The 42,086-nt window shown below is 64.8% G+C and carries 38 protein-coding genes; 21 read left to right on the forward strand and 17 right to left on the reverse strand.

Features of this window, described 5'->3' with window-relative positions:
- Window positions 1–176 precede the first annotated feature (176 nt).
- The 3 genes from ACLL97_RS01870 to bchI are packed head-to-tail and all read right to left on the reverse strand — an operon-like array spanning window position 177 to window position 3,991.
- Entirely contained in the window at window positions 177–1,049 is an 873-nt protein-coding gene (locus ACLL97_RS01870; RefSeq protein WP_411278774.1) for a DUF3623 family protein, read from the reverse strand.
- Complete coding sequence (locus ACLL97_RS01875) at window positions 1,042–2,967, reverse strand: magnesium chelatase subunit D (RefSeq protein ID WP_411278775.1); 1,926 nt, start codon at window positions 2,965–2,967, stop codon at window positions 1,042–1,044. Before ACLL97_RS01875 ends, ACLL97_RS01870 begins: the two co-directional genes overlap by 8 nt.
- The gene (gene bchI / locus ACLL97_RS01880; RefSeq protein ID WP_411278776.1) at window positions 2,948–3,991 is read right to left on the reverse strand and encodes a magnesium chelatase ATPase subunit I; all 1,044 of its coding nucleotides are present in this window, start codon (window positions 3,989–3,991) and stop codon (window positions 2,948–2,950) included. Before bchI ends, ACLL97_RS01875 begins: the two co-directional genes overlap by 20 nt.
- 148 nt (window positions 3,992–4,139) lie before the next feature.
- Between bchI and ACLL97_RS01885 the strand changes: the two genes are divergently transcribed.
- The 5 genes from ACLL97_RS01885 (at window position 4,140) to bchZ (ending at window position 10,485) form a co-directional block, all read left to right on the forward strand.
- Window positions 4,140–5,375: a methyltransferase gene (locus tag ACLL97_RS01885; protein WP_411278777.1), complete on the forward strand. Its 1,236-nt coding sequence runs from the start codon at window positions 4,140–4,142 to the stop codon at window positions 5,373–5,375.
- 67 nt (window positions 5,376–5,442) lie between these two features.
- Window positions 5,443–6,396, forward strand: a complete 954-nt coding sequence (gene bchC, locus ACLL97_RS01890) for a chlorophyll synthesis pathway protein BchC (protein WP_411278778.1) — start codon at window positions 5,443–5,445, stop codon at window positions 6,394–6,396.
- A complete protein-coding gene (locus ACLL97_RS01895; protein ID WP_411278779.1) occupies window positions 6,393–7,409 on the forward strand; it encodes a chlorophyllide a reductase iron protein subunit X in 1,017 nt (338 codons plus the stop codon). Before bchC ends, ACLL97_RS01895 begins: the two co-directional genes overlap by 4 nt.
- Before the next feature lie 11 nt (window positions 7,410–7,420).
- Window positions 7,421–9,034, forward strand: a complete 1,614-nt coding sequence (gene bchY, locus ACLL97_RS01900) for a chlorophyllide a reductase subunit Y (RefSeq protein WP_411278780.1) — start codon at window positions 7,421–7,423, stop codon at window positions 9,032–9,034.
- Window positions 9,034–10,485, forward strand: a complete 1,452-nt coding sequence (bchZ, locus tag ACLL97_RS01905) for a chlorophyllide a reductase subunit Z (protein WP_411278781.1) — start codon at window positions 9,034–9,036, stop codon at window positions 10,483–10,485. The genes bchY and bchZ overlap by 1 nt, the downstream gene beginning before the upstream one ends.
- 231 nt (window positions 10,486–10,716) lie before the next feature.
- Here the strand turns inward: bchZ and bchO are convergent, their stop codons facing one another.
- Window positions 10,717–11,586, reverse strand: a complete 870-nt coding sequence (gene bchO, locus ACLL97_RS01910) for an alpha/beta fold hydrolase BchO (protein WP_411278782.1) — start codon at window positions 11,584–11,586, stop codon at window positions 10,717–10,719.
- Between the two features lie 195 nt (window positions 11,587–11,781).
- Here bchO and pufB point away from each other — a divergent pair, with 195 nt between their 5' ends.
- The 11 genes from pufB (at window position 11,782) to ACLL97_RS01965 (ending at window position 22,078) form a co-directional block, all read left to right on the forward strand.
- On the forward strand, window positions 11,782–11,919 hold the full coding sequence (gene pufB, locus ACLL97_RS01915; RefSeq protein ID WP_411278783.1) for a light-harvesting antenna LH1, beta subunit: 138 nt from the start codon (window positions 11,782–11,784) through the stop codon (window positions 11,917–11,919).
- Between the two features lie 23 nt (window positions 11,920–11,942).
- Window positions 11,943–12,113, forward strand: coding sequence for a light-harvesting protein (locus ACLL97_RS01920; protein ID WP_309673412.1), 171 nt, complete (start codon window positions 11,943–11,945; stop codon window positions 12,111–12,113).
- An 84-nt stretch (window positions 12,114–12,197) separates the two neighbouring features.
- Entirely contained in the window at window positions 12,198–12,413 is a 216-nt protein-coding gene (gene pufA, locus ACLL97_RS01925; protein WP_171225030.1) for a light-harvesting antenna LH1, alpha subunit, read from the forward strand.
- Between the two features lie 127 nt (window positions 12,414–12,540).
- Window positions 12,541–13,365: a photosynthetic reaction center subunit L gene (gene pufL / locus ACLL97_RS01930; RefSeq protein ID WP_411278784.1), complete on the forward strand. Its 825-nt coding sequence runs from the start codon at window positions 12,541–12,543 to the stop codon at window positions 13,363–13,365.
- Window positions 13,366–13,376: 11 nt separating this feature from the next.
- Window positions 13,377–14,495 (forward strand): photosynthetic reaction center subunit M, encoded by a 1,119-nt coding sequence (gene pufM / locus ACLL97_RS01935; protein ID WP_411278785.1) that lies wholly within the window; start codon window positions 13,377–13,379, stop codon window positions 14,493–14,495.
- The gene (gene pufC, locus ACLL97_RS01940; protein WP_411278786.1) at window positions 14,492–15,607 is read left to right on the forward strand and encodes a photosynthetic reaction center cytochrome PufC; all 1,116 of its coding nucleotides are present in this window, start codon (window positions 14,492–14,494) and stop codon (window positions 15,605–15,607) included. The genes pufM and pufC overlap by 4 nt, the downstream gene beginning before the upstream one ends.
- Before the next feature lie 239 nt (window positions 15,608–15,846).
- Window positions 15,847–16,488 (forward strand): vWA domain-containing protein, encoded by a 642-nt coding sequence (locus ACLL97_RS01945; protein WP_411278787.1) that lies wholly within the window; start codon window positions 15,847–15,849, stop codon window positions 16,486–16,488.
- A gap of 4 nt (window positions 16,489–16,492) precedes the next feature.
- Window positions 16,493–17,530, forward strand: a complete 1,038-nt coding sequence (locus tag ACLL97_RS01950) for a PP2C family serine/threonine-protein phosphatase (RefSeq protein ID WP_411278788.1) — start codon at window positions 16,493–16,495, stop codon at window positions 17,528–17,530.
- A gap of 40 nt (window positions 17,531–17,570) precedes the next feature.
- Window positions 17,571–18,995, forward strand: coding sequence for a protein kinase domain-containing protein (locus ACLL97_RS01955; RefSeq protein ID WP_411278789.1), 1,425 nt, complete (start codon window positions 17,571–17,573; stop codon window positions 18,993–18,995).
- A 35-nt stretch (window positions 18,996–19,030) separates the two neighbouring features.
- The gene (locus ACLL97_RS01960) at window positions 19,031–20,392 is read left to right on the forward strand and encodes a hypothetical protein (protein ID WP_411278790.1); all 1,362 of its coding nucleotides are present in this window, start codon (window positions 19,031–19,033) and stop codon (window positions 20,390–20,392) included.
- A 9-nt stretch (window positions 20,393–20,401) separates the two neighbouring features.
- On the forward strand, window positions 20,402–22,078 hold the full coding sequence (locus ACLL97_RS01965; protein WP_411278791.1) for a hypothetical protein: 1,677 nt from the start codon (window positions 20,402–20,404) through the stop codon (window positions 22,076–22,078).
- 12 nt (window positions 22,079–22,090) lie between these two features.
- Here ACLL97_RS01965 and puhC read toward each other — a convergent pair whose 3' ends face one another.
- From puhC to bchF, 13 genes are all read right to left on the reverse strand, one after another.
- A complete protein-coding gene (puhC, locus tag ACLL97_RS01970; RefSeq protein WP_411278792.1) occupies window positions 22,091–22,576 on the reverse strand; it encodes a photosynthetic complex assembly protein PuhC in 486 nt (161 codons plus the stop codon).
- Window positions 22,573–23,232 carry a photosynthetic complex putative assembly protein PuhB gene (gene puhB, locus ACLL97_RS01975; protein WP_411278793.1) on the reverse strand — a complete coding sequence of 220 codons (660 nt, stop codon included), beginning with the start codon at window positions 23,230–23,232 and terminating at the stop codon, window positions 22,573–22,575. The genes puhC and puhB overlap by 4 nt, the downstream gene beginning before the upstream one ends.
- Window positions 23,229–23,771, reverse strand: coding sequence for a photosynthetic reaction center subunit H (puhA, locus tag ACLL97_RS01980; RefSeq protein ID WP_411278794.1), 543 nt, complete (start codon window positions 23,769–23,771; stop codon window positions 23,229–23,231). The genes puhB and puhA overlap by 4 nt, the downstream gene beginning before the upstream one ends.
- Window positions 23,771–23,971 carry a hypothetical protein gene (locus ACLL97_RS01985; protein ID WP_411278795.1) on the reverse strand — a complete coding sequence of 67 codons (201 nt, stop codon included), beginning with the start codon at window positions 23,969–23,971 and terminating at the stop codon, window positions 23,771–23,773. The genes puhA and ACLL97_RS01985 overlap by 1 nt, the downstream gene beginning before the upstream one ends.
- Before the next feature lie 28 nt (window positions 23,972–23,999).
- Window positions 24,000–25,451 carry a BCD family MFS transporter gene (locus ACLL97_RS01990; protein WP_411278796.1) on the reverse strand — a complete coding sequence of 484 codons (1,452 nt, stop codon included), beginning with the start codon at window positions 25,449–25,451 and terminating at the stop codon, window positions 24,000–24,002.
- Window positions 25,452–25,467: 16 nt separating this feature from the next.
- Window positions 25,468–26,553, reverse strand: a complete 1,086-nt coding sequence (acsF, locus tag ACLL97_RS01995) for a magnesium-protoporphyrin IX monomethyl ester (oxidative) cyclase (protein WP_411278797.1) — start codon at window positions 26,551–26,553, stop codon at window positions 25,468–25,470.
- A 16-nt stretch (window positions 26,554–26,569) separates the two neighbouring features.
- The gene (locus ACLL97_RS02000) at window positions 26,570–26,902 is read right to left on the reverse strand and encodes a hypothetical protein (protein ID WP_411278809.1); all 333 of its coding nucleotides are present in this window, start codon (window positions 26,900–26,902) and stop codon (window positions 26,570–26,572) included.
- 28 nt (window positions 26,903–26,930) lie between these two features.
- Entirely contained in the window at window positions 26,931–27,746 is an 816-nt protein-coding gene (bchM, locus tag ACLL97_RS02005) for a magnesium protoporphyrin IX methyltransferase (protein ID WP_411278798.1), read from the reverse strand.
- Window positions 27,746–28,642 (reverse strand): ferredoxin:protochlorophyllide reductase (ATP-dependent) iron-sulfur ATP-binding protein, encoded by an 897-nt coding sequence (gene bchL / locus ACLL97_RS02010; RefSeq protein WP_411278799.1) that lies wholly within the window; start codon window positions 28,640–28,642, stop codon window positions 27,746–27,748. The genes bchM and bchL overlap by 1 nt, the downstream gene beginning before the upstream one ends.
- 82 nt (window positions 28,643–28,724) lie before the next feature.
- On the reverse strand, window positions 28,725–32,561 hold the full coding sequence (gene bchH, locus ACLL97_RS02015; protein ID WP_411278800.1) for a magnesium chelatase subunit H: 3,837 nt from the start codon (window positions 32,559–32,561) through the stop codon (window positions 28,725–28,727).
- Window positions 32,551–34,299, reverse strand: coding sequence for a ferredoxin:protochlorophyllide reductase (ATP-dependent) subunit B (gene bchB, locus ACLL97_RS02020; protein WP_411278801.1), 1,749 nt, complete (start codon window positions 34,297–34,299; stop codon window positions 32,551–32,553). Before bchB ends, bchH begins: the two co-directional genes overlap by 11 nt.
- Before the next feature lie 10 nt (window positions 34,300–34,309).
- Entirely contained in the window at window positions 34,310–35,563 is a 1,254-nt protein-coding gene (locus tag ACLL97_RS02025; protein WP_411278802.1) for a ferredoxin:protochlorophyllide reductase (ATP-dependent) subunit N, read from the reverse strand.
- On the reverse strand, window positions 35,560–36,108 hold the full coding sequence (gene bchF / locus ACLL97_RS02030; protein ID WP_411278803.1) for a 2-vinyl bacteriochlorophyllide hydratase: 549 nt from the start codon (window positions 36,106–36,108) through the stop codon (window positions 35,560–35,562). Before bchF ends, ACLL97_RS02025 begins: the two co-directional genes overlap by 4 nt.
- 446 nt (window positions 36,109–36,554) lie before the next feature.
- On the opposite strand from bchF, the gene ACLL97_RS02035 reads away from it, so the two are divergent.
- The 5 genes from ACLL97_RS02035 to ACLL97_RS02055 all read left to right on the forward strand — a co-directional run.
- On the forward strand, window positions 36,555–37,256 hold the full coding sequence (locus ACLL97_RS02035) for a B12-binding domain-containing protein (protein ID WP_411278804.1): 702 nt from the start codon (window positions 36,555–36,557) through the stop codon (window positions 37,254–37,256).
- Window positions 37,222–38,661 carry a transcriptional regulator PpsR gene (ppsR, locus tag ACLL97_RS02040; RefSeq protein WP_411278805.1) on the forward strand — a complete coding sequence of 480 codons (1,440 nt, stop codon included), beginning with the start codon at window positions 37,222–37,224 and terminating at the stop codon, window positions 38,659–38,661. The genes ACLL97_RS02035 and ppsR overlap by 35 nt, the downstream gene beginning before the upstream one ends.
- 128 nt (window positions 38,662–38,789) lie before the next feature.
- A complete protein-coding gene (chlG, locus tag ACLL97_RS02045) occupies window positions 38,790–39,716 on the forward strand; it encodes a chlorophyll synthase ChlG (RefSeq protein ID WP_411278806.1) in 927 nt (308 codons plus the stop codon).
- Window positions 39,713–41,029 (forward strand): BCD family MFS transporter, encoded by a 1,317-nt coding sequence (locus ACLL97_RS02050; protein ID WP_411278807.1) that lies wholly within the window; start codon window positions 39,713–39,715, stop codon window positions 41,027–41,029. Before chlG ends, ACLL97_RS02050 begins: the two co-directional genes overlap by 4 nt.
- Window positions 41,030–41,099: 70 nt before the next feature.
- The coding region (locus tag ACLL97_RS02055) for a geranylgeranyl diphosphate reductase (RefSeq protein WP_411278808.1) at window positions 41,100–42,086 on the forward strand (987 nt) is incomplete at its 3' end.

Here is a 42,086-nt window from a genome sequence, read left to right on the forward strand (position 1 = left end):
TCGTTCGCGCTCGACATCTCGGCGCCGGTCCCCGTCTCGCTGACCCTCATCGCTGTAGTCGTCTCGGTCGGAATCGGGATCATGTTTGGGATGGTGCCAGCCCGTCGGGCGGCCAAACTGGACCCGATCGAGTCACTCCGCTACGAGTAGCGAGCCGTCGCGCGTTGGCGCTTGGCTTAGTAGCCGCGGACTGCCAGAAATGCGTCCCAGAACGGCAAGGACACGGGCATGCCGAGCACCGCCAGCTCCAGCACGCCGAGCACACCAAGCACCGACAGCAGCATCATGCCTTGGCGGCGCAGCGGCGATCGATCGCGGAGGGCATGAACGATCGTGCGCAACGTGAAGAGCAGCAGCAGGGCGACAGAGATTGGCAACAACCAACTGTTGCGCTGCGGACCGAAGTACGACTCGAGGTAGGTGAGCGGCTGGGGAAAGAAGCCGCGCCCTGGATTCTCGACGCCGAAGAAGATGTTGATACTGGCCGCCTGGTGTGTCGCCCAGAAGAGCACCAGCGCCCACCAGCCGGCGCGATTCGCGCGTCGCGCCGTGAGCACGCCGGTAATGGCGAGGACCGCCAGCATCGCGAGTTGATACCAGAACATCGACAACACCGCGCGCACCGCCAACGACCAACTCGGCGACTCCGCTGGAATCGGCACCATCAACGACGTCGGCCCCACTAGCCACCCACCGTAGAAAGCAACCTGCACCCACGTCCACAGGAACGCCGCGCCAAGAAACGTGCGGCGCGCACCCGATGCGGTCCCGCGATCACGCTCCAGGTAGAGCAGCCACGCGCCCCACACCGCCATCGCACTCGCCAGCACCAGACCAAGCAGGCGCGTGCCAGGCGACCGCTCGAGCGCGAAGATCACCCCCGTCGCGCTCCACCAAAAAAACACGACCACCACCAGCGAGCGCAACGCCACGCGAAGCGTGGTGTCGCGCGTGGCGATATCGGTATCGTGCAGCATGGACGGATGTCGTACGCGCACCAGCGATTGCCACGGCCAGGCCGTCCGGTTCACCACCGGTGTCTCATGCACGGTCGGACCCCTCGGCGAGTTGCATCGCGGTACGTACCAGTCCGCCAAGTGCCGTAGCGTTGGCCGCCGGCAAGAGCACATACCGTGCGCGCATCGCCTCCGCGACACGGCGCGCCACCGGCTCGCCGCGCGACGACGTATCCACGAACAGTGCCGGAATGTTCTGTTGCGCAAAGCGCGCGCTCGCCATCAAGGCATCGCGCTCTGCGCCCGGACGTCCAGGCGCTCCATCGCGCGCAATGTTGGCGCGACCGTCGGTTAGCATCACGACCAACGGTGCGCTCCCGGCACGTTTGACGGCCAGTGCCTGATCGAGCGCCGCTTCGATCGCATGCGCCAGCGGTGTGCCTCCGCCGCCCGGCAAGGCCGCCAACACTTTCTTCGCGCGCGCCAGGGCACGTGTCGGCGGCAGCAATAGTTCGGTACCGTGTCCTCTGAACGCGATCAGGCCCACGCGATCACGCCGCGCATAACTCTCCGCGAGGAGCCGTTCGATCGCGCCCTTCGCCTCAGCGAGACGGTTCAAGGCTGACGACCCCGAGGCATCAACCACGAACAACACCGTCGTGCCGGTCTTCTCGATGAAGCGACGAATGCGGAAATCCTCGCGGCGGATGTTCACGCGCGGACGCGCCGTAGTCGGCGATATGGATTGCGCTGCGTCCTGCGGTGCGGATTGCGCAGCCATCTGTGCCGCGTGCATGAGTCGCGCGCGTTGCCAAGGGGCGGCCGCACGCAACGTCTCCAAGAGGTGCAGGCGCGAGCCACCGCGAGGCAGTCCGCTGCGCGCGCCGCGCGGACGGCCTCGCAGCATGTTCTGCCTCTCGGCGCCCACGCGACCCTGCGTAGTGCCGCCGTTGACTTTCTCCAGCAACTGCGCGAGCATCCCCGGCGGCAGCGCCGACGTTACGGCTTCGCGCAGCACGTCGAGGCTACTCGATGGCGGTGTGGGGCGATCGTGGTCCGAGTCGGTATCGGGCGGGTCCGACGCTTCGCTTGCCCCATCGGCCTCGCGGTCCATGGCAGGGGGCGATGGAGATTGCGTAGTTGGCAAGGGCTCGCTCGCCGCCTCTTGGTCGCTGTCCGGTTCCTTGTCGTTGGCCGGCTCCTCGGGCGGGCGCGGCAGCCGCGTCGCGCGCGGGGCCAGCACGAGCGCCGCCGCCACCTCGGCGTCGGCCTCGATAATCATAAGCCGGCCGTGCAACGCCGCATGCGCCCGCGCACAGCGCAGCGCCATCAGTGGCGCGCGCACGGCGTCGATGCCGAAGGCATCCGCGGTTTCGCACAGCGCCACGATCCACGATTCGTCGACACTCACCGACATCAGCCGATGTCGCGCGTCACGCGCCTGACGCTCCCACGACGCGACGGCGAGTTCATCGGTCTCATCGAGCAGCGCATCAGCGGCCGCAGCGCTTAACCGTACGAGGAACGCCAACCGATCGCGCAGCGCATCATGCACCGACTCGTCGCCGACGGACTCGTCCATCACGATGGCGCAGATCCGCGCGGCGTGACGCGCCGCGATACCATCTCGAGCGACCTGCACCTCAGCCTGATCGAGGACCGCACACAACGCCGTGCGCGCTGCGACCGAGAGGCGTTCGGCCATCGGCACCACGATCACGCCACCGTCGGCCGCCGCCAGTACCCCTCGTTCCGCCACGAGCTTTCCGGTGGAGAGCGTGGCCGCGAGATCGACACCGCCGTACAATCGATCAGGCGTCACGCTCGACGGCACGCGTCGCAGCGGCGCGCCGTTGGGAAGCGCGCGCTGCACCAGCAACGAAAACGCACGCGCCTGTTCGTGCAGTGGATGGTCGAGCATCGCGCCACCCAGTCCGCGCGCATCGACCGCCAGCAACAACGCTGTCAGCGCCGGGCCTCCGCGCGGAAGATCAGCGGGTGGCGACGACATCGCCCCACAGCTCGGCGATGGCACGCTCCACACGAGTCGTCGACCCGGCATCGTCGAGCACATTCCGGCGCAGGCGGTGACGGAGCGCCATCGGCGCGATCCGGCGAAGGTGGGCAAGCGTCACTTCGTGGTCGCCCTCGTACGCCGCCATCGCGCGCGACGTACGCAGCAGCGTGAGCTCGCCGCGCAATCCGTCGGTGCCAAGCTGCGAGCAAAGCGTCGCGGCGCGCTCGAGCACCGCGTCCGATACGACCAGGGCATCGAGTCGCGCGCGCGCCTTCTCGAGATGACGGCGCACTTTCGCGTCGGCTTTGTGCCAGTGCGTCATGAACGCCACCGGATCGCGATCGAATGCGTCGCGTCGCTTGATGACGTCGATGCGCGTCGCGATTACCGTCGGCGTGCGCACGTCGACCGCGAGGCCGAAACGATCGAGCAGCTGGGGGCGCAACTCTCCCTCTTCCGGATTCCCACTGCCGACCAGCACGAAGCGTGACGGATGGCGAATGCTCACGCCCTCACGCTCCACCACGTTCTCGCCGGTGGCGGCGGCGTCGAGCAACAGATCGACGAGGTGATCCTCCAGCAGGTTCACTTCGTCGACATACAAAAAACCGCGATGGGCGCGGGCCAGCAGGCCGGGCTCGAAGGCCTTCTCGCCCGTGGTGAGCGCCTTTTCAAGATCGAGGGCACCGACCACACGATCTTCGGTGGCCCCCAACGGAAGGTCGACAACCGGGACCGGGGCGAGCACCGACTTGGAGGGAACGCCGGCCACCGCCCTGGCCTGACATTCATCGCAGCGAGCACCGTTGGCCTGCGGATCACAGCCGTACCGGCAGCCGGCCACCACTTTCATGGGGGGCAGTAGCCCGGCGAGGGCGCGCACGGCGGTCGACTTGCCGGTGCCACGATCGCCGAAAACCATGACCCCACCGATAGTGGGGTCAACGGCCACCAGCAGCAACGCCAGCTTCATCTCATCCTGGCCCACGATCGCGCTAAACGGAAATACCGGTCGCATGCTGACTCAAAAAGGTTCGTGGTGAGGCCATGCATGGGCCAATCCACCGTTCCCGAGGATAGGATCGGGGACTCGGCGTCGCAAGAGCTTTACGCCTCATGTGTACACTTTTCTTGACACTCCAGTTTTCTCTGCTTATCGTCGGCCCGTGAACCCTTCCGAGCAGGCCCTGACGGCACCGCAGGCACCGGCCATGACCGCCGACCGCGCCAAAACGCCAATTGACGCCCAGTCCGCCACTAGAGTGCGCCCGCTGGCGGCTACGCCACCCCCCGCCTGGCACGAGCGCATTCGCGACCGGTTCAATGCTCTCGTGGCGACAGACCGATTCCAGCGGTGGAGCGCCCGATTCCCGCTTACCCGACCGGTGACGCTGAGACGGTCCCGCGCGCTCTTCGACCTCGTCTCCGGCTTTGTCTACACGCAGACGCTGCTGGCATGCGTCGAACTCGACCTCTTTGCCTATCTGGCCGGGGGCGCCCGGACGATCGAGGAGATCGCCGAGCATACGAACCTGTCGCGTGCGAGCACGGAACGGTTACTCAACGCCGCGGTCTCACTCCGCCTCACGATGAAGCGGCGCCACGGACGGTACGCCCTCGGCGCGCTGGGTGCCCCGCTGGTGGGCAACACCGGCGTTCTGGCGCTCATCCGCCACCACCGGATGGCATACCAGGATCTCAGCGATCCGGTGGCCCTGCTGCGACAGGGCGCGGATTTCCGCACGGAACTCTCCCGGTACTGGTCATACGCTGACGCCCCGCGCCCCCAGCAGATCGACGATGCGCGCGTGGCCGCGTACTCGGAGATCATGGCCGATACGCTCCCGCCCGTCGCCAACGACGTGCTCGACGCCTACGACCTGTCCAAGCATGCGTGCCTACTCGACGTCGGCGGCGGCGAAGGCGTCTTCCTCTCGTTGGTCGGCGCGCGGCACGCCAACCTTCAGCTCCGGCTGTTCGATCTCCCGGCGGTCGCATCGCGGGCGAAGGCGCGACTTGGCCGTGCGGGATTGGGCGATCGCGTGGAATGCCACGGCGGCAACTTCCACGCCGATGCGCTGCCCGCCGGCGCCGACGTGATCTCGCTGGTGCGCGTGCTCCTCGATCACGACGATGAGTCGGTGCTGCGCCTGCTCAAGGCGGTTCGAGCGGCCCTGCCCAGCGGTGGCGTCTTGCTGATCGCCGAGGCGATGGCCGGCGTCCGCGGCGCGGAAACGGTAGGCGACGCTTACTTCTCGTTCTATCTGATGGCAATGGGGAAAGGTCGAGCTCGGCGCGCTTCCGAGCTCCACCAGATGTTGCAGGCGGCTGGATTCAAGCGGAGCCGGGAGCTCTCGACCCGCTTTCCGATCCAGACCGGACTGATCGTCGCCGAAGTCTGACCTCGAATCCCGAATAGGATCATATAGAATATTGACAGTATGAGGTGTCAACTACACGTTACACCTCGTGAAGACCCTCGCCGTCGTATTCGAACAACCGGAACAGCTGTCCGTCCGTTCGCTGGAGCTTGTCGCGGCGACGGATGCGGACGTGATCGTAGAGATGCGCTGGTCGGGCATCAGCACGGGCACCGAGAAGCTGCTCTTTACCGGTCGAATGCCGCCCTTTCCCGGGTTAGGCTACCCCCTCGTCCCAGGATATGAAGGAGTCGGCGCCGTCGTTCAGGCGGGCGCCGATTCCGGGCGCGATGTCGGCCAGCTGGTGTATGTGGCGGGATCGCGCGGATTCACCGAGGCCCGCGGACTCTTCGGCGGACAAGCCGCGCGCGTCGTCGTGCCTGGCGCCAAAACGATCGTGCTGCGTGATGAGCTGGGCGAACAGGGTACGCTCTTCGCGCTGGCGGCCACCGCTCATCACGCTCTGGGCGACGACCCGATGGCCCACCCCGAACAGCTACCCGAGCTCATTGTGGGGCACGGCGCTCTCGGCCGGCTCATTGCGCGTCTCGTGGTGCGGTACGGCGCGCCGGCACCAACAGTATGGGAAACGAATCCCATTCGCATGGACGGCGCACGTGGCTACCCCGTGGTGCACCCCGACGACGACCCGCGGCGAAACTACCGCACGATTTGCGATGTGAGCGGGGCCGATGGCCTCCTCGACACGTTGATCGCACGGCTCGCGCCGGGCGGCGAGATCTGCCTCGCGGGCTTTTACACCGTACCGGTGCAGTTCACCTTCCCGCCCGCGTTTCTCCGCGAAGCGCGCTTTCGCATTGCGGCGCAATGGAAAGAGCAGGACCTACGCGCCATCGCGGATTTCGCGAATGGCGGCTCGCTCGACTTGGATGGACTCATCACGCACCGCGAGCCCGCGGCGCGTGCCGCCGACGCCTATGCCACAGCGTTCGGTGATCCCCGTTGCGTCAAGATGATCCTCGACTGGAGAACGGTTGCATGAGTGACAACGGTACCAGCTCCGCCAACGGCGCCCTGCATGACTTGCACTCGAGTGTGCGCGCTGAAGCCGCCGCCGCCCCCGACGCGGTGCATACCGGACCGGTGACGAAAGAAACGCAGATCATCGCGATCTACGGAAAGGGTGGCATCGGCAAGAGCTTCTCGCTCGCGAACCTTTCCTACATGATGGCGCAGCAAGGCAAGAAGGTGCTGCTCATCGGCTGCGATCCCAAGAGTGACACCACGTCGCTGCTCTTCGGAGGACGCGCCTGCCCCACGATCATTGAAGTCTCGTCGCGCCTCAAGCTCGCTGGTCAGCAGGTGTCCATCAGCGACGTCTGCTTCAAGCGTGATGGCGTATTTGCGATGGAGCTCGGCGGGCCTGAAGTGGGACGCGGTTGCGGAGGACGCGGTATTATTCACGGCTTCGAAATTCTCGAGAAGCTTGGCTTCCATGAATGGGGCTTCGACTTCGTACTGCTCGACTTCCTGGGCGACGTGGTGTGCGGTGGCTTCGGATTGCCGATCGCGCGCGACATGTGTCAGAAGGTGATCGTCGTGGGCTCGAACGACCTGCAGTCGCTGTACGTGGCCAACAACGTGTGCTCGGCGGTGGAGTACTTCCGCAAGCTGGGCGGCAACGTGGGCGTGGCCGGCATTCTGATCAACAAGGACGACGGCACCGGTGAAGCGGCAGCGTTCGCGGAGAAGGTAGGCATCCCGATTCTGGCGAAGGTTCCGGCGAACGACGATATCCGCAAGAAGAGCGCGAACTACGAGATCATCGGTTTCCCCGGTGGCGAGTGGGGCCCGCTGTTCGGCGAGCTGGCGCAAGCGGTAGCCGATGCGCCGCCCGTGCGCCCGAAGCCGCTCACGCAAGACGAACTGCTCGGCCTGTTTGCGGCCAGTCAGGTCGGTGGCAACGTGGTGCTCGAACCGGCCACAATGTTCGACCTCGTGGGTCGTGAAGATGTCACGAAGCCGTCGCTCGAAGTCGTGTACGACACCGTCTGAGCGGAATCGATATGAGCAACCATTCCAGCGGCGAAATCGTGTATGATGACGCGGGCAGCACGCCCACGGCCAACGACACCGACCAGCCCACGTCGCGCGCGTTGCCCGTGCTCGACAGCAGCGCGATCACTACGGCAGCGACCGCGGCCGACGGACTTGGATGTCACGCCGGTGCCAGCGAAATGCTGGCGGCCGCGAAGGCCGCGGGAAAGAGCGAAACACTCGACCGCTACGCTGCCGACTATCCGAAGGGTCCGCATGATCAGCCGCAGAGCATGTGTCCCGCGTTCGGCTCGCTGCGTGTCGGTCTTCGGATGCGCCGCACGGCGACGATTCTCTCTGGTTCCGCCTGTTGCGTCTACGGACTCACGTTCACGTCGCACTTTTACGGCGCGCGACGAACGGTCGGCTACGTGCCATTCAACTCCGAAAGCCTCGTCACCGGCCAGCTGTTCGAAGACATCCGCGATGCGGTGTTCAAGATGGCCGATCCTGCGCTCTACGATGCCATCGTGATCACGAACCTGTGCGTGCCGACGGCGTCGGGAGTACCGCTGCAGTTGCTGCCAAAAGAGATCAACGGGGTGCGCATCATCGGCATCGACGTGCCGGGGTTTGGTGTGCCCACGCACGCTGAAGCGAAGGACGTGTTGGCCGGTGCGATGTTGCGCTATGCACGAACAGAAGCGGAGCTCGGCCCAGTCGCGGCGCCGCGCGCTGGCGTGAGCGGCAAGCCGACCATCACATTGGTGGGCGAGATGTTCCCGGCCGACCCCATGGGGATCGGCATGATGCTGGAGCCGATGGGCCTCGCCGCCGGACCCGTGGTACCAACGCGTGAATGGCGCGAACTGTACGCCGCGCTCGACTGCGTCGGCGTGGCGGCGATTCATCCGTTCTACACTGCGTCGTTTCGCGAATTCACGGCGGCCGGCCGGCCCATCGTGGGCTCGGCTCCCGTGGGCTACGACGGCACCGAAGGGTGGCTCGAAGCGATCGGTCAGATGGCCGGTGTGTCGCGCGAGCACATTGATGCGTCGAAGAACAAATTCCTTCCGGCCATCAAGGGTGCTCTCGCCAAGATGCCGATCAAGGGACGCATCACGATGTCGGGCTACGAAGGATCGGAGCTGCTCGTGGCGCGCTTGCTCGTCGAGAGTGGCGCCGATGTGCGCTACGTCGGAACGGCGTGCCCGCGTACGCCGCATAGTGAGGCCGACCGTGAGTGGCTCGCGGCGCGCGGCATTCACGTGCAGTATCGCGCGTCGCTGGAACAGGACCTCGCGGCGATGCACGAGTTCAAGCCCGACCTCGCCATCGGCACCACGCCAGTGGTGCAGAAAGCAAAGGAGCTCTCGATCCCGTCGCTGTACTTCACGAATCTGATTTCAGCGCGTCCGCTGATGGGCCCCGGCGGTGCCGGCTCACTGGCCACGGTGGTGAACTCCGCGCTCGGCAACAAGTCGCGCTTCAACGAGATGAGCGCATTCTTCGACGGCGTCGGCACCGGCTTCGCCAGCGGCGTGTGGGAAGACGTGCCGAAGGACCACCCGGATTTCCGAGACCACTACAAGCGCCACCTCGCCAAGCTGGCGAAGGCGCGCAAGGCGCAGGAGATGATCTGATGTTGGTGCTCGATCATGATCGCGCCGGTGGCTATTGGGGCGCGGTGTACGTGTTCACCGCGATCAAGGGATTGCAGGTCGTCATCGACGGCCCGGTCGGCTGCGAGAATCTTCCGGTCACGTCGGTGCTGCACTACACCGACGCGCTCCCCCCGCACGAGCTACCCATTGTCGTCACCGGACTCGGCGAAGACGAGCTCGGACGAAACGGCACCGAAGGCGCGATGCGCCGCGCGCACAAGACGCTCGATCCGGAACTTCCGGCCGTTGTCGTCACGGGCTCCATTGCCGAGATGATCGGCGGTGGTGTGACACCGGAAGGCACGAACATTCAGCGCTTTCTGCCGCGCACGATTGACGAAGATCAGTGGCAGGCCGCGGAACGCGCGTTGTACTGGCTGTGGACCGAATACGGTCTCAAGAAAGGCATTGCGCCGAAGCGTCGTGAGAAGAAGGAGGGCGACAGACCGCGCGTGAACATCGTGGGCACGATTTACGGGTACTTCAATTCGCCGAGTGATCTGGCGGAGATTCGCCGGCTGGTGGAAGGGATCGGCGCCGACGTGAACATGGTGTTCCCGATGGGTAGTCACCTCGAGGAAGTGCCGCGGCTGATCGATGCCGATGTAAACGTGTGCCTGTATCGCGAGTTCGGGCGCATGCTGTGCGAAGCGTTGGAGCGTCCCTATCTGCAGGCACCGATCGGACTGCACAGCACGACCAAGTTTTTACGCACGCTCGGCGAGATGCTGGGGCTCGACCCCGAGCCGTTCATCGAGAAGGAGAAGCACACGACGATCAAGCCGTTGTGGGATCTCTGGCGCAGCGTCACACAGGACTTCTTCGGCACCGCCAGCTTCGCGATCGTGGCGAACGAAACGTACGCCCGCGGCGTGCGCCATTTTCTGGAGACGGAAATGGGCATGCCGTGCACCTTTGCGTTCTCGCGCCGTCCGGGAGTGAAGCCCGACAATCAGGCCGTACGCGAGGCGATACGGACAACGCCTCCGCTCATCATGTTTGGCAGCTACAACGAGCGGATGTACATGGCGGAGTTGGGCTCGCGCTCGATGTACGTCCCGGCGTCGTTTCCAGGCGCGATTATTCGGCGCCATCTGGGAACGCCGTTCATGGGCTACTCGGGCGCCACGTACCTGATTCAGGAGGTATGCAACCAGCTGTTCGACGCGCTGTTTCATATCCTGCCCTTAGGCACGGAGATGGACAAGATCGACGCCACGCCCGCGCGCCTGCACCAGGAACTGCCGTGGGACGATGAGGCGAAGAGCGCCTTCGACGAGATCGTCGAGACCTATCCGATTCTGATCCGCATCAGCGCCGCGAAGCGCCTGCGAGACGTATCGGAAAAGGATGCCCGTGAACTCGGCGATAGCGTCGTGACACGCGATCACGTGCTCGCCTCGCGCCGCAGTCTCGTCGGCGTCGGGTAAGTCAGCCGTAGCCGTAGGCGCTGACAGCTAAAAGCCGGGGAGGGCAAACGAATGTTAGCCCTCCCCGCTCTTGCTTTTGAGCGCTCTTGCTTTTGTACGCTCTTGCTTTTGTACGCTTTTGCTTTTGTACGCTCTTGCTTTTGTACGCTTGTGCTTTTGTACGCTTGTGGTTCTTCCCGCCGTTGATTCCTAGCGCTGTTGATTCCTAGCGCCGTTAATTCCTAGCGCCGTTCAGCAGTCCCCCCCCGCTATCCACCCCGCCGCCTGTTCCCCATCCTCCTCCATCAACAGGTGCCCTCCGTCCTCCACTCGATACGTCGCCCCGCGCACACTCGCCACCGCCCGCCGCAGCGGCGCCTCCGGTACCCACCGATCGCGCCGCCCGGCGATGACCTCGAGCGGGGTGTCCAGCGTAGCGAGATCGCGCATGAGTGCGGGCAGATCCCAGCGCGACATCATCGCCAGCGCGGCATGCACGTGCGTCGGCATACGACAGAGCAGCTCATAGCGCGCCAGCTGTATGGGTGTGAGCGGACTTCCGGTGCCTTCCAGCATCGCGCGGAGAATTCGGCTGCCGGAAGCCAGCTTGGCTGCGGCGAGTGCCGCCGCATCGCGCTCGACGATCGATCCGATGATCGGCGCAATCAAGCGCACATACCACGCTGGCGGGGCCACCAGGGCCGCGCACACCCCAACGATCCGAGTGGGAGCGATGCCGCGCTGCAGGGCCATGCGCAGCAGGACCGGAACACCGGCCGAGTGCCCGGCGGCAATCGTCGGCTGGAGAGACAGGGTATCGAGCAGCTGCTGGACGGCGCGGGCCATACCGTCGATGGTGTACACATTTCGCGCGCGTTCTACGGATGGCGGCACCGCGGTGAATCCATGACCAGGCAAATCGGGCGAAATGACCGTAAACTGTCGCGCTAGCGCGGCTGCGCATTCGCCCCATGAGTGTGTGCTGCCACCCGTTCCATGCACTAGCAACACGACGGGGCCGGATCCCTGCTGCTGAAAGTGCCAGCGAATCCCATCGAGCTCGAGCAAGCGGGAATGTTCACGGTGTGGCCAATCTGAGGGCGGATCGAGGAGGGGCGACACGGTTCTTTAAGGGGATAAATCGGTGCGGAATGAGCCAACTCTGGGAAACTTACCCTGAAACCGTAAATTCTTCTTGACGCTTTGAAGTGTAAGGTCCAGTTTACACCCGTCAACCGAAGGTCGTTGGCCGAGACAGTCACAGATCGGCACCCCCGCCGCGCGGGTCGAGCGCGGCAACACGCATTCTCCGGAGGCATGATGTCGGAAAAGGGCGGAATGACCGAGGACGAGGCCCGGCGTTTTCACGGATACTTCGTGACCGGTACCCTCGGCTACATCATCGTTGCTGCAGTCGCGCATTTCCTTGCGTGGCAGTGGCGTCCGTGGTTCTAACCCTCTGATTCGGAGCACGACTGATGCACAGAATCTGGCAGGGCATGGATCCCCAGATCATCATGAGTGGCCTCGGATTTTTCCTGGCTGGCATGGCGCTGATCATCCACATGTGGGCCTACAGCATTACGGGTTGGCCGAAGTACAAGAAGGCGCAGTACAACGCGCAGACGCCTCCGACAGCGGTCCGCTGACCTCCTTGTCAGCCTGACCCCTGCTGCGTGACGGTAGCCGCCGTCATGGTGGAAGGGCTCCAACACCTTCTCTCGAGGTTTTTTATGCACCGCATTTGGTTGATGTTTGACCCCCGCCGCGTGATGGTCGCCATGGTTGGCTTCCTGGCCGTGCTCGCGCTGGTCATTCACTTCATCCTGCTCAGCTCACAGCGCTATTCGTGGATCGAGAATGGCACGTTGTCTGCTGCTCAGGCGCCCGTCGGGGCATCGGCGCCAGCCGCTGCGGCGGAAATGTCGCCGCTTCCGCCGGGCCGATAATTCGTCGCGCGTCGTAGCCGGGATGGCGCATCGCACGTGTCAGTGCGACGCCATCCCCGGCCGACGCCAGCGCGTTGGACCCTCCCCCCCCCGCTCGTCCTTCTCTGCACGTCTGGAGATATCGCCAATGGCGATGCTGAGCTTTGAAAAGAAATACCGTGTCCGCGGTGGAACGCTGATCGGCGGAGATCTCTTCGATTTCTGGTTCGGTCCCTTCTACGTGGGCTTCTTCGGGGTCACGACGATCTTCTTCGTCGTACTCGGCACGCTCTTGTGCGTGTGGGGTGCGGCCATGGGACCGACGTGGAACCTCTGGCAGATCAGTATTGCCCCACCCGATCTCAAGTACGGTTTGGGGCTTGCCCCGCTCCGGGAAGGCGGGCTGTGGCAGATCATCACTTTGTGTGCGCTCGGCGCCTTCGGTAGTTGGGCATTGCGTCAAGCCGAGATCAGTCGAAAGCTCGGCATGGGCATGCACATCCCTTGGGCGTACGGCGGTGCCGTCCTCGCCTATGCGACACTCGTCGTTTTCCGTCCGCTGCTGCTTGGCGCATGGGGACACGGCTTCCCGTACGGGATCTTCTCGCACCTGGATTGGGTGTCGAACGTGGGGTACCAGTACCTCCACTTCCACTACAATCCGGCGCACATGATCGCGGTGACCTTCTTCTTCACCAACTGCCTCGCCTTGGCGATGCACGGATCGCTGATCCTGTCGGTGACGAATCCCCAAAAGGGCACGCCCGTCGGGACGAGCGAAACCGAAAACGTTTTCTTCCGCGACCTGCTCGGCTACTCGATCGGCGCGATCGGCATCCATCGGCTCGGCCTGTTCCTCGCGGTCGGCGCAGCGGTTTGGAGTGCGATCTGCATCGTGATCTCCGGCCCCTTTTGGACGAAGGGCTGGCCTGAGTGGTGGAATTGGTGGCTCAATCTTCCGATCTGGCGCTGAGGCGAGGGCACATGCTCGAATATCAGAACCTCTTCACGCGCGTCCAGGTCCGGACCGTTCCCGAAGCCGGCATTGAGATCGACGAATCGACTGGGACGCGCTACGGCACCGGAACATTCTCCTATCTCGCCGGCAAGTTCGGCGACGCGCAGATCGGCCCGATTTATCTCGGGTGGGCGGGCGTGCTCTCGCTCATCTTCGGCTTCATGGCCTTCGAGATCATCGGGCTCAACATGTGGGCCTCGGTGGGCTGGGATCCGGTGGAGTTTATCCGCCAGCTCCCGTGGTTGGCTCTCGAACCGCCGCCGCCCCAGTATGGCCTCCGTGTGCCCCCGCTCGCTCAGGGTGGGTGGTACCTGATGGCTGGCTTCTTCCTGACGATCAGCATCCTGCTCTGGTGGGTTCGCGTATATCGTCGAGCGCGCGCCCTCAACATGGGCACGCACCTCCCGTGGGCCTTTGCCAGCGCGATCTTTCTGTACTCCACGTTCTTCTTCCAGCCACTGCTCGTCGGCAGCTGGAGCGAGATGGTTCCCTTCGGAATCTTCCCGCATCTGGACTGGACGTCGGCGTTCTCGATTCGCTACGGCAACCTGTACTACAATCCGTTCCACGCCCTCTCCATCGCTTTTCTGTACGGCTCCGCGGTCCTGTTTGCGATGCACGGCGCCACCATCTTGGCGGTGGCCCGGTTGGGTGGTGAACGCGAGATCGAGCAGATCACCGATCGTGGTACTGCCGCCGAGCGTTCGATGCTGTTCTGGCGCTGGACGATGGGCTTCAATGCCACGATGGAATCGATCCACCGTTGGTCGTGGTGGTTTGCCGTGCTCACGACGTTCACCGGCGGCATCGGCATTCTGCTCACCGGCACCGTCGTCGACAACTGGTACCTCTGGGGCGTGAAGCACGGCCTCGTGGCACCCTACCCGGCGAACAATGCCCTCACGGAAGAACAACAGCAGCTGTTGCGCGGTCGCTATCAGGGTACGGCTCCGGATTCGTTTCCGTCGTACGTCGCACCGCAGCCCGCGATGATGCTCGACTCGACCGCCCTGATGGCTCCGGCGGACTCGATGACGGCGGATTCGACGAGGGTCGATTCCACGACCGCGAGGAAGACGCCATGAGCATGTTTCGACGAACGATCGGCGTGGTGGCCCCGCTCGCCCTGTTTTCTCTGGGGGCGTGCGGCGACACGCAAACGGATTCGGTGCAGGTCGGGTATCGCGGCACTGGCATGGAGCAGAACTACGACCATGGTGACCTGAAGGCGAAGTTCGCGCAGGTGAAGCTTCCCACACCGCTCCCGCCCGCGGGCGAGTCGCCGCCGGGTCCGCTCCCGTGGCAGAACGTGCAGGTGCTGAATGACATTTCCGTCGCCGAATTCAACCGAACGATGGTGGCGATGAGCACCTGGGTGGCCGGAACCGGTAACTGTGCGTACTGCCACAACATCGCCAACTTCGCGTCGGACACCTTGCCCACCGGCAAGCCGCTCTACACCAAGCTTGTGGCCCGTCGCATGCTACAGATGACCCGCCAGATCAACGGCCAGTACTCGCAGCATGTCAAGAACACCGGCGTGACCTGCTACACTTGTCACATGGGCAAGCCGCTGCCGAACGGCCTGTGGTTCTACTCGAGTCAGACGGACTATCTGCGGCATTATCTCGACCGCGATGGTGCACGCGTTGTGTCGCAGTCGATGGCGCCGACGAACATGAATCGCAGCTCGGTGAAGCAGACGGAGTGGACGTACGCGCTCATGATCAGCCAGTCCAAGTCGCTGGGTGTCAACTGCACGTACTGCCACAACACCCGTCAGTTCGCCAGCTGGACGCAAGCACCACCGGCTCGCGTGACCGCGTACCACGGCATTCTCATGCTCCGTGACGTGAACCAGAACTACTTGTCGCCGTTGCAGCCGGTGTATCCATCGGTGCGCCTCGGCGTTCAGGGCGATGCGCCGAAAGCCCAGTGCGTGACGTGCCATAACGGCAACTACAAGCCGCTGTACGGTGCGCAGATGGTGAAGGACTATCCGGCCCTCTGGGGTCGTGCAGATTGGAACGGCGTACCCTTCAAGGGACTCACGCCGACGGTGGACACCACGTCTACCGCGGCACCGGTCTCTCCTGCCGCGGCACCGGTTCCGGCGGTGAAACGCAGCAGTGCGCGAACCGTTCCAACGCCCTCCGCCGCAAGCGGAGCGGCTGGCAACCTGAACGCACCGAAGTAGCGCGCTGTTTTTCACACTCCGCGCACAGGGTCCCGGGCCCACCGCGCGACCACCCCCGTAGTGCCGACTTGGTACTACGGGGTTTCGCGTCCGACGCGACTCCAATGGCATCCGGGTCGCCGGTCCGAGACGTAGAGTTCACTGCTGGGTTTACGAAACCTCCGTCGCGTCCTCCGCATTCACTACTGGAAAGGCTGTCAACCGGCCGCCCCACCTCCGCCCTTCGAGCGAGCATTCCTGTGTCCACCCGTCGCCTTCCCGTCTACATCCTCGCCGACGTTTCCGGCTCGATGCAGGGTACCCCCATCGAGTCCGTGAAGTCCGGGATCCGGCAGCTCCATCGCGACCTGCTCGGTGATCCGCAGGCCATCGAGAGCGCCTACCTGTCGGTGCTGACGTTCTCGAGCTCCGCACAGCAGATCGTGCCGCTCACCGAAGTCGCGATGTTCAATCCGCCGGAGCTGCAGGCCAGCGGCCCAACGAATTTCGGCGACGGACTGCGCCTGCTGCTCGAAGTGTTCGAGCGTGAGCTGGTGCGCACCACCGCCGACCAGAAAGGCGACTGGCGTCCGCTGGTCTTCATCCTCTCCGACGGCGCTCCTACCGACGTGGACTGGCCCGTGTATGCGCAGCAACTGCGTGAACGTCGCCCGGCCAACATCATTGCCGTTGCCTGTGGCGACCAGGCCGATGTCGAAGCGCTCAAGCAAGTCACCGAGACCGTGATCCAGATGCAGGACATGTCCCCCGATGCGTTCAAGGCGTTCTTCCGCTTCGTTTCGGCCTCGGTGAAGCAGACGAGTGCGAAGGTTGGTGCCATGGGTGACGGCGGAGGCATCACACTGCCGCCTCCGCCGCCCGGCATCACCATCGTACCGTAAGCGCGTGTCTGACGAAACATCCGCAGCTGAGACACCCGATAGGCTCGGCCTACCCGTGACACCGGAGCCGCCGCGCCCGTTCTGGACGGTCACGCCGCCGAGCGTGCCGTGGTGCCCTGCGGAATGGAGTGCGCACCTCGATGCGGTCGCACCCGGACTCGTGCGTCCCGACCACAGTGAACCAGTGGCCGACGCGACCGGAATGCGGGCGGCTCGCGACGGCTGGTCACTGCTGGTGGCCTCGCGACGGGGGCGCTTGCATGCGCATCGTGGCGATCATCGTGAAGACGCCGGACAGGTGCTGCTGTTCGATCACGGGTGGTGCGCGGCGGTCGCCGACGGCGCCGGCTCTGCCACGTACAGTCGTCTCGGTGCTTCGATCGCCACCCATGTCGCGACGCACGCCGTGCGCGAGGCCTTGCGACACGGCCTGGCAGATCGCGCGGAGCCGGCGCTGCCAGGTCGCGCGCTGGCGTCGGGCGCCACGGCAGCCAATCACGCGCTGCGGGAGTTCGCCACCCGATGCGGACTCGCGTTGCGCGATCTGCGCACCACGTTGCTGGTCGCGGCGCGACACGGCGACCGCGTCGGCCTGCTGCAGGTCGGCGACGGCGCATCGGCGTTTCTCGACGCCGATGGCACGGTCTCGCAGCCGCTCAGCGGACCGCTCACCGAGTTCTCCGGTGAAGTGGCACACTTCCTCCCGGACGATGGCGCCATCGAACAGCTCGTGCAGTCGCTGGTGGTGCGCGACGCGACACACTGCGCCGCGCTGATTCTGGCCACCGACGGTGTGGAGGATCCGTGGTATCCCTTCACGCGTCACGCCGGCCCGTTGTATACACAGCTGCTGCGTGGCGTGAGCGAGTCGGTCAGCCAGGCCGGCGTCACGTCATCGCATCGCGCTCCGGTGATAAGCGCGCCCGATCCCGTGCACGCGCTGATCGAGTGGCTCGCGTTCGAAAAGCGTGGCGAGAACGACGACCGTACCCTCTGTGTGATCCGTCAGGACGCTGTATCGTGGCCCGCGGGTCGCGCATGAGCCTGAGCATGACGCAGAGTGGCGCGAAGGGGAGCGTCACATGGCGTGCGTGAACTGCCGACTGACCGACGGGCGCATCCTGCAGCTGGAAGACGAACCGGTCGGGACCGGCGCTGAGAAGCGCGTATTCCTCACGCGCGATCGGCAGTATGCGGTGGGCTTCTACTACGGCTCGCTGAGCGATCGCCGTGAGCGCGTAGACCGTCTCACCCGCATTCTCACCAACTACAACCCCACGCTCGCGGCCAGCGGCGCCTATTGGACGCCGTACTACTCATGGCCCGTCGGAATGGTTGACGGAGAACACGCGGTGCCCGTCGAGTTCGTGCGCAGGCAGCAACTGGTATGGCCACCACTCGGCGTGGTGACGCCCACCTATCGCCCAAACTTCTATTTCGTCGACCGCTTCGGCACGAGGCAGGAGAAGGAGGTGCGCTGGTTCACCGGCGGCAAGGCGTCGCAGTTCGTGCCGCAGGCGGAAACCGGTTCATTCCTCACGCGACTGCAGATTGCCGTCCGTTTGGCCCGTGCGGTCCGTCGCCTGCACATGGCGGGGCTCGCGCACGCCGACCTCTCGAACAAGAACGTGTTGGTCGATCTGAAGGGCGGTGACGCCTGCATCATCGATATCGATTCGCTCGTGGTGCCGGGTGTCGCGCCACCATCCGTGCTCGGAACGCCCGGCTACATCGCACCGGAGGTGTTGGCCCACAAGGCGCAACCGTCCATCGCCTCCGACAAACATGCCTTGGCGGTGTTGCTGTACGAGCTGCTGTTGGAACGGCATCCGCTGCAGGGTAAAAAGGTGAACAGCGCGCGATCCGCGGAAGACGACGAAACGCTTTCCATGGGAGCGCAGGCGCTGTTCGTGGAGCATCCGACCGATCGCCGCAATCCGTCGGTGAAGGCGATCGATGTGCCGTTCACGCGACTGGGCCCGGCGTTGGCCAGCTGCTTTACGCGCACCTTCGTGGACGGCTTGCATGCGCCGTCGGAACGGGCCGATGCGGCCGAGTGGGAGTTGGCGTTGTATCGCACGATGCAGCGGATGCATCCGCTGCCATCGGGCAAATGGACGATTGTAGGCGCTGGGCAACCGAACACCTCGCTACGCGGCGACGAACGAATGGCCGGTGCGCCGTTGGTGGTGTCCTTCTGGCGTGAGACCGAGCGCGGCATGGTCGACGAGAAGGATCAGCTCGTACTCTGGCATCACCTCATGCTTCACGACTGGCATCTTGGTCGCGGGACGCTGCCCGACGAGCGCGCCGATCGCACACCGCGCGGCTACGTGGCGCAACAAGGCGGGAAATGGTGGCTGGTGAACACCAGTGACACGACGTGGTATGTCGAGGGCGGTTCGGCCGTCGGCCGCAATGCGTCGGTAGAGTGTGTGAGCGGGCTGTCGTTGCGCATCGGCGACGAGTTGCCGGCGCGCGTGCTGCGACTCGGCCACGTGGGCTGATTCCGACTTCGATATCGAGTGCATCGTCACGCCGTATGACACCGCCTGCCCCACCGATTCCCTCGTCATCCGTGCACGAGTCCGACGCGTTTCATCGCGTGGGGCGTGCCCTGATTGCGTGCTGGCCGCAGTGGTCGTTGGAACCGGACGCGGGTCATCGCGCTGTGCGGTCGGCGCGGCAGCGCAATCGGCTGCTCGACGAAACCGGGAGTGATCATCGACCGCTGGTCGACCTCCTGATCGACCTCGGTCACACCATCCGACCCGCGCTGCAGCGCGTGGCGCACACGCCGCTGTCGGCTTCGGCATGGGACACCGCGCGCGCGCCGATCGTGCATCAGATCGTGTCCACCCGGTACCTGCAGCCCGATGTGGCGCGATGGGCAGTCGACATCTGGGGGCGAGCGCTGGGCGTGTCACCGGTGCCAATCACGCGTGCGCTGGTCACCGCGCCGCAGGTGCGCACCACGGAGATGGCGCCGTACGCTGCCCCTTCCGCCACCGCGGCGACGGTAGCGGCCGCGGCGACTGCCACGCTGGCGAGAGCGACCGCACGATTCGGCACGCTGCCGCCGCTGCCCACAGCACCGAAGCCGACGCGCCCCAACGCACCGTCGTGGGCGGGTGGGCCGGCATCGTTCGGCGTGGGTGCCAAGCTGACGCCTGGGGCGCGTACGGCGCTGGCCAGCAGCGGGCGCTTGGTATCGACCAGGTCTCGCGTCCAGGGCCCGAAGTACCAGCCGGTGGAGCGGCTGGCCGCGATAGTGCTGACCGGGCTCTTGATCGTGGTCTCGATCTCGACCTGGCGAGCGTTGGGCAATCGCGGCAGAGCCGAGCGCGCCGGGCCGCGCCCTGAGGCTGCAGCGCCCCCTGGAGCCACGAACGCGACCCCACCCGGAACCAATCCCACCGAGGCACGATCACGCCCGCTCGAGGCACCTGTGGCCAAAGGCCCGCCCGATGTGAGGCGTCCACGCGCTGGGACCGAACCGAGCGCGCCGTTCGTGTCGCCGATGGTCGCCGGCGTGGCCGGCCGGTACCGTGTCATCCAACGCATCCGCTCGGTGGACGGCAGCACGAGTTGCGAGTCGGTCGCGCGCGCGCTTGGTGTCGGGCGCGAAACGGAGGAGCGTATCACGCACGTGCCGGGGCGCGCCGCGTTCCGCATCGCGTCGCGCGGGGTCACGGGAACGCTCGACCGCGAGGGGCGCTTTGTCGCCGGGCCCCTGTCGGGGACCACGAACAACATTCCCTGGCAATTCCAGATGCGCGGTCGCTTCCTGCCCAACGGCTTCATCGGGGCGAGTGAGACGTACACCGAGGCGATTCTTCGCTGGGGACGCACGCAGGTATGCGTCGTGAGCGCCGATCTGAGCGCGACCCGCCTGCCGGACTGAGCGCATGCGATGATGGGGTTCGTCGATCCGCGCCTTCGCATGCGTGAAGCGCTGCAGCAGCTCGTTGAGCAGGAGCCTACTTCGTGGGACCGCTCATCGTTGCTGGTCCTGCGCAACCGGCTGCTCGACGTCACCGGCAGTGATGCGCGTCCGTTGGCCGAACTGCTGATCGAAGCGCTGCGCCGTGGCGTCCGTGACCGGCTTCCCGCCGGCGCGATGGAGTCGGCGCGCTGGGACGCAACAGTGTCGCCGTTCGTGATGCAGTGGTCGGCCGAGCGATTTGTGCAGCCCGATATGGCGCGGTGGGCGGTGGAGTGCTGGGGCTATGCACTGCGCGTGATTCAACCCGAGCAGTTGCGCATCGCCCCGCCGCCCAGGCGTGAGCCGATGGCGATGTTGGCCGCGCGATTGAACGCCTCGGCCGCTTCGAGTGGCGTCCAGGCGGCGCGCAGCGCGGGGTTGCGGATCGCCGGCGCACCGCGGGCGAGCACGCGCGTATCGTTGAGCGTGCCGTTGCGCGGCGCTCCCGCGCGGGGAATGGCGTCGGGGCCGGCGCGTGGTGCCGCATCGTACACACCGCGCGTACGCGCCGCCGCGCCGCCGATGAATCCTCCGATGAATCCTCCGATGAATCCGTGGATCGCCCGCGGCATGGTTGGGGTGCTCGGACTGATGGGACTCGGCGTCTTCGCGAAGGCGGCGGTGAGGGGATGGAGCGCGCCGTCGGCTTCGTTGGCAACGGTGAACACCGCGACCACCCCTCGTCCATCTGACGAGGCACGCGCCCGTGCGCCGAACGCGCGAGTGCCGAACGTGCGTGTGCCGAACGCGCGTGTGCCGACGATCTCCAATCGCGAGGTGCCGCAGAGTCTCACCGGCGGCGTGGTCATCAATGCACCGGCGAATCCCGGCGTCCCGTCGATCACACGTGCCATGCTTCCCACGGGCGCCGACAGCATGCGGATGCTTTACGTCGACCCGGCCCGTCGCGCCGTGGGGGACTCGCGCCGTGCGAACATGCCGCAGGTGGCCTCGCAGGCCACGTATGATGAAGTACATCTCGAGGACCGCACCATCATGCGTGGTCGCGTAGAAATCGTGCGCGCCGGCGCGGTAATCTTCCGCGATCTGCGCACGGGCTTGCGTCACGAGCTCCGTAAGGAAGAGATCAACGAGATCATCACCGAGTTTGGCACGCCCGTGCGATTCCGAGCGAACGCCGCGCGCAGTGCGGAGAGTTCGCCGCGCTCGAGAGCCGCGGTGGCCGCTGCCACCAATGCCGGACGGCGCGCCCGTGGTGTCGGCGGCGCGTATCTCGTGCGCTACGCCGCTCCGGTGGCCGTGGGCTCACGCGAGTGCGCGTCGGTTTGGACGCGCGCGCCCGATGCCATCGATCGCGCCATCGTACGTCATTCGCCAGGCGCCGACACGCTCACTCTAGCCTTCGACGCCGGCGACAACTTCCCCAGCAACGTGGACCCCGATGGCTTTTTCGCCTCGACCTTTCGTATCGTGCCCGATCAAGCGCGCACGAGCACCGCGCTGACCACTCGCCTTACCGGACAGTTCCGCGCCAACGGCTCGCTCGCGCTGACGGTCAACATCGTGTTCTTTCGGCGTATGCGGAGCGGTGCCGACCTCGCCTGCACCGTGACGGTGAAAGCAGAAGGCCAACGCGAAGGATAGTGTCGACGGTCGCTACTTGGTGTGCATGAGCAGTCGATCGAATGACTCCACCTGCGTCGGTCCGAAGCTCGTGACGGTCACGCTTTGCTTCGTGGCCGGGTCGTGCAGCACGAGGCGACCGTCGACATAGCGCACAAGGCGGAACGGCACGTCGGGTCCAATGCTCGCCATTCTCCGTGCACGCGTCAACGCGCGCATCGCGCCACGGAGAAAGTTGTTGGAATTCGGTCCGAGCTCGGCAGCAACCGTGTTGGTGGTCGCATCCATCACGGTAATCGCGCCACCGGGCACATCGACAAAACGCAACGCGCGCTCGGCCAGCACCGCGGTCGTGGTTTCCCTGAACGCGCCGAACCCGAAGAGCTTGGCCGAGATCGCCAGTCCGAAAACGAAGACAATCAGCGCCCCGGCCATGACTAGCGCGGGCGTTGGGACGATGAGCGGCGGAGCCCCAGCGCGGGCGCCAGGTTCCTGCTCGAAATGAATCGGACCGCTCATACAGGTTGTGGTGCAAAATGTGGCTCGCTCGTGGATGGCCGCGGAGCGGCCTTCGGCACGCTCGTCGTCGACTCGGCGGCAGCGGCGACCGCGTCGGCGAGGAGCATGCCCACGCCTTGCGGATCACTCAGTCCGCGCAACACTGGCTGCGGCTGATTGATCGAACGAAAGCGGCAGTGGGGCCAGAGCGCGATATACGCCAACCGACTCGGCTTCGCGATCTTCACGACGACCTGCCCCGTACCGTCCTTGAAGACGCCGACCCCGGCCGATTCGAGGATCGTGAATGGCACGTTGATCGACATCTCGAACACCATCCCCAGACGCAACACCAGGCGCTGCGACGTAATCGCGTACCACGACGTCCGCGCGACTACGCGGGCCAGCACGAACACGATGCCAAGCACCAGCGAGGAAAGGCTCACCCGAACTAGCAGCCCCGCCAGAAACGCCTGCGAGGAGACCGCGTACTCTGTGCCGACGATCCATACCGCGAGCATCACCACGAAATAGGCGGCGATGAAGCGCCAGTGGAACACGTGGGTGGCGATCGCCGAGGCCTCGGGCGCGCCCTGCCAGAGGATATGCTCACCCTCCGGTAGCGCGTGCGGCACGCCACGGATGTACTGCGGCGTGCCTGCAGGACCGGAACTCATATGATCGGCTCGCTCCGCTCAGCCATGGCGTACAGATGACCGCCGGCGTAATACGCGCACACCATATCCTCCTCGAGCAGCGTGATCTGATCATCGCGCTTGAGCGCGGGCACGTTCGCGAACTGCGCGGCGGTGATCGCCTTCACGAGCAGTTTGTCGTTGCCCCAGAGACCGAAGTTCGGCCACTGTACGAACGCCGCGGGAAGCAGGACGCGCTTCTCGCGGCCGGTGAGCTGGACTTCGTAGTACGTCACCTGCGGTTCGGCGCGATTCACCCACAACTCGATGACCGTACCGGCGACCTGCTTGTCAGCCGCCACGACGGGGAGTCCGCGCGGATCCGGATCCCCCTTGGCGATCGAGTAGGTCGGATCGAGACGCATCGGCACGATCTTGGCCGTATTGTGGAACGTCATGTCGGGCGTGTCGGACCGATTGGCCCACGAAGCCGGGCCGACACCGTCGATCATCGGGTCGCCGGTCGGCACGAGCGCCGAGCCATTGTACCCGTCAACCGGAACCGCTTTGATCTCGGACATCAGTGCGTCCCCTCGCCGCCGTGCGGTCGATGAATGAACGTCTTCTTCTCGGGCACGGACGGCCAGCCTTCACGCGGTCCCTGCGGTGATTCGAGCGGATAGCCTTCACGCTTGTCTTCACGACGGATGTAGATGATCAACCCGGCGAAGAACAGCCAGAACGCGTACAGCGCGATCTGCGCGCCATCGATGTACTGCATAGGTCGGCTCCGGTACGAATGGTGAAGGTCAGGCCGGCAGGTCGGCGAGCCCGAAGGACTGCGGCGTCGATTCCGCGGAGGCACGACCGGCCCTCCGACGAGCGACCAGCGGCCCCAGTGCGACCAGTGTCGCGAACAGCGAGAGAATTTCGATGTGATACACGACTGAGTACGGCACCGAGGCAATACTCATCCCCGGGCCCAACGTGCCCCGCGCCACCAGATGCGACAGCCAATCCTTGAGGAGACCGCTGAGGGCAAACGACAGACCTTCCGCAGTAGCGAACACCGCGCCCCACGCGCCAAGCGCGATGCCGTGTTGCGATGCGTCCTTCAACTGCATCGCGTACGACAACGTGCCGACACCAAACAACCCTTCACCGAAGCCGATCAACCCGACGCCTCCGCGAAACAATTGGGGGGAGTCGAGTGGACTGGCAAAGACAATCATCGCGAATCCTGCGATCCCCACCAGCGCCCCGAGCGCCGCTAAGCGAATCGGGTCGTGCTGGCGCCGCAGCATTTCCGCGGAAAGCGCAAACGCGGCGACGGCACCCGCCGCCATGATGGCCGTGAGCATCGTGGTCTGCGAGACCGTCAGATGCAGAATCTCGCCACCGTACGGCTCGAGCAGCACGTCCTGCAAATTGAAGGCGAAGAAACCGATACCCGAGGCCACCAGCAGACGCACGGCCTGTCCACCGCCGGCGAATGTCCGCCACGCCTCCCGGAAGCGCGGACGAATCTCGTCTTTGGTGTATTCCACGACGCCCTTCACGCGCGCTTCCTGCTTCCAGAGCGACACGGCGTTGCACAGCACGGTGAACACCGCCGTCCCCTGAATTACCTGAATGAGCTTGAGCGGAGTGAAATCGCGCAGGAACTGTTCCAGCACCAACGCCGAGATCAGGGTGCCCAGCAGCATCATGAGATACATCAGCGCGATGACGCGAGGACGCTTGTCTTCGCGCACGACGTCGGTGGCCAATGCGAGGCCGGCAGTTTGTGTGGTGTGGGCTCCGGCGCCAACAAGCAAGAACGCCAGCGCCGTGCCGGCATACCCGATCCACGCCGGACCGCGCCCGCCATTCTCGGAGAGCACCAGGAGCGCGAACGGCATGATGGCCAAACCACCGAACTGCAACTGGGTACCCAGCCACAGGTACGGCACGCGTTTCCAGCCGAGAATACTGCGATGCGTATCGGAACGGAAGCCGACGAGCGCGCGCAACGGGGCCACGAGCAGCGGGATGGCAAGCATGATCGCCACCAGCGACGCGGGCACGTTGAGCTCGAGAATCATGACGCGATTGAGCGTCCCGACGAACAACGTTTGCACCATCCCGACGGACAGCTGAAATAGGGCCAGCCGCAGGAGACGCGACAACGGCACCTCGGCGGTCGCCACATCGGCGAACGGCATGAATCGAGACGAAAGGCTCGATAGCCCTTTGACGAAGACGTCGGCGGGACTGGACATATCCGTGTCCCGAGCCCTACCAGACGGGTTGCATGCGCACGTCGGCGGGCAGGGCCTGCCGGTGCGGTGGGCGCAGGAACAGCTGCACGAATGTGAGGCCATTCGCAGCTTTCAGCAGCAAGACCTTGATCCCCGCCAACATGCCTCCAGCGGCTTCGGCCTTCCGCATCGCGTCGGTGTTCTTCCACATCCGATCCAGCAAGCCCCAAAAAGCCTCACTCTCGGTGTCGATGGTGTCCGGAAAGACCTGACGGCTGATGAGATTCGTAAGCGTGATGACGCGACGATCGTAGTGGTCGACATCGATGCCCATGTACTTGAAGAACGGCGCGCGCGCGTGATCACGCACGTACATGGTGCAGAACACGGCCAGGAGAAAGAAGCGAATCCAGAGCTTGTTGCGCCCTTCGAGCAACTCAGGATTGGAGCGCATGAGCACGGCAAAGGCCTCGCCGTGCCGGAACTCGTCGAGGCACCAATTCTCGAACCACTTGAAGATCGGGTGAAAGCGCTTGTCCGGCTGCTTCTCGAAATTGCGAAAGATCGTCACATAGCGCGCGTACCCGATCTTTTCCGACAGGTAGGTGGCGTAGTAGATGAACTTCGGCTGAAAGAACGTGTACTTCTTCGCCTTCGTCAGGAAACTGAGATCGACGGCGACGTCGAAGTCGTTCAACGTGTGGTTGATGAAGCCGGCGTGACGTCCCTCATCGCGACTCATGAAGCCGAAGAGCTCACGCACTTCAGGATTCTTGATCCGCTTCTTGATTTCCGCGTACAGAATGCAACCGCTGAATTCCGCCGTCACCGAGGACACGAGGAATTCCACGAACTGCTCGCGCAGTTCAGGGTCCATCGCGGAGAGATCCACGTCGAATTCTTCGTTGCGCTTGAAGTGGTTCTTGTTTGGATCCCGGCGGAACTCCGCGAGAATGTCGTTCCACATCGACTGGTGCTCGGCCTTGATCTTGAGGGCGTCGATTTTCGCGAAATCCGTGGTATAAAACCGCGGACTCAGGATCGCGTCCTGCTGTGCGTTCTTCGTGCTCGTGTTCACGTTGTCGTACGCGCGAACGGGCAACTCGGTAGCGGTAGGGTACATAAGTGGGTCTGTTTCCTCAGCCTTCGAAGCCGACGTCGTAGAGCTCGTACAATTCCGTGCCGCCGGTCAGCTTCACGAACTGCCGCCGCAACCAGCTGGCGCGCTGCACCGTTGCCCGGGAGGCATAAGTGCGCTGCGTCCCGAACGGGATACGGGTCGGCGTATTGTGTACCAGCACCTGATCACCAGGGTCAACCTCCACACCCTCGAGGTCGACGTGCGCGTGGAAATGGTCGTGCGTCGATTCAAGGTCGATCGTACACGCCACGTCGAATCGCCGACGCATCACGAACCATCCCGTCACCGCCGCCAGCCCAAGGCCGGCAATGCCCCACACCGTACCATCCATCACGTCGTTCCCTCGGATCCGGTGATCGTCAACTGCGACGGGAGGCCGCAGATCCCGATGTGCCGCCCATCGAACTATGATGCAGCGCAATCGCCATCGAGCGATAGAAGCCGCGTTCGACAAGCCGTGTCCCAACCATACCCCACGTATCGAGGACGCACGATCCGAGCAGTCCGGTCCGGAACGCCCGCTCCGAGATCGGCACGATCGCCGGCGCCCGGTCAGCCTTCGGGAACAGTCGGCCCACGGCGCGCAATGCGACCAGCAAGGCGGTTCCCGGCACGACGGTAATGAGCATCCGCTGGCGGACACGCGGCGCCAAGGCCTCCAGGGACGCCATCATCTCCGGCAGATCGTAGTGGATCAATGAGTCCATGGCCACGACGTGGTCAAACGTGCCCAGCGCCGGGTCGAGCATGTCGCCAGAGTGGAAATCGATTGACACTCCCTCTTCCTCGGCCCGCTCGCGCGCGTGATCGACCAGCGTCGGAGCGAGGTCGATCGCGACGACCTCCGCCCCCCGCTTCGCGAGGTCGATGGCCAGGGTGCCCGTGCCACAGCCGGCGTCGAGGATGCGGACGCCGTGCAGGTCGGGGCTGAGCCAGTTCAGCAGCGTGCGCCGCATCTGATCGCGTCCGGCACGCACGGTGGCACGCACGCGCGAGACCGGGGCATCCGACGTCAATGTCTTCCACGCGGTGGCCGCCGTGCGGTCGAAGTACTCCCCGATCCAGGCCCGCCGCTCGAGGTACGACGCCGATGTGGCGTGCGAACCCCCAGGCGACGTGGCCTCGAACGACGGACCCGGAGTGGGGGAGACGTCAGTGGTGAGCTGCGATGGCATCAGTCGAGTCCGAGGAGATCGAAGATTTCACGGTCCTTCAGTGGATTCGCGGGCAGCGGTACGACGTCATCAAGCATCCGCGACGCGAGCAGCATGTATTGCTCCTGCGCCGCAATCACTTCAGGCGAATCTTCCATCTCGAAGATCGTGCACTTCTTCAAGCGGCTGCGACGGATCGCGTCGATATCCTGAAAATGCGCCATCGTCTTCAGTCCGACCGCCGCATTGAAGCGGTCGATTTCGTTGGTATCCTTCGACCGGTTCGCCACGACCCCGCCCAGTCGCACCTTGTAGTTCTTCGACTTCGCCTGGATGGCCGCAATGATCCGATTCATCGCAAAGATCGAGTCGAAGTCGTTGGCCGTCACGATCAGGCAGTAGTGCGCATGCTGCAACGGGGCGGCGAATCCCCCGCACACCACATCGCCCAGGACGTCGAAGATCACGATATCCGTGTCCTCGAGCAGATGATGCTCTTTGAGCAGCTTCACGGTCTGACCGGTCACGTAGCCCCCGCACCCCGTGCCCGCCGGAGGACCGCCCGCTTCGATGCACTGCACGCCGTTGTAGCCCTCAAACATGAAGTCTTCCGGGCGCAGCTCTTCGGAGTGAAAGTCGACCGACTCGAGCACGTCGATCACCGTCGGCACCATCTTCTTCGTGAGCGTGAACGTCGAATCGTGCTTCGGGTCGCACCCGATCTGCAGCACGCGCTTTCCGAGTCGCGAAAATGCCGCCGACAAGTTCGACGAGGTCGTGCTCTTGCCGATCCCGCCCTTGCCATACACGGCAATGACGAGGGCGCCGTCGATCTTGGTATGCGCATCGAGGTGCACTTGCAGACTACCCTCGCCATCGCCAACACGATCAAGAATCGGGAGTTGCGTCGCGGTCATATCCTTACCCCGGTCACGTTGCCCTGCGTTTCATCGGCGCCCCAGTCGGCGCCGTGGTCCTGTCTCATCGTGCAGTGGTGCGTCACGCGAACACGCCTTCGAGGCGATCTTCCAAGTCGGCAGCCGCATTTCGGAGCGCTTCCAACGTCGCCTCATCGGGCGACCAGTAGCCGCGATCGTTCGCTTCCAGCAGGCGTTGTGCCAACCCGGACGCGGCGTCCGGGTTGGCCCGCGCGAGCCGCTCACGCATGGCCTCATCCAACACGAACGTTTTCGTCGCTTCCGCGTACACCCATTCGGGCACGGCACCCTTGCCGCCGGTAGCTGACCAGCCGAACGTCGTGATCACGTGGCCGGCGATATTGCGGGCTCCTTCGTACCCATACTCCAGCTGACTCTCGTACCATCGTGGATTGAGCAGCTTGGTCCGCGACTCCAACTCGACCTGCTCGGTCAGCGTCCGCACCTTACCCTGTGCGTTGTTGTAATCGCCGACGTACACGGCTGGCGCCTCACCGCCGTTTTGTTGTGCGATCACCCGCGTCATTCCACCAAGCGATTCCACGTACTGATCAATGTCCGTGGCCCCGAGGTCCACCGAGTCCAGCCCTTGAAACGACAGCGTCGCCTGTCCGAGCGCACGTTTCATCAGGGCAGGCTGCGACGACGGGCGACCGTCCGTACCGTAGGCGAAGCCCTTCCGCTGCACGAAGAGATCGGCCAGTTCGTCTTCCGTCTCCCACTTACCGGTGTCGATGAGCAGGTTCACGTTCGAGCCGTAGGCCCCGTCCGCATTCGAGAACACGCGCAGGGCCGCGGTGGCGAGGTCGCACCCCGTGTCCTGCATGGTTTGCAGCGCATGTTTGCGAATAAAGTTCTGCGCCGGATCTTCGTCGGCCTGTGCGCAAATCAACGCCGCCTCGGCGAGCAGCTTCACCTGCAGCGGCAACAGGTCGCGGAAGATGCCGGAGAGCGTGACAACGACATCCACCCGAGGCCGACCAAGCGACGCCAACGGCAACAACCGGGCTCCGGCAAGTCGACCGACCGCGTCGAAGCGCGGAACGACACCCATGATCGCCATGACCTGCGCCAGCGGCGTGCCCTCGCTCTTCATATTGTCCGTGCCCCAGAGCACGACCGCCACCGACTCCGGGAGCGCGCCGCAATCGGCCACATAGCGCGACAGCAGCTGCTCGGCGCGAACACGACCTTCGAGCATCGCCACCGCACTCGGCACCCGATACGGATCGAAGCCGTAGATATTCCGCCCTGTCGGGAGCACCGCCGGATTGCGCAGCAGGTCTCCCCCAGGCGCCGGGGAGACATACCGCGCGTCGAGCGCACGGAGAATGCCAGCGACTTCGCGATCCTCGCTCAACGACTTATCGAAGCCGATGAGCGCCTCGAGATGCTGACGCAAGGCGCGGTCATCGGCAACGCGCAGACCGTTCGACTTCGCTTCAGCCGACGCGATGCGCTCGGCACTCCGCACGTCCTTCGTCGCCACCAATTCCTGGACGGCCAGGCGGACGATTCGCTCCACCAGCTGCACGGTATCGTCGGACGCGGAGCGGGTGCTCTGGCCGGGTACGATCGTGTCGCCAATGGCCGGGAGTTCCAGCTCCGGTCGGCCCGAGCGCGCCATTTCCACCAACACGCCAACGCGCGCATCGGGCGACATGCCCTCACCGACCACGTGCAGCCCCATCGGGATGAGACTGTATTCGAGCTCGAGCAGCCGGTCGCGCAGCGTGGTCACGCGCGCATCCGTTTCTTGCACCGTCCACAGCGGCTCGGCCGGTGCCAACTCAACGGCGGCCGCCTGCTGTTGAATCAGCTCGCGCAGCGACGCCGCGTCGCTTGCCTTGCTCTGATCGAGCGCACGCCAGCGATCGAGCGTGCTCTTGAGATCGAGCAGGCCACGATACAATCCGGCATTCGCGACGGGTGGCGTGAGATATGACACCAGGGTCGCATTGCCACGACGCTTGGCCAGGGTGCCTTCAGACGAGTTGTTCGAGGCGTACAGATACACGTTCGGCGCATCGCCGATCAGTCGATCGGGCCAGCAGCGGTCATCGAGTCCGGACTGTTTCCCCGGCATGAACTCCAACGCGCCGTGCGTCCCGAAATGCAGAATGGCATCGGCGGCGTAGTCTTCGCGCAACCAGCGATAGAAGGCACTGAAGGCATGCGTCGGCGAGAATCCACCTTCGAACAACAACCGCATCGGATCGCCTTCCCATCCGAACGACGGTTGCACGCCAATGAAGACGTTGCCGAGTTGCAAGCCCATGATCTGAATGGACTGGCCGTCCGAGAGTTGCCGCCCGGGCGCGGGTCCCCACGTCTTCTCGATTTCCGCCAGATACGGCTCGCGACGAACGTGATCGTCCGTACGGATCGTGGTGTGCACGTTGGCCGGCGCACCGTATCGCTCGCGATTGCCGCCCGTGATCCGCTCGCGCAGAGCATCGGCGCTGGCCGGGAGGTCGACCGTATAGCCCTGCTCCTTGAGCGAGGCGAGCACGCGCTGCACGGACGGAAACACGGCGAGATACGCCGCGCTGCCCGTATTGCCCGCATTGGGAGGGAAGTTGAACAGAATCAACGCGATCTTGCGCTGCGAACGATCCTTGCGACGCAGCGCGACGATCTTGGCGACGCGCTCCGCAACGCGGTCGACGCGCTCGGGGATGGGCTCCGACGCGGCCGCCTTGCCGGGCTGCGGATCGCCCTTTCCTCCAAAGACGGTCGGGATAATCGCGCCATCGAGTTCGGGAATCGCGATCTGCAGCGTGGCCTGCAACGGGTTGAGGCCGCGCGCGTCGTTGCGCCACTCCTGGATCGTCTGGAACTCGAGCGTTTGCAGCGTGAGGTACGGGACATCGAGGCCGCGCAATACTTCCTGCGCCGCTTCCGAGTTGTTGTACGCCGGACCACCAACCAGCGAGAAGCCGGTCAGGTTAATCATCGTGTCGATGGTTGCTTGTCCCGATCCATTCGTGAAGTACTTCTCGACGGCAGGACGCGCATCGAGCGCGGACGCGAACGCAGGTACCACGCGCAATCCCTTGGACTCGAGGGCCCGAACCACCGCCGCGTAGTGCGCTACGTTGTCAGCCAGTAGATACGACCGACCGACGAGCACGCCCACCGTGCCCGCGTCCGCGCCACGATGACGTGGCAGCGCTTCCATTCGCTCGGCAATCCCCCGCCCCGGGAGGGACGGGTGCCAGAGACCGACGTCCGGATACGTCTCTGGCGGCTGGGGATTCAGCGCCCCGCGCAGTGCCTTTCGCGGCCCGTCGGCATAACGATCGATGGCGTACGTCACCATCTGCTCGATGTTCTCCGCCGTACCCGCCAACCAATATTGAATCAGCAAAAGGTACGCGCGGACATCCTGCGCGGTGCCCGGGATGAACTTCAGAATGGACGGCAGGGTGCGCAACGCCGTCATCTGACGCTCGCCGCTGGACTTGCCGTCACCCCGTGAGCCTCGGAGCTTCTTGAGCAAATTGATCGGTGAGAGTGGCGATCGGGACTCGCCACCGCTCATGTCGAACTTGCCGAGCTTCGTGCACTTGACCAGCTCGGGAGTGCACAGCGCGCACAGCACGGCATCCGCCTGGTCGCGCCGCGCCAGCACGGCCTCGTACACGGCATTCGCATACTCTTCCTGGAAGAGCTGCGTGCAGACCACGATGTTCGCTTGCGCGATGTCCCGTCGCGCGCGTTCCGCGGCCTGTGGATCGCTGCCGAAGTCCGCTGCCACGTGCAGGTTGATCGTCAGCCCGGGGATGTCGCGCGTGAGCGCAGCACCGGCCCGCTCAAACGCATCGGCCAGATGTGCGTCGAGGGTGGTGATGGCCACGCGAATCGGGACGACGCCGGCACTCTGCTTAGCGGCCATAGAACGCCTTCGCGTCGTAGAGCGTATCGACGGTGATGTGCGCGATGCCGTGTTCGAGGGCATACCGCTCGGTGTTGCGACGCGCTTTGCCACGCACGAAAAACGGGATCTTCTCGAGTTCCGCTTCAGCCGGCGGGAGCCATGAGGTCGTGACCGGCGCGACCGCCACGAGGGCGACCTCCGCGTTCTCCTCTTCGGCGAATCCCACCGCGCTGGCCGCCTCGGGCGCTTCCCATTCGATCGCGGCGCGCGACGTAAGGGGCGTGACGCGTTGACCACCCAGGGCGACACCGCGCGACGGATGCTCGACCGACGGCGGCGACGCATGCAAGTGCGACGGCGGCGACGCATGCAAGTGCGACGGTGTCGCGCCGTCAGCGAACTCGAAATCGTCCTTGAACATGTGCAGCAAATGCTCTTCGAGCCCCATCATGAGCGGATGGACCCAGGTATCGAAAATGACGTTGGCGCCTTCGAATCCCATCTGCGGCGAATGTCGGGCCGGCACATCTTGCACGTGGATGGGCGCCGAAATCACGGCACACGGTACACCAAGCCGCTTCGCGATGTGGCGTTCCATCTGCGTTCCCAGCACAAGCTCGGGCGCGAGTTCGGTGACGCGCTGTTCAACGGCGAGGTAGTCGTCGCTGATCAACGCGTCCACGCCCAGTGCGGCGGCCAGTTCACGAATCGGGCGCGCGTACTCCCGGGAGTACGTGCCGATGCCGACCACGGTGAAGCCGAGTTCGTCCTTCGCCATCCGTGCGGCGGCCAGCACGTGCGTGGCATCGCCAAACACGAACACGCGCTTGCCGGTGAGATACGTGGAGTCGACGGAGCGCGAGTACCACGGCAGCAACGAACGGCTGGCATCGACCTGCGCCGTCCCGGCGCGCTCGCGCTCGAGCAGGGCCGAGATATCGACGCCAGCGACCCTGCCGACTTCCTCGACGAACTCTCGGGTCGCCAAAACGCCGATCGGGACGGTGCGTACCGTGGGCTGTCCGAACGTTTTCTGCAGCCATCGCGCGGTCGTGTCGGCAACTTCCGGGTACAGGACCACGTTGAAGTCGGCGTCTGGCATGGACCGGATGTCGGCCACCGTGGCGTGCAGCGGCGCGCAGACATGCACGTCGACACCGATGTCCTGTAGTAGTCGCGTGATTTCACGCACATCGTCGCGATTGCGGAAACCGAGCGCGGTGCCACCCAGCAGGTTGCAACGCGGCCGGCGACGATCGCAGGCGGCCGCCTCCGCTGTGTTCGTTCGCGGCGGCGAGCCCGGGGCCGGCGCGAGCGGCAGCAGCAGGGTGCGCACGAGATGATAGAACGTCTCGCTGGCGCCCCAGTTCTCTTTTTTGGAGTACGCCGGAAGTTCGAGCGGCACGACAGGAATCGGCAGTGACATGCCCATCGCCAGCGAGCCGGGCTGATCCTGAATCAACTCGGCCGTGCAGGATTCGCCGACGAGCATGGCGTCCGGCTTGAATCGCTCATACGCATCGCGAACGGCCGACTTCACCAACTCCGCAGTATCACCACCGAGGTCGCGTGCCTGAAACGTCGTGTAGGTGACCGGCGGGCGGGCATCACGCCGCTCGATCATCGTGAAGAGCAGATCGGCATAGGTGTCACCCTGCGGCGCATGCAGCACGTAGTGCACACCTTTCATCGAGGTCGCGATACGCATCGCGCCGACATGGGGTGGGCCTTCATAGGTCCAGAGCGTCAGTTCCATAGCGTGATCCTCAGACCGCGAGTCGCTGCGCGCGATCGAGTGGCCGCGCAAAAAGTTCTGCCAGGTCACCCGCCTGCTCGTAGCCATGCACCGGTGAGAACACCAGTTCGATCGACCACTTCGTGCGCAGCCCTTCGGCCTCCAACGGATTGGCGAGGCCGAGTCCGCAGACGGTGAGGTCTGGGCGTGCATCGCGACAGCGATCGAGCTGCTTCTCCACGTCTTGCCCTTCGCTGAGCTGCACCGTCGCGGGCAAGCGCGCGAGTTCGGATGCCATCATGAGCTTGTCGAGATACGGCGTACCGACTTCCACCAACTCGGCGCCACACTCCTCATACAAGAAGCGGGCAAGCGGGATTTCGAGCTGTGAGTCGGGAAAGAAGAACACGCGCTTGCCGGTGAGCCATGGGCGATACCGCGACAACGCGACGCGCGCGCGTTCGGCCGGCGCGGCGGTGACGGCGGCGAACAGTTCCTCGCTCACGCCCCACTCCTTGGCGGCGGCCAGGAGCCATCCCGTGGTGCCGTTCACGCCGAACGGATACGGCGACGACAACAGTGTGGCCCCGCGCGCGATGAGGGCACGCGCCGTCTCGCCAAGAAAGGGCTGTGCGACCAGCAGCTTGGTGTTCGGTCCGACGGACGGCAGATCCCGCGCCATCCGCGGCGGGAAAAACTGCACCGGTCCAATCCCCAGCTGCGCGAAGAGGCGCGCGAACTGATCTTCGACCACGTCCGCGATCGTGCCGACCACCAGGAGTTCAGGCGTGGCATTGGTGGACTCGGGAAGATGCGGCACCATGCAGCGCAAGCAGGCATCTTCGCCCTGCGTGAACGTGGTTTCGATGCCGCTGCCCGAGTAGTTCAGGATGCGTACACGCGGCAGGAATTCGCCATTCAGCCGTTCGGCGGCGCGCTGTAGATCGAGTTTGATCACTTCCGAGGGGCATGATCCCACCAGGAAGAGCGTCGTAATATCCGGACGGCGATCCAGGAGCTGCGTCACGCACCGATCGAGTTCCTCGTTGGCATCGGCGAGGCCCGCCAGATCCCGCTCGCTCAGAATTGCCGTGGCAAAGCGCGGTTCCGCGAAGATCATGACGCCGGCCGCCGATTGCACGAGATGCGCGCAGGTACGGGAGCCGACCACTAGAAAGAAGGCGTCCTGCATTTTGCGGTGCAGCCACACGATACCGGTCAGTCCGCAGAAAACTTCGCGCTGACCACGCTCCCGGATCACCGGCAATTCCATGACCGCGCTCATGCGACCGCGGCTCGGCGACGCGACTCGGCTTCCTGCAGTCGTGCGGCCCGGAGCTTGAGCACGAACTGAATGGCGTTGACGGCGTAGGTGCCGTACGCCACCAGCGCGAGGACCATCAGCGTGCGTGGCGTCCAGTGCAGCACGAGGCCCGCCAGGTAAGCGGTATGGAGTGCAACTACGCCCATGCTCACGACGTCTTCCCAGAAGAACGCGTCGGCGAAGAGGTACTTGCCGAAGACCACCTTCTCCCAAATCGCGCCGGTCACCATGATGGTGTACAGCACGACTGTCTTGACGACGACTGAAACGTTGGCGGCAAACAGCCCGTCACCGATGCGCAAATACCGGATGACGAGTGCAACCGAGACCGCCATGACCAGGAACTGGACAGGCGCCAAGATGCCCTGTACAAGCGTCCAGCGAGTCGCATCGCGACGCCGACGCTCTTCGGGCGTATACAATCCGGTCCGCGGCGCCTGAGGCGACGGGGAACGGGCACCGGCGGTCGCCGTGGGCGCGTCCGAGGCGTGGGAGGGGATAGTCATCTCACCTTCTGTACCGGGGGTTCGCATACCCAGATGACACGAGAGTACGGAATCGCACTGAAGTTGTCAAGAAAAGTTTACGTCAACCTTTCTTGACAATCCATTCAGACCGTAACAATGTAGACGGGACAGTCGATCGCCCCTGAACAGGTGAGCGGATCCCCAATTCGTTCTTGCGCCCGGGAGACTACGCGGCAATGTTCGGCGCTTCCCTCCAGCCTGCCGCCTCAGGTCGCCTCCCGGTGACTCGCGCTCCGGGCACAAGCCACGACGTGATGGAATCGCCTCCGGCCCCCCGTCGATCTGAGCACCTCGCGCGACTCGAGCGTACGATAGAGAACGAACTCGTCCCCCGATTGCTGGCGAGCCATCGCGTAGGACCGGTGCCCCCGGCGCTCTCCATGACCATTGCTCGGGAGCTGTCGGCACGCGACGTGGACGGGTTCGTGGCCGCCGTGCGTAGTCCCGACGATGCGAAAGCGGTACAGTTCGTCCGAGAGGTGCTGGCCGAAGGCGCCAAAATTGAGGCGGTCTATCTCGACCTGTTGGCACCATCGGCGCGTCGGCTCGGCCAGATGTGGGATAACGATGAGTGCGACTTCGTCGAGGTCACGGTCTCCCTCGGCCGCATGCAGCGCCTGCTGCGTGATCTCTCCCAAGTCTTTCTGGCCGACGCGACCGGAAGCGAGCCGGTCGGCAATGTATTATTGACCTGTATTCCGGGCGAACAGCACACCCTCGGGATTATTATGGTTGGAGAGTTTCTTTTGCGTGACGGCTGGCGCGTGCTGGTCGGCGCACCGTGGTCCGAGAGCGATCTGCTAACGATGGTGGGCACCGAGTGGTACGACGTGATTGGTTTTTCAGTCGGCAGCGAGAGCCGGCTACCGCTCCTCAAACGCGATATCCGGCGCCTCAAGTCGGCATCGCGCAATCCGCACGTGCAGTTCATGGTCGGCGGGCAGGTCTTCAGTGACGACCCCGCCGTCTCCGATCAGGTGGGCGCCAACGCGATCGCCGGAGATGCTCGTGAAGCGCCGCAGATCGCCCGCCGGCTGCTTGACGACGCGCGCCGCGCCGCGTCTGACGCTTCGCGGGAGGCATTAGGCGATCATGACCAATTCAGTGACACTCTTCGACGCACCTGAGGCCGCGTTTGGCGAGATTGACGCCAAGACTGCGGCTGCGCTGTTTGCCGTTGCGGGGGACATCGCCCTTGTGATGGACAGCGCGGGCGTCATTCGTGACGTCGCGCTCATTGGTGCCGAGACCCAGTTTGATTCGGCCAGCCAGTGGGTCGGTCGCCCGTGGAGCGAGACGGTTACGCCTGACAGCCGTGCAAAGATCGACGCGCTGATCAAGGAGGCGCTCGCGACCGGGGTTTCGAAGCACCGTCAGGTCAACAACCTGCTGGTCGATGGCGTCGACGTCCCCGTCTCCTATACCGCGCTGCGCATCGGGCGGGACGGCACGCTGGTGGCGGTGGGCCGCGACATGCGTCACGTCTCCGCGCTCCAGCAACGGTTGGTCGAGGCCCAGCAGGCGATGGAGCGCGACTACTGGCGCCTCCGGCACGTCGAAACGCGCTACCGTCTGCTCTTCCAGATCGCGAGCGATGCGATTTTGGTGATTGATGCGACCACGCTGAAGGTCCTCGACGCTAACACGGCCGCGGGACAGGTGTTCGGCGAGACGGCGGATCGACTGATCGGCCGGACGTTCCCGTTCGGAACGGATGCCGAGGGCGCGCACACGCTCGAAGAGCTGACCATGACCGCCCGGAGCGCGGGCCGCGCCGGCGACGCGCTCATCGCATTGTCTGACGGCGGCCGCTCCTTTCACGCCTCCGCTTCCTGCTTCCGACAGGAGTCGGCGACACTGTTGCTCGTGCGTCTCTCGGCCGCGGATGTGACGCCAACCGCCAGCGCGTCCGCGGACTCGCCGCTTCGGGTGATCGACCTGCTGGAGCGATCGCCCGATGGCTTCGTGGTCACCAACCTCGAAGGACACGTACTGACCGCGAACCGCGCATTCCTCGACATCGCCGGGTTGGCGACCGAGGAACAGATGCGCGGCACACTACTGGCGACTTATATAGGACGCCCAGGCGCCGACTTCCCCGTCTTTACGAGCATGCTCAAGAAGAACGGGGTCGTTCGCCTCATGGCCACCACGGCGCGCGGCACCCACGGCCACCAGAGCGAAGTCGAAGTCTCGGCCGTTTGGGCGCCCGATGGCGAGGAGCCGTGTATCGGCTTCACCATCCGTGACATCGGACGGCGTCTGGCGGCGACTCCCCAAGGCGCCCGCGATCTGACGCGGGCGGTCGAAGAATTGACCACGCTCGTGGGGCGTGTCTCCCTCCGGGACTTGGTCCGCGACACCGTCGACTTGGTCGAACGCCATTTCATCGAAGCGGCGCTCGAACTCACGAACGACAACCGGACCTCGGCGGCCGAGGTGCTAGGGGTAAGTCGACAGAGCCTGTACGTGAAACTTCGGCGCCACCGACTGGTGTCGCCGAGCGGCGGCGAAGCGCCACCAGTCAGCTGATCGATGCAGTGACAACAGCCGGTTTACACCGGTCGTTTGTCGTTCCCCCAGTTCGGACTGCAGAGTCTGCGACTTCTGCTCAACTTTACTCTGTTGCATTTCCGTACTGTCAACTAAACTAGACGCCTATGAGCGTCAGTTTTTCCGTACAGTCGGCAAAAGCGCGACCGGACTTGAAGGCGGTCCTTACGCTGCTCAAGCCGGTGACGTGGTTCCCTCCGATGTGGGCGTTCACCTGCGGGGCGATATCCGCCGGCGTCGCGCTTTCAGAGCGTATCCCCCTGCTCGCGCTCGGTATCGCGATCACGGGGCCGCTCGTCTGTGCATCGAGTCAGGCCGTGAACGACTGGTTCGATCGGGACGTCGATGCGATCAACGAACCCAATCGCCCGATTCCTTCCGGTCGTATTCCCGGCCAGTGGGGACTCGCCATCGCGATCTTCTGGACGGCGCTCTGTCTCTTCGCGGCGCTGCCGCTCGGTGCATTCGGTGTCTCTGCGGTCGCTATCGCCCTGTTCTTTTCGTGGGGCTACAGTGCGCCGCCGTTCCGCTTCAAGCGCAACGGCTGGGTCGGCAACACCGCCGTCGGTTTCACCTACGAAGGACTCGCCTGGGTGACTGGCGCTGGCATCATGCTCGGCAATCAGGTGCCGCCGATGCCGCTGTTGATCCTCGCCACGCTGTACAGCATCGGCGCGCATGGCATCATGACGCTAAATGATTTCAAAGCGATGGAGGGTGATCGGCGCATGGGTGTGAATTCCCTGCCCGTGCTGCTCGGCGCCGACGGTGCCGCGCGAGTGGCGTCCTTGGTGATGCTGCTGGCGCAGGCGATGGTGATAGCGTTGTTGGTGGCATGGAACCGACCGTGGCATGCGCTGGCGATTGGCCTGCTTGCGCTCGTGCAGGCGGTCATGATGTGGCGCTTCGTGCAGTCGCCGCGTGAACGCGCGCTGTGGCTCAGCGCGCTTGGCGTTCCATTCTATGTGAGCGGCATGATGATCGCCGCGTTCGCCGTGCGCACGTTGCCGATCATTGTGGAGGCCAGCCCATGAGTTGGTGGCAACTCTCGCGACTTGGCCTCGTGCAGGCTGCGATTGGCGCCGTGGTGGTGCTGCTGACCACCACGATCAATCGTGTGATCGTGGTCGAGCTGTCGCTGCCGGCTACCGTTCCGGGGCTGCTCGTGGCGTTGCACTTCGGCGTGCAGCTGATTCTGCGTCCGCGACTGGGGCACGACAGCGATCGGAGCGGTCGCCGTACTCCTTGGATTCTGGGCGGCCTTGCCGTCTGCGCGCTGGGCGGGGTCGGGGTCGCGGCCAGCATTCCGGTCATGGCCACGAATGTCGCCCTTGGTATTGCGCTCGCGTCGATCGCCAGCGTCGTGCTCGGCGCCGGCGTTAGCGCCGCCGGTACGCCGTTGCTCGCGCTGATCAGTGAGCGGGCGCATCCTTCGCAGCGCGCCGGTGCGGCCGCCATCACGTGGATTCTGATGATCGTCGGCATCATCATCACGGCCGCGGCGTCGGGCGCGCTGCTCGACCCGTTTTCGTATACGCGCCTGATCGCGATCGCCGGCGGGATCGGCGGTGTTGGATTTCTCGTTGCGGTCGTCGCCACCTACGGCGTGGAGCGCGGTCCGCGTCCGGTCGCGTCGGTGCCGAGTGGCCCCGACGGGTCGCGCGGTTCATTCATGGCCGCACTACGCACGGTGTGGGAAGAGCCCGCTGCCCGCCTATTCGCCAGCTTCATCTTTCTCGCGATGTTCGCGTACAGCGCGCAGGATCTCATTTTGGAGCCGTTCGCCGGTCTGGCGTTTGGCATGACGCCGGGCGAGAGCACCACGCTCTCCGGCCTGCACCATGGCGGTGTGCTGATCGGCATGATTGCGACGGCCGTGCTGGCCACCCGTCGCGGTCCGCTGCGTCACTGGGCGGCGGGCGGCTGTCTGGCATCGACCGTCACGTACGTCGCGCTCGCGGCGTCGCCGGTGTTGGGCGAGGTGCGCATGTTCACGGCGATCGTCATGATGCTTGGTTTGGCGAACGGGGTGTTCGCAATCGGTGCGATCGGCTCGATGATGGCGCTGACCGGCGACAAGACTGACGGCCGCGCGGGACTGCGCTTGGGTGTTTTCGGCGCGGCGCAGGCACTGGCGTATGCGACCGGCACGATGGCGGGAGCGATTGGAGTGGACACGGCAAAGGCCGTGCTGGATTCGCCGTTGCGCGGTTATCTCGCGGTGTTCGGCGTGGAAGCGGTGCTCTTTGCGGCGTCGGCCGTCCTCGCGCTGCGCAGCGCCTCGAGCGAGCGCGCGAATGACGTGTTCCGTGAGCGTTCGGAAATGCTGCCGGCGCTACTGCAGTGACGGTGATGGCGACGGCGATGATCAGTGCGCGGGTGCGCGTGGGGTCCGAGTTCATCCGGGAGGATGTCGCATGAGTGAAGTGCCACCGCTCGACCTCTACGACGTGTTGGTGATCGGCGGTGGTCCAGCCGGCGCCACCGCGGCGCACGAGCTCGCGAAAGCGGGCCGTTCGGTGATGCTGCTCGATCGTGCGGGTCGCACGAAACCGTGCGGTGGCGCGGTGCCGCCGCAGCTGCGGCGCGACTTCGATGTACCTGAATCGATGATGGTGGCGCAGATCGATACGGCCCGCATCATTTCCCCCACGTGGCGCACCGTGGACATCCCGGTGGGCAACGGCTACGTGGGCATGGTCGACCGCGACGTATTCGACGAGTGGCTTCGCACGCGGGCGGCCAATGCCGGCGCCGAGCGGCGTGTCGGCACGTTCACGACCTTCGCGCGTGGTGCCGACGGCATCCCCGTGATCAGCTACACCGATGGACGCTCACGGTCCGGCGAGACACGCCAGGTACGGGCCCGGATGGTAATCGGCGCCGACGGCGCGCTTTCTCCGGTGGCGCGCCAGTGCATCCCGAATTCGCACAAGGCCAAACACGTATTCGCCTACCACGAAATCGTGAAGTCGCCGGTGGCCGGCCATCAGGCGAATTTCGGGGCGGCCCGATGCGACGTGTACTACCAGGCGCCACTGTCCCCCGACTTTTACGCCTGGGTTTTCCCCCATGGCGCGACGACCAGCATCGGGACCGGTACATTACAGAAGGGTTTCGGACTCAAAGATGCGGTCGCCAGGCTGCGTCGGGAAACTGGCCTCGACAAGGTGGAGACGATCCGCAAGGAAGGGGCGCCGATCCCGATCAAGCCGCTACCGCAGTGGGATAACGGCCGCGACGTGGTCTTGGCAGGCGATGCGGCCGGTGTGGTTGCACCGGCCAGTGGAGAAGGGATTTTCTACGCGATGACGGGCGGTCGCTTTGCCGCTGACGCGGTGTTGGACGCCTTGGTGACCGGCAATCCGAAAGCATTGCGCCGAGCACGTCGGCGCTTCATGCGC

Origin of the sequence: Gemmatimonas sp., from assembly GCF_046594945.1 — a bacterium.
GTDB lineage: Bacteria > Gemmatimonadota > Gemmatimonadetes > Gemmatimonadales > Gemmatimonadaceae > Gemmatimonas.

Excerpts from the sequence above, each read along its gene's own strand:
- pufB (WP_411278783.1), top strand. The coding sequence starts at position 11,782 with ATGATGTCGGAAAAGGGCGGAATGACCGAGGACGAGGCCCGGCGTTTT.
- acsF (WP_411278797.1), bottom strand. The coding sequence starts at position 26,553 with ATGTACCCTACCGCTACCGAGTTGCCCGTTCGCGCGTACGACAACGTG.
- pufM (WP_411278785.1), top strand. The coding sequence starts at position 13,377 with ATGCTCGAATATCAGAACCTCTTCACGCGCGTCCAGGTCCGGACCGTT.
- bchZ (WP_411278781.1), top strand. The coding sequence starts at position 9,034 with ATGTTGGTGCTCGATCATGATCGCGCCGGTGGCTATTGGGGCGCGGTG.
- bchF (WP_411278803.1), bottom strand. The coding sequence starts at position 36,108 with ATGACTATCCCCTCCCACGCCTCGGACGCGCCCACGGCGACCGCCGGT.
- bchY (WP_411278780.1), top strand. The coding sequence starts at position 7,421 with ATGAGCAACCATTCCAGCGGCGAAATCGTGTATGATGACGCGGGCAGC.
- chlG (WP_411278806.1), top strand. The coding sequence starts at position 38,790 with ATGAGCGTCAGTTTTTCCGTACAGTCGGCAAAAGCGCGACCGGACTTG.
- puhB (WP_411278793.1), bottom strand. The coding sequence starts at position 23,232 with ATGAGTTCCGGTCCTGCAGGCACGCCGCAGTACATCCGTGGCGTGCCG.
- ppsR (WP_411278805.1), top strand. The coding sequence starts at position 37,222 with ATGACCAATTCAGTGACACTCTTCGACGCACCTGAGGCCGCGTTTGGC.
- ACLL97_RS01990 (WP_411278796.1), bottom strand. The coding sequence starts at position 25,451 with ATGTCCAGTCCCGCCGACGTCTTCGTCAAAGGGCTATCGAGCCTTTCG.
- ACLL97_RS01985 (WP_411278795.1), bottom strand. The coding sequence starts at position 23,971 with ATGCAGTACATCGATGGCGCGCAGATCGCGCTGTACGCGTTCTGGCTG.
- ACLL97_RS01965 (WP_411278791.1), top strand. The coding sequence starts at position 20,402 with ATGATGGGGTTCGTCGATCCGCGCCTTCGCATGCGTGAAGCGCTGCAG.
- pufC (WP_411278786.1), top strand. The coding sequence starts at position 14,492 with ATGAGCATGTTTCGACGAACGATCGGCGTGGTGGCCCCGCTCGCCCTG.
- ACLL97_RS02000 (WP_411278809.1), bottom strand. The coding sequence starts at position 26,902 with ATGGATGGTACGGTGTGGGGCATTGCCGGCCTTGGGCTGGCGGCGGTG.
- bchH (WP_411278800.1), bottom strand. The coding sequence starts at position 32,561 with ATGGCCGCTAAGCAGAGTGCCGGCGTCGTCCCGATTCGCGTGGCCATC.
- ACLL97_RS01875 (WP_411278775.1), bottom strand. The coding sequence starts at position 2,967 with ATGTCGTCGCCACCCGCTGATCTTCCGCGCGGAGGCCCGGCGCTGACA.
- ACLL97_RS01895 (WP_411278779.1), top strand. The coding sequence starts at position 6,393 with ATGAGTGACAACGGTACCAGCTCCGCCAACGGCGCCCTGCATGACTTG.
- pufL (WP_411278784.1), top strand. The coding sequence starts at position 12,541 with ATGGCGATGCTGAGCTTTGAAAAGAAATACCGTGTCCGCGGTGGAACG.
- ACLL97_RS02025 (WP_411278802.1), bottom strand. The coding sequence starts at position 35,563 with ATGAGCGCGGTCATGGAATTGCCGGTGATCCGGGAGCGTGGTCAGCGC.
- ACLL97_RS01955 (WP_411278789.1), top strand. The coding sequence starts at position 17,571 with ATGGCGTGCGTGAACTGCCGACTGACCGACGGGCGCATCCTGCAGCTG.
- ACLL97_RS01960 (WP_411278790.1), top strand. The coding sequence starts at position 19,031 with ATGACACCGCCTGCCCCACCGATTCCCTCGTCATCCGTGCACGAGTCC.
- bchL (WP_411278799.1), bottom strand. The coding sequence starts at position 28,642 with ATGACCGCGACGCAACTCCCGATTCTTGATCGTGTTGGCGATGGCGAG.
- puhC (WP_411278792.1), bottom strand. The coding sequence starts at position 22,576 with ATGAGCGGTCCGATTCATTTCGAGCAGGAACCTGGCGCCCGCGCTGGG.
- pufA (WP_171225030.1), top strand. The coding sequence starts at position 12,198 with ATGCACCGCATTTGGTTGATGTTTGACCCCCGCCGCGTGATGGTCGCC.
- ACLL97_RS01920 (WP_309673412.1), top strand. The coding sequence starts at position 11,943 with ATGCACAGAATCTGGCAGGGCATGGATCCCCAGATCATCATGAGTGGC.
- ACLL97_RS02050 (WP_411278807.1), top strand. The coding sequence starts at position 39,713 with ATGAGTTGGTGGCAACTCTCGCGACTTGGCCTCGTGCAGGCTGCGATT.
- bchB (WP_411278801.1), bottom strand. The coding sequence starts at position 34,299 with ATGGAACTGACGCTCTGGACCTATGAAGGCCCACCCCATGTCGGCGCG.
- puhA (WP_411278794.1), bottom strand. The coding sequence starts at position 23,771 with ATGTCCGAGATCAAAGCGGTTCCGGTTGACGGGTACAATGGCTCGGCG.
- bchI (WP_411278776.1), bottom strand. The coding sequence starts at position 3,991 with ATGCGACCGGTATTTCCGTTTAGCGCGATCGTGGGCCAGGATGAGATG.
- bchM (WP_411278798.1), bottom strand. The coding sequence starts at position 27,746 with ATGCCATCGCAGCTCACCACTGACGTCTCCCCCACTCCGGGTCCGTCG.